This is a genomic window from Microbacterium sp. NPDC079176 (assembly GCF_040686675.1).
Lineage (GTDB): Bacteria > Actinomycetota > Actinomycetes > Actinomycetales > Microbacteriaceae > Microbacterium.
Genome location: NZ_JBFBLM010000001.1, coordinates 1 through 56,821, shown reverse-complemented (window position 1 = coordinate 56,821; position 56,821 = coordinate 1). Strand labels below are relative to the sequence as shown.

General features: G+C 66.4%; 53 protein-coding genes and 2 tRNA genes (1 of these 55 cut by a window edge). 31 read left to right on the top strand and 24 right to left on the bottom strand.

Features of this window, described 5'->3' with window-relative positions; all coding sequences use genetic code 11:
* The 7 genes in view from AB0P11_RS00275 to pknB are tightly spaced (at most 54 nt apart) and all read left to right on the top strand, a layout consistent with a single transcriptional unit that may run on beyond the window.
* On the top strand, positions 1 to 633 hold the 3' portion of the coding sequence (locus tag AB0P11_RS00275; RefSeq protein WP_363518666.1) for a DUF3662 and FHA domain-containing protein. The gene continues 96 nt to the left of window position 1, outside the view; 633 of the gene's 729 nt are visible here — the last part of the coding sequence; its start codon lies off the left edge, out of view; the stop codon is at positions 631 to 633.
* Positions 630 to 1,160, top strand: a complete 531-nt coding sequence (locus AB0P11_RS00270; protein WP_053098272.1) for an FHA domain-containing protein — start codon at positions 630 to 632, stop codon at positions 1,158 to 1,160. The genes AB0P11_RS00275 and AB0P11_RS00270 overlap by 4 nt, the downstream gene beginning before the upstream one ends.
* A 7-nt stretch (positions 1,161 to 1,167) precedes the next feature.
* Positions 1,168 to 2,463 carry a PP2C family serine/threonine-protein phosphatase gene (locus AB0P11_RS00265; RefSeq protein WP_053098271.1) on the top strand — a complete coding sequence of 432 codons (1,296 nt, stop codon included), beginning with the start codon at positions 1,168 to 1,170 and terminating at the stop codon, positions 2,461 to 2,463.
* Positions 2,460 to 3,845 carry an FtsW/RodA/SpoVE family cell cycle protein gene (locus tag AB0P11_RS00260; RefSeq protein WP_072590403.1) on the top strand — a complete coding sequence of 462 codons (1,386 nt, stop codon included), beginning with the start codon at positions 2,460 to 2,462 and terminating at the stop codon, positions 3,843 to 3,845. The genes AB0P11_RS00265 and AB0P11_RS00260 overlap by 4 nt, the downstream gene beginning before the upstream one ends.
* Before the next feature lies 1 nt (position 3,846).
* Positions 3,847 to 5,301 carry a penicillin-binding transpeptidase domain-containing protein gene (locus AB0P11_RS00255; protein ID WP_363518661.1) on the top strand — a complete coding sequence of 485 codons (1,455 nt, stop codon included), beginning with the start codon at positions 3,847 to 3,849 and terminating at the stop codon, positions 5,299 to 5,301.
* Positions 5,298 to 7,049, top strand: coding sequence for a protein kinase (locus tag AB0P11_RS00250; RefSeq protein ID WP_083569241.1), 1,752 nt, complete (start codon positions 5,298 to 5,300; stop codon positions 7,047 to 7,049). Before AB0P11_RS00255 ends, AB0P11_RS00250 begins: the two co-directional genes overlap by 4 nt.
* A gap of 54 nt (positions 7,050 to 7,103) precedes the next feature.
* A complete protein-coding gene (pknB, locus tag AB0P11_RS00245; protein ID WP_363518658.1) occupies positions 7,104 to 8,798 on the top strand; it encodes a Stk1 family PASTA domain-containing Ser/Thr kinase in 1,695 nt (564 codons plus the stop codon).
* Here the strand turns inward: pknB and AB0P11_RS00240 are convergent.
* The 3 genes from AB0P11_RS00240 to AB0P11_RS00230 are packed head-to-tail and all read right to left on the bottom strand — an operon-like array spanning position 8,777 to position 10,413.
* On the bottom strand, positions 8,777 to 9,445 hold the full coding sequence (locus AB0P11_RS00240) for a gamma-glutamyl-gamma-aminobutyrate hydrolase family protein (RefSeq protein WP_363518655.1): 669 nt from the start codon (positions 9,443 to 9,445) through the stop codon (positions 8,777 to 8,779). The two genes, pknB and AB0P11_RS00240, sit on opposite strands and share 22 nt — an antisense overlap.
* Positions 9,442 to 9,597 carry a hypothetical protein gene (locus AB0P11_RS00235; RefSeq protein WP_167947501.1) on the bottom strand — a complete coding sequence of 52 codons (156 nt, stop codon included), beginning with the start codon at positions 9,595 to 9,597 and terminating at the stop codon, positions 9,442 to 9,444. The genes AB0P11_RS00240 and AB0P11_RS00235 overlap by 4 nt, the downstream gene beginning before the upstream one ends.
* 21 nt (positions 9,598 to 9,618) lie before the next feature.
* Positions 9,619 to 10,413, bottom strand: coding sequence for a class E sortase (locus AB0P11_RS00230; protein ID WP_072590401.1), 795 nt, complete (start codon positions 10,411 to 10,413; stop codon positions 9,619 to 9,621).
* 86 nt (positions 10,414 to 10,499) lie between these two features.
* Between AB0P11_RS00230 and AB0P11_RS00225 the strand changes: the two genes are divergently transcribed.
* A complete protein-coding gene (locus tag AB0P11_RS00225; protein WP_042541028.1) occupies positions 10,500 to 10,739 on the top strand; it encodes a cell division protein CrgA in 240 nt (79 codons plus the stop codon).
* A 145-nt stretch (positions 10,740 to 10,884) separates the two neighbouring features.
* On the opposite strand, the gene AB0P11_RS00220 is transcribed toward AB0P11_RS00225, so the two are convergent.
* Complete coding sequence (locus AB0P11_RS00220) at positions 10,885 to 11,787, bottom strand: rhomboid family intramembrane serine protease (RefSeq protein ID WP_053098263.1); 903 nt, start codon at positions 11,785 to 11,787, stop codon at positions 10,885 to 10,887.
* 21 nt (positions 11,788 to 11,808) lie between these two features.
* Positions 11,809 to 12,366, bottom strand: a complete 558-nt coding sequence (locus AB0P11_RS00215) for a peptidylprolyl isomerase (RefSeq protein ID WP_053098262.1) — start codon at positions 12,364 to 12,366, stop codon at positions 11,809 to 11,811.
* A gap of 145 nt (positions 12,367 to 12,511) precedes the next feature.
* Here AB0P11_RS00215 and AB0P11_RS00210 point away from each other — a divergent pair, with 145 nt between their 5' ends.
* Complete coding sequence (locus AB0P11_RS00210) at positions 12,512 to 13,012, top strand: hypothetical protein (RefSeq protein WP_053098260.1); 501 nt, start codon at positions 12,512 to 12,514, stop codon at positions 13,010 to 13,012.
* 50 nt (positions 13,013 to 13,062) lie between these two features.
* Entirely contained in the window at positions 13,063 to 13,524 is a 462-nt protein-coding gene (locus AB0P11_RS00205; protein WP_363518650.1) for a YbaK/EbsC family protein, read from the top strand.
* Position 13,525: 1 nt separating this feature from the next.
* Here AB0P11_RS00205 and AB0P11_RS00200 read toward each other — a convergent pair whose 3' ends face one another.
* Complete coding sequence (locus tag AB0P11_RS00200) at positions 13,526 to 13,948, bottom strand: NUDIX hydrolase (RefSeq protein ID WP_053098257.1); 423 nt, start codon at positions 13,946 to 13,948, stop codon at positions 13,526 to 13,528.
* Positions 13,949 to 14,137: 189 nt separating this feature from the next.
* Here AB0P11_RS00200 and AB0P11_RS00195 point away from each other — a divergent pair, with 189 nt between their 5' ends.
* From AB0P11_RS00195 to AB0P11_RS00185, 3 genes are all read left to right on the top strand, one after another.
* Positions 14,138 to 14,587: a DUF1801 domain-containing protein gene (locus AB0P11_RS00195; protein WP_056275709.1), complete on the top strand. Its 450-nt coding sequence runs from the start codon at positions 14,138 to 14,140 to the stop codon at positions 14,585 to 14,587.
* Between the two features lie 43 nt (positions 14,588 to 14,630).
* Positions 14,631 to 15,746 (top strand): Xaa-Pro peptidase family protein, encoded by a 1,116-nt coding sequence (locus AB0P11_RS00190; RefSeq protein ID WP_363518646.1) that lies wholly within the window; start codon positions 14,631 to 14,633, stop codon positions 15,744 to 15,746.
* Positions 15,747 to 15,900: 154 nt separating this feature from the next.
* Complete coding sequence (locus AB0P11_RS00185) at positions 15,901 to 16,416, top strand: DUF3253 domain-containing protein (RefSeq protein WP_363518643.1); 516 nt, start codon at positions 15,901 to 15,903, stop codon at positions 16,414 to 16,416.
* 22 nt (positions 16,417 to 16,438) lie between these two features.
* On the opposite strand, the gene AB0P11_RS00180 is transcribed toward AB0P11_RS00185, so the two are convergent.
* The 13 genes from AB0P11_RS00180 to dnaA form a co-directional block, all read right to left on the bottom strand.
* Positions 16,439 to 16,720: a hypothetical protein gene (locus AB0P11_RS00180; RefSeq protein WP_056275701.1), complete on the bottom strand. Its 282-nt coding sequence runs from the start codon at positions 16,718 to 16,720 to the stop codon at positions 16,439 to 16,441.
* Between the two features lie 232 nt (positions 16,721 to 16,952).
* A tRNA-Ala gene (locus tag AB0P11_RS00175) sits at positions 16,953 to 17,025 on the bottom strand.
* Between the two features lie 26 nt (positions 17,026 to 17,051).
* Positions 17,052 to 17,125: transfer RNA gene (locus AB0P11_RS00170), tRNA-Ile, on the bottom strand.
* 85 nt (positions 17,126 to 17,210) lie between these two features.
* Positions 17,211 to 18,146, bottom strand: a complete 936-nt coding sequence (locus tag AB0P11_RS00165; RefSeq protein WP_363518639.1) for a DUF4097 family beta strand repeat-containing protein — start codon at positions 18,144 to 18,146, stop codon at positions 17,211 to 17,213.
* On the bottom strand, positions 18,143 to 18,829 hold the full coding sequence (locus AB0P11_RS00160) for a response regulator transcription factor (RefSeq protein ID WP_363518636.1): 687 nt from the start codon (positions 18,827 to 18,829) through the stop codon (positions 18,143 to 18,145). Before AB0P11_RS00160 ends, AB0P11_RS00165 begins: the two co-directional genes overlap by 4 nt.
* Positions 18,817 to 20,085: a histidine kinase gene (locus tag AB0P11_RS00155; protein ID WP_053098246.1), complete on the bottom strand. Its 1,269-nt coding sequence runs from the start codon at positions 20,083 to 20,085 to the stop codon at positions 18,817 to 18,819. Before AB0P11_RS00155 ends, AB0P11_RS00160 begins: the two co-directional genes overlap by 13 nt.
* A 136-nt stretch (positions 20,086 to 20,221) precedes the next feature.
* Positions 20,222 to 20,626, bottom strand: a complete 405-nt coding sequence (locus AB0P11_RS00150) for a DUF3566 domain-containing protein (protein ID WP_053098244.1) — start codon at positions 20,624 to 20,626, stop codon at positions 20,222 to 20,224.
* Positions 20,623 to 23,184 (bottom strand): DNA gyrase subunit A, encoded by a 2,562-nt coding sequence (gene gyrA, locus AB0P11_RS00145; RefSeq protein ID WP_053098243.1) that lies wholly within the window; start codon positions 23,182 to 23,184, stop codon positions 20,623 to 20,625. Before gyrA ends, AB0P11_RS00150 begins: the two co-directional genes overlap by 4 nt.
* Before the next feature lie 51 nt (positions 23,185 to 23,235).
* A complete protein-coding gene (gene gyrB, locus AB0P11_RS00140) occupies positions 23,236 to 25,305 on the bottom strand; it encodes a DNA topoisomerase (ATP-hydrolyzing) subunit B (RefSeq protein ID WP_171821963.1) in 2,070 nt (689 codons plus the stop codon).
* A 118-nt stretch (positions 25,306 to 25,423) separates the two neighbouring features.
* The gene (locus tag AB0P11_RS00135) at positions 25,424 to 25,927 is read right to left on the bottom strand and encodes a DciA family protein (RefSeq protein ID WP_056275693.1); all 504 of its coding nucleotides are present in this window, start codon (positions 25,925 to 25,927) and stop codon (positions 25,424 to 25,426) included.
* Entirely contained in the window at positions 25,920 to 27,080 is a 1,161-nt protein-coding gene (gene recF, locus AB0P11_RS00130; protein WP_072590396.1) for a DNA replication/repair protein RecF, read from the bottom strand. The genes AB0P11_RS00135 and recF overlap by 8 nt, the downstream gene beginning before the upstream one ends.
* Positions 27,081 to 27,143: 63 nt before the next feature.
* Entirely contained in the window at positions 27,144 to 28,286 is a 1,143-nt protein-coding gene (dnaN, locus tag AB0P11_RS00125; RefSeq protein ID WP_053098240.1) for a DNA polymerase III subunit beta, read from the bottom strand.
* A 494-nt stretch (positions 28,287 to 28,780) separates the two neighbouring features.
* Positions 28,781 to 30,172 carry a chromosomal replication initiator protein DnaA gene (gene dnaA / locus AB0P11_RS00120; protein ID WP_053098239.1) on the bottom strand — a complete coding sequence of 464 codons (1,392 nt, stop codon included), beginning with the start codon at positions 30,170 to 30,172 and terminating at the stop codon, positions 28,781 to 28,783.
* A gap of 318 nt (positions 30,173 to 30,490) precedes the next feature.
* Here dnaA and rpmH point away from each other — a divergent pair, with 318 nt between their 5' ends.
* The 12 genes from rpmH (at position 30,491) to AB0P11_RS00060 (ending at position 41,576) form a co-directional block, all read left to right on the top strand.
* Entirely contained in the window at positions 30,491 to 30,628 is a 138-nt protein-coding gene (gene rpmH / locus AB0P11_RS00115; RefSeq protein WP_022889115.1) for a 50S ribosomal protein L34, read from the top strand.
* A 6-nt stretch (positions 30,629 to 30,634) separates the two neighbouring features.
* On the top strand, positions 30,635 to 30,976 hold the full coding sequence (gene rnpA, locus AB0P11_RS00110) for a ribonuclease P protein component (RefSeq protein ID WP_072592158.1): 342 nt from the start codon (positions 30,635 to 30,637) through the stop codon (positions 30,974 to 30,976).
* Positions 30,973 to 31,323, top strand: coding sequence for a membrane protein insertion efficiency factor YidD (yidD, locus tag AB0P11_RS00105; protein WP_053098237.1), 351 nt, complete (start codon positions 30,973 to 30,975; stop codon positions 31,321 to 31,323). The genes rnpA and yidD overlap by 4 nt, the downstream gene beginning before the upstream one ends.
* A gap of 3 nt (positions 31,324 to 31,326) precedes the next feature.
* Positions 31,327 to 32,397, top strand: a complete 1,071-nt coding sequence (yidC, locus tag AB0P11_RS00100; protein ID WP_056275685.1) for a membrane protein insertase YidC — start codon at positions 31,327 to 31,329, stop codon at positions 32,395 to 32,397.
* A complete protein-coding gene (locus AB0P11_RS00095) occupies positions 32,394 to 32,888 on the top strand; it encodes a R3H domain-containing nucleic acid-binding protein (RefSeq protein WP_056275682.1) in 495 nt (164 codons plus the stop codon). Before yidC ends, AB0P11_RS00095 begins: the two co-directional genes overlap by 4 nt.
* A 37-nt stretch (positions 32,889 to 32,925) precedes the next feature.
* The gene (rsmG, locus tag AB0P11_RS00090) at positions 32,926 to 33,546 is read left to right on the top strand and encodes a 16S rRNA (guanine(527)-N(7))-methyltransferase RsmG (protein WP_363518626.1); all 621 of its coding nucleotides are present in this window, start codon (positions 32,926 to 32,928) and stop codon (positions 33,544 to 33,546) included.
* Between the two features lie 2,763 nt (positions 33,547 to 36,309).
* Complete coding sequence (locus AB0P11_RS00085) at positions 36,310 to 36,753, top strand: AAA family ATPase (protein WP_056275676.1); 444 nt, start codon at positions 36,310 to 36,312, stop codon at positions 36,751 to 36,753.
* 587 nt (positions 36,754 to 37,340) lie between these two features.
* Complete coding sequence (locus AB0P11_RS00080; protein ID WP_269464941.1) at positions 37,341 to 38,216, top strand: ParA family protein; 876 nt, start codon at positions 37,341 to 37,343, stop codon at positions 38,214 to 38,216.
* Positions 38,216 to 39,184, top strand: coding sequence for a ParB/RepB/Spo0J family partition protein (locus tag AB0P11_RS00075; protein ID WP_082586457.1), 969 nt, complete (start codon positions 38,216 to 38,218; stop codon positions 39,182 to 39,184). Before AB0P11_RS00080 ends, AB0P11_RS00075 begins: the two co-directional genes overlap by 1 nt.
* 82 nt (positions 39,185 to 39,266) lie before the next feature.
* Entirely contained in the window at positions 39,267 to 40,694 is a 1,428-nt protein-coding gene (locus tag AB0P11_RS00070) for a sugar porter family MFS transporter (protein ID WP_230101143.1), read from the top strand.
* Positions 40,695 to 40,703: 9 nt separating this feature from the next.
* The gene (locus tag AB0P11_RS00065) at positions 40,704 to 41,039 is read left to right on the top strand and encodes a hypothetical protein (RefSeq protein ID WP_053098229.1); all 336 of its coding nucleotides are present in this window, start codon (positions 40,704 to 40,706) and stop codon (positions 41,037 to 41,039) included.
* Between the two features lie 18 nt (positions 41,040 to 41,057).
* Positions 41,058 to 41,576 carry a GrpB family protein gene (locus tag AB0P11_RS00060; RefSeq protein WP_230101144.1) on the top strand — a complete coding sequence of 173 codons (519 nt, stop codon included), beginning with the start codon at positions 41,058 to 41,060 and terminating at the stop codon, positions 41,574 to 41,576.
* A gap of 90 nt (positions 41,577 to 41,666) precedes the next feature.
* On the opposite strand, the gene trxA is transcribed toward AB0P11_RS00060, so the two are convergent.
* The 4 genes from trxA to AB0P11_RS00040 all read right to left on the bottom strand — a co-directional run bounded on the left by trxA (position 41,667) and on the right by AB0P11_RS00040 (position 46,916).
* Positions 41,667 to 41,990, bottom strand: coding sequence for a thioredoxin (trxA, locus tag AB0P11_RS00055; RefSeq protein ID WP_042541543.1), 324 nt, complete (start codon positions 41,988 to 41,990; stop codon positions 41,667 to 41,669).
* Between the two features lie 67 nt (positions 41,991 to 42,057).
* On the bottom strand, positions 42,058 to 43,032 hold the full coding sequence (trxB, locus tag AB0P11_RS00050) for a thioredoxin-disulfide reductase (RefSeq protein ID WP_056277582.1): 975 nt from the start codon (positions 43,030 to 43,032) through the stop codon (positions 42,058 to 42,060).
* 88 nt (positions 43,033 to 43,120) lie between these two features.
* Positions 43,121 to 44,740 (bottom strand): murein biosynthesis integral membrane protein MurJ, encoded by a 1,620-nt coding sequence (gene murJ / locus AB0P11_RS00045; protein WP_230101145.1) that lies wholly within the window; start codon positions 44,738 to 44,740, stop codon positions 43,121 to 43,123.
* Complete coding sequence (locus tag AB0P11_RS00040; protein ID WP_363518618.1) at positions 44,733 to 46,916, bottom strand: DUF6049 family protein; 2,184 nt, start codon at positions 46,914 to 46,916, stop codon at positions 44,733 to 44,735. Before AB0P11_RS00040 ends, murJ begins: the two co-directional genes overlap by 8 nt.
* Positions 46,917 to 47,014: 98 nt before the next feature.
* Between AB0P11_RS00040 and AB0P11_RS00035 the strand changes: the two genes are divergently transcribed.
* Together AB0P11_RS00035 and AB0P11_RS00030 are read left to right on the top strand one after the other, a co-directional pair.
* Positions 47,015 to 48,547: a methyltransferase gene (locus AB0P11_RS00035; RefSeq protein ID WP_285363554.1), complete on the top strand. Its 1,533-nt coding sequence runs from the start codon at positions 47,015 to 47,017 to the stop codon at positions 48,545 to 48,547.
* Between the two features lie 40 nt (positions 48,548 to 48,587).
* A complete protein-coding gene (locus tag AB0P11_RS00030) occupies positions 48,588 to 49,643 on the top strand; it encodes an LLM class flavin-dependent oxidoreductase (RefSeq protein ID WP_053098225.1) in 1,056 nt (351 codons plus the stop codon).
* A gap of 191 nt (positions 49,644 to 49,834) precedes the next feature.
* On the opposite strand, the gene AB0P11_RS00025 is transcribed toward AB0P11_RS00030, so the two are convergent.
* Entirely contained in the window at positions 49,835 to 51,595 is a 1,761-nt protein-coding gene (locus tag AB0P11_RS00025) for an alkaline phosphatase family protein (RefSeq protein WP_363518615.1), read from the bottom strand.
* Between the two features lie 80 nt (positions 51,596 to 51,675).
* On the opposite strand from AB0P11_RS00025, the gene AB0P11_RS00020 reads away from it, so the two are divergent.
* From AB0P11_RS00020 to AB0P11_RS00005, 4 genes are all read left to right on the top strand, one after another.
* Positions 51,676 to 51,969, top strand: a complete 294-nt coding sequence (locus AB0P11_RS00020) for a hypothetical protein (RefSeq protein WP_056275643.1) — start codon at positions 51,676 to 51,678, stop codon at positions 51,967 to 51,969.
* A gap of 61 nt (positions 51,970 to 52,030) precedes the next feature.
* On the top strand, positions 52,031 to 53,458 hold the full coding sequence (locus tag AB0P11_RS00015; protein WP_056275640.1) for a CCA tRNA nucleotidyltransferase: 1,428 nt from the start codon (positions 52,031 to 52,033) through the stop codon (positions 53,456 to 53,458).
* A 51-nt stretch (positions 53,459 to 53,509) separates the two neighbouring features.
* A complete protein-coding gene (locus tag AB0P11_RS00010) occupies positions 53,510 to 55,000 on the top strand; it encodes a transcriptional regulator (protein WP_363518611.1) in 1,491 nt (496 codons plus the stop codon).
* A gap of 137 nt (positions 55,001 to 55,137) precedes the next feature.
* A complete protein-coding gene (locus AB0P11_RS00005) occupies positions 55,138 to 56,688 on the top strand; it encodes an aldehyde dehydrogenase family protein (RefSeq protein WP_053098219.1) in 1,551 nt (516 codons plus the stop codon).
* Positions 56,689 to 56,821 lie beyond the last annotated feature (133 nt).

Below are 56,821 nucleotides of genomic sequence, written 5' to 3'. Positions count from 1 at the left end.
GCTTCCGCCCTTCGGCGCGAAGCGGACACCAAAGCGGCTGTGGTGAGCAGGGACCGCATCATCGCGCCCAATAACTTCGTCGTGCGCCTCAGCACCGACGACGCCGAGCGCATGCAGGGGCTCGGTGGAGCCCTCACCGACGAACTGCACGCGCTTCTCACCAAGCACGCGAAGTCGCAGGGTTACAGCTTCTCCGGCCCGCTCTCGATCTCGCTCGACGGTGACGACAAGATCGCGACCGGCACGGTCAACGTCAGCTCAGGAACCGTCGAGGGGCGCGTCGAGTGGCAGGCCGTGATCGACGTCGACGGCCGTCGCCACTCGCTCACCCGCGCACGCACCGTCATCGGCCGCGGAACGGATGCCGACATCACTATCGCCGACGCCGGATCCAGCCGTAAGCACGTCGAGGTCCTCTGGGACGGAGAGCGCGCCATGATGCGCGATCTCGGCTCGACGAACGGCACCAAGGTCGACGGCCAGAAGGTGCGCGAAGCCGCCCTTCCCTCCGACACCACCCTGACCATCGGACGCACCGACCTGGTGTTCCGCATCGTTCCCGTCGCCACCCCGTCGCGCCCGCCCCGGCCGCGCGACGACGACGCGACCCGCGCGTTCGGGGCCATCTCGTGAGCACACCCAGTGAACTCGTCCTGCTGCTGCTGCGCGTGGGCTTCCTGCTGCTGCTGTGGTTCTTCGTGTTCGGCGTCGTCTACTCGCTGCGCGCCGATCTGTTCGGCATGAAGGTCCGCAAGCTCCCGGCCGAGGTCGCCGCGGCGACTCCCGCTCCGACGCAGTCGCCCGCATCCGCCCCGGCCTCGCGCCCCGCGTCGTCGAAGCCCAGCACCGGTCCCGCCACGGTCGCGACGGCCAAGCGGCTCGTCATCACCTCCGGTCCGAAGGCGGGGCTCGAGCTCCCCCTCGGCAACGAGACGTTGACGATCGGACGCTCCAGCGAATCCGCCCTCGTGATCCGCGACGACTACACGTCCAGTCACCACGCACGTCTGATGCTCCGCGGCGACAGCTGGGCCATCCAGGACCTCGACTCGACCAACGGCACCTTCGTGGCCGGCCAGCGCGTGACCGGCGGTCCCGTCGCCCTCGCCCTCGGCACCCCCATCAAGGTGGGCGCCACGACCTTCGAGCTGCGAGCCTGACCCCGGCATGGTCTTCGAAGGCTCGAGCGCCGCGATCTCCCACACCGGGAAGGTCCGCTCCAACAACCAGGATTCCGGGTACTCCGGGGCGAATCTCTTCGTCGTCGCCGACGGCATGGGCGGTCACGCCGGCGGTGACGTCGCCTCGAGCATCGCGATCCACCGGATGGAGCCGCTCGACCAGCCGTACTCGTCTGTCGACGACGCACAGGCCTCACTGCAGGCCGCCGCGACCACCGCGGCCGGCGATCTGATCCGCGCCGCCAAGGACCGCCCCGAACTCGCCGGCCTCGGCACCACGCTCAGCGCCGTCATCATGGTCGACGACTACGCGGTCATCGGCCACATCGGCGACTCGCGCATCTACCTCTACCGCGACGACGCGGTGACGCAGATCACGGCTGACCATACCTTCGTGCAGCGACTCGTCGACTCTGGCCGCATCACGCCCGAAGAGGCGCGATACCACCCGCGTCGCTCGGTGCTCATGCGCGTGCTGAGCGACATGGACGCCGATCCCGAGCTCGACATGTTCGTGATGCACACCCAGCCGGGCGACCGCTGGCTGCTGTGCTCCGACGGCCTCTCGGGCGTCGTCGACGAGGCGCACATCCTCAAGGCGATGCGCATGGGCATGGCGCCTGGCCGCACGGCCGACAACCTGCTCAAGCAGGCGCTCGACGGCGGAGCCCCCGACAACGTGACGATCGTCCTCGTCGAGGTCGGCGGTCAGCACGCGATGCACTCCGGCACGGCGACGATCGTCGGCTCGGCATCGAACCCCGCCAACGTGACCGTTCCTCCGGTGCGCGCGCCCCGCGGCAACTGGCTGCACCCGGTACGCCAGGCCGCGAACGAGCCCAGCCACTTCGAGCCGGCCCCCGAATACCTCGAAGAGCTCATCGAAGAGGACCGTCGACGCGCCAAGCGCCGCCGTCTCGGATGGATCGCCGGGATGCTGGTGGTCGTCGCGATGCTCGTGTTCGCCGCCTTCGCCGCCTACAGCTGGACGCAGACGCGCTACTTCGTCGGCGCCGACGACGACAGTGTCGTGATCTACCAGGGCGTGCAGCAGAACATCGGCCCGATCACCCTGTCGACGCCGCTCCGCGACACCGACATCCTGCTCGCCAACCTCCCGCCGTACCAGCGTGACTCCGTGGAGCGCACGATCACGGCGCGGTCGTTCTCGGATGCCGAGGCCATCGTCGCGCGACTCCAGGCCGGCGCCGACCGCGTGATCGGCGAGACCCCGCTGCCCACTCCCCTGCCCACCGCGACGCCGACGGAGGACGCAGGATGACCACCGACGTCACGGCCGACACCAGCGTCATCAAGGCCCTCAAGAGAATGCGGATGCCGCAGACGCAGCGCAACCGCGAGTTCTGGCTGCTGCTCTTCGCCGTCGCTCTCAGTGGCGGCGCTCTCACGCTCGTGCAGCTCGGTGCTCTGGGTCTGATCGACCCCATGATCCTGGCGATCGGCGGGGGCCTCGCCGTGCTGGCCTTCGCCGTGCACTTCGTGCTGCGTGCCGTCGCGTCGGCCGCCGACCCGTTCCTGCTGCCGATCGCCACGCTGCTGACCGGCCTCGGCATCGCGATGATCTATCGCATCGACATCGCGAAGTCCCTCACGGGGTGGGACGCCTACTCGACGAAGCAGCTCGCGTGGACGGGCATCTCCCTCGCCGGGGCGATCGCGTGCGTGATCCTGCTGCGCAACTACCGGGTGCTGTTCCGCTACACCTACATCTTCGGCCTCTCCGGCATCCTGCTCCTGCTGCTCCCCTTCGTCCCGGGCCTGCGCATCCCCGATGCGAACGCCCAGGTCTGGGTGTCGCTCGGCGGCATGTTCGCCTTCCAGCCCGGCGAGCTCGCCAAGATCTGCCTCGCGATCTTCTTCGCGGGCTATCTCGTGCGCACGCGGGAGAGCCTGACGTCTGTCGGCACGAAGTTCCTCGGCATCATGTGGCCGCGCATGCGCGAACTCGGACCGGTTCTGGTGGTGTGGGCGATCTCGCTCGGCATCATCGTCATCCAGCGCGACCTCGGAACCGGAACCCTGATCTTCGGCATGTTCGTCGCGATGCTCTACGTCGCGACCGGCAAGACCAGCTGGGTGCTCATCGGCCTCGCCCTCGTGGCTGCGGGTGTCGCGGTGGCGACACAGATCCTCAGCTACGTGCAGGGCCGCTTCGTCAACTGGCTGTTCCTCTTCGACCCTGAGAAGGTCGACCCCGACGGCGCCGGCTTCCAGCCCATGCAGGGCCTGTTCGGGCTGGCGCACGGCGGCCTTCTCGGCACGGGCTGGGGTCAGGGACGCCCTGACGTCACGCCCCTCGCCCACAGCGACTACATCATCACGAGCCTCGGCGAAGAGATCGGCCTGATCGGACTGTTCGCGATCCTCTGCCTCTACATGGTCTTCGTGAGCCGTGGCGTGCGCATCGGACTGGCGGGTCAGGACGACTTCGGCAAGCTGCTCGCCATCGGCCTCTCGTTCACCATCGCGCTGCAGGTGTTCATCATGGTCGGCGGCGTGACGAGGGTCATCCCGCTGACCGGTCTGACCACGCCGTTCCTCGCCGCCGGTGGATCCTCGCTCATCGCCAACTGGCTGATCGTGGCCATCCTGCTGCGCATCTCCGACGGCGTCCGCAGCCAACCCCGGGCGGTGATCGGCTGACATGACCAAAGAACTCCGCCGTCTCAGCATCGTGATGCTGTTCATGTTCCTGTCGCTGTTCGCCGCGACCAGCTGGATCCAGGTCGTCGAGGCCGACGCCCTCGGGCAGAACCCGAACAACAGGCGCACGCTCCTCGACAGCTACGAGATCCAGCGCGGGTCGATCATCGTCGACGACGTCGCGATCGCCTCCTCGACCCCCTCGGACGACCGCTACCAGTTCCAGCGCGTCTACACGGATGCCGCGATGTGGGCCCCTGTCACCGGGTACTTCAACCCGGCGCTGCAGTCGGCGACCGGCATCGAGCGGGCGATGAACGCCGACCTGTCGGGAACGGGATCGAGCGCCTTCTTCGCCGAGATCGAGCGGATCCTCTCGGGTCAGCCCCAGAGCGGATTCAGCGTCGAGCTGACTCTCGACACGGCCGCGCAGCGCGCCGCATACGACGCTCTGCAGGGCCTCAACGGCGCGGTCGTCGCGATCGAGCCGAAGACCGGGCGCATCCTCGCACTGGTGTCGACCCCCGGGTTCGACACCAACCAGCTCGCGACGCACGACGCGGATGCCGCAAACGCGACCTACGACCAGCTCGACGAAGACCCCACGAAGCCCCTCTCGAACCGAGCGATCGCCGGCGACCTCAACCCTCCCGGCTCGACGTTCAAGCTCGTCGTGGCGGCCGCGGCCTACGAGTCGGGCAACTGGACGCCCGACTCGACGCTCCCGAACCCGGCCCGCTATCAGCTGCCCGGCTCGACGAACACGGTCGCGAATGCCTGGGGCGGCACGTGCGGCAGCGGAGACACCGTGTCGATCTCCGAAGCCATCCGCCTGAGCTGCAACATCCCGATGGCCGAGCTCGCCGTCGAGCTCGGCGATGACGCGATCCGCGAGATGGCGGAGAAGTTCGGCTTCAACCGGAGCTTCTCGACGCCGCTCGAATCGACTCCGTCGAGCTACCCGCGTGCCCTCGACGACGCGCAGACCGCCCTCACCGGATTCGGCCAGGGACAGGTCACCGCGACGCCGCTGCAGATCGCGATGGTGGCGGCCGGCATCGCGAACGACGGCGTCGTGATGAACCCCCGTCTGGTCGACACGGTGATCGGCAACGACCTCTCGGTCATCCGTTCGTACGACGACACCCAGTTCGGTCAGACGACCGATGCGACGATCGCCGATCAGATCACGGCGTCGATGGTCGCGAGCGTCTCAAACGGCGCTGCGCAGGGTGCAAGAATAGACGGGGTCGATGTGGCGGGGAAGACCGGCACGACCGAGAACGATAACAAGCCGTACACGTTGTGGTTCACCGGTTTCGCGCCGGCGGACGACCCCGAGGTGGCAGTAGCGGTCCTCGTCGAAGACGGCGGTGGACAAGGGCAGTCAGGATCCGGCGACACCATCGCCGCTCCGATTGCAAAGAAGGTCATAGAGGCGGTGCTGGGCAGATGAGACCGACGCAGGGTGTGTCGTTCGGTGGTCGCTACGAGCTGCAGTCGCGTATTGCGATCGGCGGCATGGGCGAGGTGTGGGAGGCGACGGATCACGTCATCGGTCGCACCGTGGCCATCAAGATCCTCAAGGACGAGTACATGGGGGACCCCGGGTTCCTCGAGCGGTTCCGCGCTGAGGCGCGCCATGCCGCACTCGTCAACCACGAGGGCATCGCGAGCGTCTTCGACTACGGCGAGGAGAACGGCAGCGCCTACCTCGTCATGGAGCTCGTTCCCGGCGAGGCCCTCTCGACCGTGCTCGAGCGCGACGGCGCCCTGAGCGCCGACAAGACCCTCGACATCGTCGCGCAGACGGCATCCGCTCTGCAGGCCGCGCATGCGGCAGGTCTCGTGCACCGTGACATCAAGCCGGGAAACCTGCTGATCACGCCGGACGGCCGCGTCAAGATCACGGACTTCGGCATCGCCCGCATCGCCGACCAGGTGCCGCTGACGGCCACCGGCCAGGTCATGGGCACCGTGCAGTACCTCTCGCCCGAGCAGGCGTCGGGGCACCCGGCGTCACCCGCGACCGACACGTACTCGCTCGGCATCGTCGCCTACGAGTGCCTCGCAGGCAAGCGGCCCTTCACGGGTGAGTCGCAGGTCGCGATCGCGATGGCGCAGATCAACGAGCAGCCTCCGCCGCTGCCGCCGACCGTGCCGATCCCGGTGCAGAACCTCGTCATGGCGATGATCGCCAAGAAGCCCGCCGACCGCCCGTCGTCGTCGGCGACCGTCGCACGCGCCGCCCAGGCTCTGCGCCGAGGCGATCTGAACTCCGCGGCCATCGCGGTGCCGGCCATCGCGACCGGCGGTGTCGCCTCCGACGACGCCACCCGGCTGCTCACCGCATCGGGCGACGACGGCACGACGCGCATCCTCCCCACGACGGCCCAGCTGCCCACCGGCGAGCAGGCCGAGGAGGAAGCCGAGAAGAAGAAGAAGCGCAGCCCCTGGACGTGGCCGCTGATCGCTCTCATCGCACTGCTCGTGATCGTGCTCGGTGGAACCGTGTTCGCCCTGATGAATCAGGGCGACCCCGATCCCGAGCCGACCCAGTCGGAGACCGTGTCGCAGACCCCGAAGCCGACACCGACCGAGACCGAGACGCCCGAGCCCGAGCTCGTGGACGTCGATGCTCTCGGTCTCGTGGGGATGCAGTGCGATGCCGCGCAGACCGCTGCCGTCAACGCCGGACTCCAGGCCGAGTGCGTGGTGGGCAACACCATCGCTCCCAACGCGAACCAGGTCGGCACGGTCGAGTCCGTGCAGCCCGGCGGCAACGTTCCCGAGGGTACGGCCATCACGCTGACGACCTTCAAGGAGCAGGTGAAGGTGGGCAAGCCCTCGGGCACCCCGACCATCGCCGGCACCGCCACCGAGGGCGAGCCCGTGACCCTCAACTGGCCGAGCTTCGAGTGCCCCTCGGGCACCCCGGCGCGATCGGCCTTCGAGGTGACGCTCACCAACGCGACGTTCTCCGGCGGCAACGCCGGCGAGTCCATCCGCAGCTTCGGACCCAGCGTGCTCTCGACGCAGATCGTGCCCGGCACGGCCGGACAGTCGATCACCGCCACGTTCCGCGTCTTCTGCGGCAGCGACATGCCGTCCGAGCAGTCGGATGCCATGCCGGGCGTCGTCATCCTGCCCGCCGCGCCGGGCGCCGATGAAGGCGACGCAGACGGCGGAGACTCAGGCGAATAACCCGCTCCCGCCGTAGGCTGGAGCATCCACAAGGTCGTATCAGGGGGTCACTACGTGTCGACAGAGCCACGCGTTCTCGCGGGTCGCTATCGCGTCGACGAGCTCATCGGGCACGGCGGCATGGCGAAGGTGTACCGCGGGTACGATCTGACGCTCGGTCGTGCGGTGGCGATCAAGATCCTCGACCCCGAGCTGGCACGCGACAACGCGTTCCGCACGCGATTCCGTCTCGAGGCCCAGTCCGCGTCGCGCATGTCGCACCCGTCGATCGTCCGCGTCTACGACGCCGGCGACCCCTCGACGACCGACAGCAGCACGGATGAGCCTCCGTACATCATCATGGAGCTGATCAGCGGCACGCTGCTGAAGGACATCATCGCCAAGGGCCCGGTGCCCGTCGACGACGCCGTGCGCTATGTCGACGGCATCCTCGAAGCGCTGGACTACTCGCATCGTGCGGGTGTCGTGCACCGCGACATCAAGCCGGGCAACGTGATGGTGACCGACAAGGGCCAGGTCAAGGTCATGGACTTCGGCATCGCCCGAGCCGTGTCCGACTCGTCATCGACGGTCGCCGAGACCACCCAGATCATCGGCACCGCGGCATACTTCTCACCCGAGCAGGCCAAGGGCGAACCGGTCGACGCACGCGCCGACCTCTACTCGACCGGCGTCGTGCTCTATGAACTGCTCACCGGCCGTCAGCCGTTCCGCGGCGAATCCCCCGTGGCCGTCGCCTACCAGCACGTGAGCGAGACTCCGGTCCCTCCGACCGAGGTGAACGAGGACTCCCCCGGCGCGCTCGACCCGATCGTCCTGCGCGCGCTGGCCAAGGATCCTTACCAGCGATACCCGGATGCCGCGCACTTCCGCGCTGCGCTCGACTCGGCGGTCTCCGGCCACGCGCCGAGCCGCAAGGAGCTCGGCGCGCTCACGAGCGAGCTGTACGGACCGAATCCGCGTGCCGCGCAGGAGACCGCCCGGTCGCTCCGCCAGCTGAGCACCGACACCACCATGGCTCGCACGCAGTCTGGTCCGCCCGTCGCGTGGATCTGGGCGGGTGTGGCACTGCTCGCCGTGCTTCTCGCCTCGGTGCTGTTCTGGGTCTGGACACTCAGCATGCGCCCGGACGACGTGCCGTCGAGCTCGCGCGTGGTGCCTGATCTCGTCAACGTCTCGTCCGAGCGCGCCCAGGATGATCTCGGCAAGCTCGATCTCACCTCGAAGCTGGTGCTCGAGTCCAGCAACGACGTCGTCGAGGGCAACGTGACCCGCACAGACCCTGCGTCCGGCACCGCCGTCAGCGAGGGCGATTCCGTGACGGTCTACGTGTCCTCCGGCAAGGAGACGGTCGTCGTCCCGATGCTCGAGGGCCTGTCTCTGACGGCCGCCAAAGACGCACTCGCGGCGGCAGGGCTCGAACTGGGCACGGTCATCCAGCGCAACGACAAGGGGCTGGCGGCCGAGACGGTGATGGAGGCCAGCGAGGCGGCCGACACCGAGGTCGCACCGCAGACCATCGTGAATCTCGTCGTCGCGAGCGGCCGGGTCACCCTCACCGACGTCACCGGGTGGACGATGGAAGCGGCTCAGGCTGAGCTCGAACGCATCGGCCTCACGCCCAGTCCGGTCGAGCTGATCGACTGCACGCCGACCGAACCGCCCACCGTGTCATCGATGTCGGCCGCGCCGGGAGACGTGGCGATCGGCTCGACGGTCGAACTGCGCTACTGCGTCGCCGCCGGCTGATCCCCACGAGCGTCGGGGCCCGACAGCGGGTGCAGTGCCGCTGAGCGTGCCACGGCATGTGCGTCGCCGCACAGTTCGAGCCAGTTGGCGAGCAGACGGTATCCGCCTTCGGTCAGCACGCTCTCGGGGTGGAACTGCACCCCGAGTATGGGCAGACGGATGTGCTCCAGTGCCATGACGGTGCCGCTCGCGGTGCGCGCTGTGACGGCCACGTCACCCGGAAGGTCGGTCTCCGCGAGAGCGAGGGAGTGATATCTGCCCGCGTCGAACGGCGACGGGATGCCGGCGAAGAGCGCTGATCCGTCGTGCGTGACCGGCGACACCATGCCGTGCATCAGCTCAGGCGCCTCTGAAACGGTGGTGCCGAACGCGGCGCCGATCACCTGATGCCCCAGGCAGACGCCGAGAAGTGGCATCCGGATCCTCGCGGCGAGCCGCACGGCGTCGACGGAGACGCCGGCATCGTCAGGGGTGCCCGGGCCGGGAGAGAGCAGCAGCGCGTCGAAGTCCGGCAGCATCACCGCGAGTTCAGCGGCATCGATGGTATCCGCCTCGATCAGCGCGACGTCGGCACCGAGCTCGCGCAGGTAACCCACGAGCGTGTGCACGAAGCTGTCGTGGTTGTCCACGACGAGCACGCGGGTCATTCGAGGTCGACCTCGCCCGGGGTGATCAGCGGGCTCACCCAGGGGAAGACGTACCAGAAGAGCCCGTAGAGCACCGCTGCGACGAGCACGAGGAGGATGAAGAGCTTCAGCCACCACGGGCCGGGGAGGATGCGCCAGAGTGCGGCGTACATGGGTCGTCTCTTTCCGTTCGGCTAGATCGACGGCGCGGCCGGCGGAGGCGGTGGATCGGTGAGCGCGGCGGGCGGACCCTCGGCGCGGGGCTGGAAGCTCTCGTACACGCCGTAGGCGACGATGCGCTCGGCGAGGGAGTACAGCGGCGAACAGGCGGTCAGCGTGATGTACTTCTCCCCCGTCGCGACGCCGGGCATCTGCGGCACATCGAGCAGCACGTCCGTCTGCGTGGGCTTGACGTACTCCAGCGTCCGGAAGCGGTACGTGAACCATCCGTCAGGCGTCTCGACGACGATCGCGTCGCCGACCTGGAGCTTGTCGAGCTGGTTGAAGGGCTTGCCCCAGGTGGTGCGGTGGCCGGCCATCGCGAAGTTGCCGACCTCACCGGGCATCTTCGAGTCGGTGTAGACGCCGATCCCGAGCTTGTCGAGCGTGCGCGCGCGCGTCGTACCGCCGTAGATGCCGACGTTGTACTCGGCACCGAAGCGCGGCACGTGCATCTGGCCGAGAAGCTCGGTGTCGGCCGGAGCGGCGGGGATCACGGGCTCGAAGACTGTCGCTCCGTCGTCGGTCTCGACGACCGGTGGGAGCTCGGGAGTGGGTGCGTTGGCCCATTCCTGCGAGACCGCCGCACCCTCTTCGTTCTTCTGGGCCGCGATGATGATGTCGCCGATCCACATCTGCCACGCGACGAAGAGAAGCACGATCACTCCGCCCGTGAGCAGCAGCTCGCCGAGCACGCTGGTGAAGGTCGCGCGCGACCGGGGGCGGCGGCGGTGTGCACGTCGCTCCCCCGAGACGACGGATGCAGTCATGGCGACATGCTATCCGCCAGACCTGTACTCCCGCCCTGCGGCCCTGGTTTTCCGCGCGATATGACACTCTTGGGTACACTGTGGGAATGGCACGCGACCGCAAGACCGAAGAACCCGAAGCTCCGCGCAGCGAAGGCGAAGCCGCACCCAACGCCGTGTGGTTCAAGCCGGTGATGGTCGGCTTCATGCTCCTCGGTCTCGTGTGGATCCTCGTGTTCTACATCTCGGGCATGCAGTTCCCGATCCCGGGGCTCGACAACTGGAACCTTGCGATCGGCCTGGGCATCGCCCTGATCGGCTTCCTGATGACCACACGCTGGCGCTGACGCCCGCCCCACCGATTTCGAAGAAGGCCCCTCTCGCGCTGGCGAGAGGGGCCTTCTTCTGAGTTATCCACAGGTTATCCCCAACATGGGGAGAATTACACAGATGTTATTCACATCGGTTAACAACCCTGTTAACAACTTCTGATCAGGAGTAAACCGTCGTGATCAGGAACGGTACCAACAGGGCGACGATCAGGACGAGCGCGACAACGACGGCAACAAGCAGCACGATCTGTAGCGTCCGCTGCTCACGCCGTCGGGTCCTCGTGAGGATGAACGCCACGAGCGCACCGACGATCGCCCCGCCGAGGTGCGCCTGCCAGGCGATGTTCTGAGAGAACACGAAGCCGACGACGAAGTTGATGCCGAGGATCACGAGGATGCCGGTCACGTTCGCGCCGATGTGCCGTCCGATGATCAGCAGGGCGGCCATCAGGCCGAAGATCGCACCGGAGGCGCCCACCGTCGCGGTTCCGGGCGCGAGCAGTGCGACGGCGACGGAACCGCCGAGTCCGCTGATCAGGTACAGCGACAGGAAGCGGATTCGGCCGAGCATCGGTTCGAGACTCTGACCCAGCATCCACAGCGCCAGCATGTTGAGCGCGAGATGCAGGAAACCGCCATGCACGAACACAGCCGTGAGAAGCCGCCACGGTTCGAACGGCATGAGCGACAGATCCGGATACAGATAGCCCGCCGCGAAGAGCAGCTGGCCCGTGATCGCCTGGCCCACTCCCGGGATGAGCTGAAGGAGCCCGATGAACGACGTGATCGCCAGCAGCGAGTACGTGACGACGGGCTTGCCGCTGCCACGCGAGGCGAGTGCGGCGCCGCGCCCGCCCCAGCGACGCTCGGCGCGCTTCTGGGCGGGACTGCGGTTCTTTCGCTCTGCGGCCATGCACTCGGGGCAGATGACCCCGACAGCCGCCTGCGTCTGGCATTCGGGGCAGATCGTGCGCAGGCACCGCTGACAGAGCACGAAGCTCTGCCGATCCGGATGCCGGTAGCAGAAGTTGTCGCGGTTGTCCGCGAACTCAGGCGTCGTCATCCGGATCGGCCAGCGTCGGCGTCAGGCCGCGACGATGTCGATCGACTGCAGCACGACCGGCTCGATGGGACGGTCGCCCGCAGCCGTCGGCACAGCGGCGATCGCGTCGACGACAGCCTTGGAGGCGTCATCGGCGACCTCGCCGAAGATCGTGTGCTTGCCCTGGAGCCAGGGGGTGGGGTCGGTCGTGATGAAGAACTGCGAGCCGTTGGTTCCCTCGGCCTTGCCCGTGATGGCGTTGCGACGCAGACCGGCGTTGGCCATGGCGAGGATGTAGGGCTCGTTGAAGTTGAGCTCCATGTTGATCTCGTCGTCGAAGTTGTATCCGGGGCCCCCGACGCCCTGTCCGAGCGGGTCGCCGCCCTGGATCATGAAGTTCGGGATGATGCGGTGGAAGATGACGTCCTTGTAGAGAGCACCCTCGCCCGGCTTGCCGGTGGCGGGGTGCGTCCACTCCTGGGTGCCGTCGGCGAGGCCGACGAAGTTCTTGACCGTCTTCGGAGCGTGGTCGCCGAAGAGGTTGATGACGATGTCACCGTGGTTGGTGTGCAGGGTTGCGACATGAGAAGCGTGAGCCATGGGTCCATTCTCGCAGAGCTTCCCATGAGTTGGCCCGCGTCTAGCGCTCATCGGCCTCCGACGCAAGGGTTCGGCGATTCCCTCGCCCCATACACGGTCGCGTGGCAAGATGGGGAATCCGTACTCCAATCGACAGGAGAGCATCGTGAGCATCAGCCGCAAGCGGAAGAAGGAGCTGCGTCGTCTTCAGAACGACGCCAACCAGCTCTGGGAGAACCAGCAGGTCCTCGTCGGCCACGCCGCCGACGTCGCGCGTGAAGCCGGACGTCAGCTCGGCCACTTCGGTCGCGAGCAGGTCGGTCCTGTCGTCCAGGACACCTACAACCGTCGCGTCGCACCGGTCGTCGACCGCGGCGTCCGCTTCGGTCACCACGTGGTGGACGACAAGGTCGTCCCCATCGTCGGCGGAGTCGTCGGCACCGCGCTCACCGCGTGGGATGTCGCGAACGCCAAGCGCGAAGGCGTCGTGAAGAAGGTCAGGAAGGCCACTCAGCCCGAGCCGAAGGGCCCGAGCGTCGGTTCGGTCATCGCCCTGATCCTCGGAGTCGCCGCAGCGGCCGGCGTTCTCTACGCCGCGTGGCAGGCACTGCGCGCAGACGACGAGCTCTGGGTCGCCGACGACCCGCTCTCCGCACCTGACGCGTGACCTCGACATCGGAGCCCCCGGCCACTGAGCCGGGGGATCTCCATGCCCGGGTGAGGGACGCCGCAGCGGCTCGCGGACTCGACATCGAGATCCGCGAGCGTCCTGCCGCCCGCAGTCTCTTCGAGGCGGCTGAGCTGCTCGGCATCCCTCCCTCCGGCATCGTCAAGACGCTCGTTGTCAAGCGTTCGGATGACACGTATCTCTTCGCGCTGGTTCCCGGCGGCAGATCGATCTCGTGGCCGAAGCTGCGTGCGGTCGTCGGAGTGAACAAGCTCCGCCTGCCCGAGCCGGATCTCGCCCTCGCGGCGACCGGCTACGAGCGCGGAACAATTGTGCCCATCGGCAGCACCACGGACTGGCCGGTCTTCGCCGACGAGTCGATCGTCGGGCAGCGGATCGCCATGGGTGCCGGCGCTCACGGCTACAGCCTCTTCGTCGATGCCGATGACCTCATCGCCGCGTACGGTGCCACAGTCGCCGACATCTCGGTGCCCGAAGAGACCCGCGACTGAGTCAGAGGATGCCGGCCATCCTCAGGGCGATGTCGACCAGCTTGACCCTCTGCAGTTCCTTCACGGCTTTCAGTGGGAACCACTCAGCCATGTCGGTCGAGCCATCGGCCTCGAACGTCAGCTTCCCGCCCGTCACCGACGCCCGGTAGACGATGCGCAGGGTATGCAGAGGCTGATCCGACTGGTTCACCCGCTGGCTCGCCGGGATCACCCTCGAATGGATGCCCAGCAGCTCGCCGACCTTGACCGTGTAGCCGGTCTCCTCGCGCAGCTCACGCCGCACGGCGTCCTCGGGAGCCTCACCCGGTTCCAGCCCTCCGCCGGGCATCGTCCATGCCACTCGACGACCCTCGGTCCAGCGCGCGAGAAGTATGCGACCGTCGTCATCGGTGACGACCGCGTATGCCGCGACCCGCATATCCATGCGTCCACCATAGTGGCCGGGGTTCAGCCAGGGTACGCGCGTGACGATCCTGGACGAAACCTCGCCTCGAGAGGCGTCCGGCTCGTCACGCTCGACCCCGAGACATCGATCACGAATCAAGAAGCACAGCAGTGCGCCGCATCCGTAGTGTGAGATTCATCGCAGATCACACAGTGAAAGGAGTCGGCCATGGCTGACAACGAGAAGAACTTCAGTGCCGAAGAGCGCGAGGCGATGAAGGAGGCCGCGGCCGACAAGCGCAAGTCTCGGTCGCGTGCCAAGAAGACCCCGGAAGAGGTGCGGGCCGAGGGTGTCGCAGACCTCGAGGCGGCGATCGCGAAGCTTCCCGATGACAACGATCGAGAGCTGTCGAAGGCGCTCCACGACCTCGTGACCGAGGTCGCTCCCGAGCTCATGCCGCGGACGTATTACGGCATGCCCGCTTGGGGCAAGGACGGCAAGGTGCTCTGCTTCTTCCAGCCGGCCAGCAAGTTCAAGGTCAGGTACGGCACGTTCGGTTTCGAGCCGATCTCGAACCTCGACGACGGCACGATGTGGCCGACCGCATACGCGCTGCTCGATCTCTCTGCCGCGAACCGCAAGGTTCTCACCGAGCGCATCCGCCTCGCCGTCAGCTGAGTCGCCGTTCCCGGGGAACGGCCGGCGCAGTAGCGTGGATGCCGTGAGCACACTGCCGTTCCCCGCCTCCGTGTACGCCGCTCGACTCGACCGCGCAGCAGCGCTTGCCGCTGACGCCGGTCTCGACGGGATAGTGGTGGGTCCTGGCCCTGATCTGGAGTATCTGGTCGGCGTCGAGGGAGACACGATCGAGCGCCTCACCGCACTCGTGCTCGGACCCGGCATCGCTCCCACCGTCATCGTGCCGCGCATGGAGTTGGCGAAGGTCAGGACCACGGCGGTGGGTGAGCTCGGCCTCGCCGTCTCCGACTGGGTCGACGGACAGAATCCCTACGACCTCGTGGCCGCCGCCCTGGGCGCAGTCACGCGAGTGGGAGTTTCAGACGCTCTGCCGGCGTTGCACGTGATCCCGCTCTCCGATCGGATCGACGTGCGCGTCGAGCTCGCCACCCCGGTGCTGCGTGAGGGCCGCATGATCAAGGATGCAGAAGAGGTCGCCGAGCTCCGGCGTGCCGGCTCCGCGATCGACGCCGTGCATCGTCGAGTGCCCGAGTGGCTGCGGGCGGGGCGCACCGAGCGAGAGGTGGCGGCCGACATCGCCGAGGCCATCGTGGCCGAGGGCCACCGCACCGTCGAGTTCGTCATCGTCGGCTCGGGACCCAACGGCGCGGATCCCCACCACGAGGTGTCCGACCGCGTGATCGAGGACGGAGACGTCGTCGTCGTCGACATCGGCGGCGCCGTGCCGAGCGGCTACAACTCCGACAGCACCCGCACCTACGTGGTCGGCACACCCGACAGTGAAGCCGCCGATCGCATCGCCGTGCTCGTCCGCGCTCAACAGGCCGCTGTCGACGCCGTGCGCCCCGGCGCGACGGCCGAGGCTGTCGATGCCGCGGCGCGGTCCGTACTCGCCGAGGCGGGGCTCGGCGAGGCCTTCCTGCACCGCACGGGTCACGGCATCGGCGTCTCGGTACACGAAGAGCCCTACATCGCGCCCGGCAACGATCTCGTGCTGCGTGAGGGCATGGCGTTCAGCATCGAGCCCGGGATCTACTTCGCCGGCCGATGGGGCGCACGCATCGAGGACATCGTCGTCGTGACCGCCGACGGGTGCGAGCGTCTCAACGTCGCCCCGCACGACCTGCGCGCCGTCTGACCTCCGAGCGAGAGCCGTTCGAAAGGAGATCCGCACACGGGAGGGCGCTTGCCCGTCGACTCGTCCTCCGCAGCGCAGATCTCCTCCCGATCGGGGGTACCCAGGTGCGGTCAAGCCCCTGGTCGACCTGATCATGGTCGGATTGACTGGCTGCATGACCTCGGACGACAGCGCGAACGGCGGCGGTGCGAGCGGTCCGGAGCGCACGCCCGACGGTCATCATGTCGTCATCGAGGGCCGGCGTTGGCGCGCGACCGACCCCTCGATCCCCGAGACGTTCCGCCAGGAGCTGGTCAACGAGCTGATGGCTGCGCGGCGCGCGGTGAAGGCGCAGGAGCCGGACGCACGACGTCGGGTGCAGGACGCGAAGACCGCGCTCGGGGAACGAGGGGCGCCCTGGTGGGAGGACCGCACCGGCGACGACTTCGACGAGAGGATCGCGGCCGCGATGCGCGCGCTCATCCGCAAGCGGGGCGAGTCTTCGATCTGTCCGAGTGACGTCGCCCGGACTGTGGGCGGGGACTCGTGGCGCTCGACCATGTCGGATGTCCGCCGAATCGCGGCTGCACTCGCCGAGCGCGATGAGATCGTCGTGACGCAGAAGGGCGAGAAGGTGTCCATCGACGACGCCAGAGGACCGGTGCGGATGATCCGCGGGCCGAACCTCTGATCACCCGCTCAGACGCGTGGAGTCAGAGCTCGTCGTAGAAACCGGTGTACGGGAAGTCGACGTCACCGGTATCGCGGGGGTCATATGCCACAGTCGCCACACTGATCGTCACTTGCGTCGTTGGGGTGATGAGCACGCTTACTGCCCGGTTGCCGACGACGACCATGTCGACGAAGGTGCCGGCGGTCTTCGTGGCTGACTCGATACGTTCTCGCAGATCATCGATGTTCTGATCCTGGGCGAGTAAGTAGCTCGATCCATCGAACACGATCTCGGTCTGGATCATCGTCTTCCCGTCGGTCATGCCAGCACGCTACGCCCTCGACCTGAGAATACGGAGGGGGGTTGATATCTAGGAGGTCTAGTGAGAGGCGGGCGCCTCATCGCCCTCGTTGTTAACAGGTCCATCCACAGCTGTGCACTCAGATGGCACCGCGCGAGCAGTTGTTAACAGGGTTGTTAACACCTGTGGAGACATGCGAAAACGAGAAGGCCCCGCACATGGCGGGGCCTTCTCGAACTGTCTCAACACAGTGTGGAGCCTAGGAGATTCGAACTCCTGACATCCTGCTTGCAAAGCAGGCGCTCTACCAACTGAGCTAAGGCCCCGTGAGGGTATTCATTTAGTTGAGGAGTGGGCCCACCAGGACTTGAACCTGGGACCTCTTCATTATCAGTGAAGCGCTCTAACCGCCTGAGCTATGGGCCCGTCAACCTCCGAAACTTTACCGGAGATTTCCCGAAATACCCAATCGAGGGCGAGGGCACCGGCGCGCCCTCGCCCTCGATCGGAATCAGCGGCCCGGACGGATCGTCACACTGCCTGCCGCAAGTGTGACGTCGATCGTGTTCCGGGTGCCGGATGACTGATCGACCTTCGCGTCGAGCGATCCGGCGCTGACGTCCTGGATGATCGAGTACGACTCATCCGGAACCGTGAGATCGACCGAGCCCGCGCTCACGTCGATCGTCGTCTCAGACGGTGCCCGGCCCGTCAGCTCGACGGTGAGGTCGCCCGCCGACACACTGAGATCGGCCGCGTCGACGCCGTCGAGCATCGCATCGGCACGACCCGCGCTCATGTCGATGCTGAGGCTGCTCGCCGCACCTTCGACATCGAGCGCACCGGCGTTGACCGTGACGTCGAGGGCACCGAAGTCTCCGACCACATCGAGACTGCCCGCATCGAGAGTGAGGTCGGCATCGAGCTGCGCGTCGCTCAGCTCTTCAGGCAGGGTCAGCACCGCCGACTGGTCGTCGCCGAACCACTCGCCGAACCACCATCCGAAGCGGAACTCCGGGCTGCGGACGATCAGCTCGTCGCCCTCGCGTTCGAGTCTCCAGGCAGGACCGCGAGCGTTCGTCACTGCCAGCTCGGCCCCATCGACGTCACCGAACTCGATGCGCATGTTGCCGGCATCCACGTCGAGGTCGAGCGTGTCGATGCCGGACGCATCCTCGGTCAGCACGGCGTCGCTGCCCTGAGTGGAGGCCATCATGCTGCCGGTGGCGGCGACAGCCGCCGACCCGCCCGCTCCGAGAAGCGCGATGCCTCCGACGATCGCCGTGACGATCATGATCGCCGTCGTCCCCGAAGAGCGGCCGGCATCGGCCGGTGCCGCCTGCGCCTGCGCGGGCGCCGGTGTGGGCTCCTGTCCCTGCGGCGCGGATGCCGGCGGGGGAGTAAGGGGCGTGTGCCCGCCCTGGTAGTCGTCGTTGTTCGTGGTCATCGTCCCAGTCCTGTCTGTCCGGTCGGCATCGAGCCGCCCGTGTTCTCGATGTGTGCCAGGGCCGCCAGCACGCGTCGGTTGCCCGACTCGCCCTGTTCGAAGCCCAGCTTCTGGAAGATCGCGGTGATGTGCTTCTCGACGCTCGCCTCCGAGAGAAAGAGCAGACCGGCGATGGCCTGGTTCGACTTGCCCTCGGCGATCAGTGCGAGCACGGTCCGTTCGCGCTCGGTGAGACGCTGCATCCGGTCGTCGCGGTTGCGGCGGGTGAGCAGCTGAGCCACGACCTCGGGGTCGAGCACGGTGGCACCCTCGGAGATCCGCTGCACGGAGGCGAGGAACTCAGAGACGTCGGCGACCCTGTCCTTGAGCAGATATCCCAGGGGCCCTCCCTGTGCGGCGATGAGGTCCGACGCATACCGCTCCTCGACGTACTGAGAGAGCACGAGCAGCGGAAGCGCGGGGTTGGTGTCCCGGAGTCCGAGCGCCGCGCGGATGCCCTCGTCGGTGAAGGTCGGGGGGAGCCGTACGTCGAGGATGCACAGCTCGGGATCCGTCTCGATGACGGCCTCGCTGAGACCGCTGGTGTCGGGAAGAGCCGCGACCACACTGTGCCCGGCGTCCTCGAGCAGTCGCACGAGTCCCTCGCGCAGCAGGACGGAGTCCTCGCAGATCAGGATGCGCATGGCACGTTCACCTCCAGGCTGGTCGGTCCGCCGACGGGGCTCTCGAGGCGGAAGGTTCCGCCCGCTGCGAGGATGCGATTCGCGATGCCGTCGAGGCCTCCGCCGGGCTGCACCTGGGCGCCGCCCATGCCGTTGTCCTCGACGCGAGCCCAGAGCACCCCTCCGTCGCGGAGGCGGACAGTGACACGCGCCTCGCTGGCCCGCGAATGCTTCGCGGCGTTGGTGAGCGACTCGGCGATCGAGAAGTAGACAGCGGCTTCGGCCTCGCGGCTGCAGCGGCCGTCCATGCGCACATCGAGATGGACGGGGATGTGCGAGCGGCCGGCGAGGGCGGACAGCGCCGCGTCCAGGCCCCGGTCGTCGAGGACCGATGCATGGATGCCACGGGCCAGCTGACGCAGCTCGGTGATCGCGGCCTTGGTCGAGGTGTGCGCCTCGGCGATCAGCTCCTTCGCGGCATCCGGGTCGTTGTCGATCTTCTGCTGGGCGAGCCCGAGGGTCATGCCCACCGATACGAGTCGCGGTTGGACGCCGTCGTGCAGGTCACGCTCGATACGTGTGCGTTCGACATCCGCGGCACGTACAGCGCCCTCACGCTGAGCAGTGCTGGTGCGCACTCGCTCGGTGAGCTCGGCCTCGCGGCTGCGAACGACGATGGCGAGTGAGAGCACGCGGTTGAGGAGCGCCAGTCCGATCATTCCGGCGAGGCACGCGGCGACTCCGAGGATCCCGATGAGCGGTGCCCACGCGGGGTCGATGCCGCCCCCGCCGAACGGACCCATCACGGCATCCGTTCCCGTGAGAGGAGCGAACGAGATGGCGATCGACCAGACGAGGCCGAAGGCGAGCCGCAGCACGATCCAGCCGAGAACGGCGGTGATCGCGAAGTTCGCGAGGGCCCTCCACATGCGGCCGTCGATGGCCTGGCGGCCGAGCGAGCGGAGCCAGCCCGCGAACCCGGGGCGATCCCGAGGGCGCCATCTGAGCGGCGTGATGGGCGACCTGTAGAGAGCGCTGACTCGCGCGACCTCGAACCAGCCGACGCCGAACAGGGCGTACACGAGCCCGACGAGCAGCACGATGCCGACGCCCGCCGCGAAGAGCAGGCCGAGGCCGGTGCCGAGGAGTCCGGAAAGAGTCGCGAAGATGAAGCCGCCGATGACTCCGATTCCCGCGAGATGCAGGATAGAGAGCACGATGCGCAACGGCGGCTTCGTGGCCGTCGCCGGTGGTGGCGTGGCAGTGTGTGTCGTCATGGTTCAAAGGTACGGCGGCCCCGATCCGGCCGACACCGAGGCAACCGGAGACCCGGGTTCGGGTTTTCCCTACTCCGTCGGAGAACAGAAGAGGGGCGGATGCTGTTCGCATCCGCCCCTCCTCGAATCCTGACGATCAGTTCGACATGAACCCGACCAGCAGTCCGCCGGTCACCTTCACGGCGACGTTGTAGATCCCGGCGATGACCGCACCCAGCACCGTGAACACGATGAGGTTGAGGATCGAGACCACCGCGGCGAATGCCATCACCTGCGGCAGGCCGGCGACCTCGGAGATCCGCACGGAGTTGTCGGTGATGGTTCCGATGAACTCATCCGCCTGCGTGAGGATGCCGGTCGCCTGCAGCACGAGGAAGATCAGGAAGAACGACACCATCGTCACGATCGCGAGCGCCACAGCGCCCAGGAACGACAGCTTCACGGCCGACCAGAAATCCACGTAGACGAGGCGCAGGCGCACCTGCTTGCCACCGGTCTTGCGCGTGGACTTCTTCGCCAGCTTGTCGGCTACTGTGCTCATGCGTCTGCTTCCTCAGGGTTCTCGTTCGTCTCGGGGGCCGTGGACTCGGAGTCCACCGCAGCCTCATCCGATTCGTCTTCTTCGGTGAGGCCCCGCTCACCGTTGCGGGCGATGGCGAGGATCCGGTCGGCTTCCGTCGTCCGTGCGAACACCACTCCCATGGTGTCTCGGCCCTTCGCGGGCACCTCGGCCACGGCAGAGCGTACCACCTTGCCGCTGGACAGAACCACAAGGACCTCATCGTCGGAGGAGACCATCAGACCACCCGCGAGAGTGCCCCGATCGTCGTTGAGCTTGGCGACCTTGATGCCGAATCCACCGCGTCCCTGGACGCGGTATTCCTCGATGGCGGTGCGCTTCGCATAGCCGCCGTCGGTCACCACGAACACGAACTGGCCGAGGGCGGCGACGGATGCCGACAGCAGGCTGTCGCCCTCACGGAACTTCATGCCCTTCACGCCGGCGGTCGCGCGTCCCATCGGTCGCAGCGCATCATCGGTCGCACTGAACCGGACGGACATGCCGCGGCGGCTGATGAGCAGGATGTCATCCTCAGCGTTCACCATGAGAGCCGAGACCAGCTCGTCCTCGTCGTTCAGGCGGATCGCGATGACGCCGCCCTGGCGGTTGGTGTCATACGCGTCGAGACGCGTCTTCTTGACCAGACCGTCGCGCGTCGCGAGAACGAGATAGTCGGCGACCCCGTAGTCGCGGATGTCGAGCACCTGCGCGATGTTCTCGTCGGGCTGCAGGGCGAGGAGGTTCGCGACGTGCGTTCCCTTCGCATCGCGGCCGGCCTCGGGAACCTCGTAGGTCTTCGAACGGTAGACGCGACCCTTGTCGGTGAAGAACAGCAGCCAGTGGTGCGTCGTCGTCACGAAGAAGTGCTCGACGATGTCATCGGCCCGCAGCTGGGCGCCCTTGATGCCCTTGCCGCCGCGGTGCTGCGACCGGTAGTTGTCGCTGCGCGTGCGCTTGATGTAGCCGGCGCGAGTGATGGTGACGACCATCTCCTCTTCGGCGATGAGGTCTTCCATCGAGACGTCGCCGTCGAAGCCGTGCAGGATGTGCGTGCGACGGTCGTCTCCGAAGCGCTCGACGATGCCGGTGAGCTCTTCGCGGATGATGTCGCGCTGCAGCGACTCGTCGACGAGGATCGCCTGGTACTCGCCGATCAGCCGCTCGAGCTCCGAGGCCTCGTCGAGGATCTTCTGACGCTCGAGGGCGGCCAGTCGGCGCAGCTGCATGTCGAGGATGGCCTGGGCCTGGATGTCGTCGATGTCGAGGAGCTTCTGCAGTCCCTCGTTCGCATCCTGCGTGGTCTGCGATCGACGGATGAGAGCGATGACCTCGTCGAGAGCGTCGAGCGCCTTGAGGTAGGCGCGCAGGATGTGCATGCGAGCCTCTGCCTTGGCGAGACGGAAGCGCGTGCGTCGGACGATCACTTCGAGCTGGTGCGTGATCCAGTGGGTCACGAACCCGTCGATCGCGAGCGTGCGCGGCACGCCGTCGACGATCGCGAGCATGTTCGCGCCGAAGTTCTCCTGCAGCTGCGTGTGCTTGTACAGGTTGTTGAGCACGACCTTCGCGACCGCATCGCGCTTGAGCACGACCACGAGACGCTGACCCGTGCGGTCGGACGACTCGTCGCGGATGTCGGCGATGCCGGTGATCTTGCCGTCACGGGCGAGGTCGCCGATCTTCACCGCGACGTTGTCGGGGTTCACCTGGTACGGCAGCTCGGTGATCACGAGGCACGTGCGGCCCTGGATCTCCTCGACGTTGACGACCGCGCGCATGGTGATCGAGCCGCGACCCGTGCGGTACGCCTCGTGCACGCCCTTGGTGCCGAGGATCTGCGCGCCGGTGGGGAAGTCGGGGCCGGGGATTCGCTGGATGAGACCCTCGAGCAGCTCTTCGCGGGGGAGGCCGGGGTTGTCGAGCGCCCAGAGGGCGGCAGACGACACCTCGCGCAGGTTGTGCGGAGGGATGTTGGTGGCCATGCCGACCGCGATACCCACCGACCCGTTGACGAGGAGGTTCGGGAAGCGGGCCGGAAGAACCGTCGGCTCCTGAGTCTGGCCGTCGTAGTTGTCGGTGAAGTCGACCGTGTCCTCTTCGATGTCCCGAACCATCTCGAGCGCGAGGGGGGCCATCTTGGTCTCGGTGTACCGGGGCGCCGCGGCACCCATGTTGCCGGGAGACCCGAAGTTGCCCTGGCCGAGGGCCAGCGGGTAGCGCAGCGACCAGGGCTGCACGAGACGCACGAGGGCGTCGTAGATCGCCGAGTCACCGTGCGGGTGGTACTGACCCATGACCTCGCCGACCACGCGAGCGCACTTCGAGAAGGACTTGTCGGGGCGGAATCCGCCGTCGTACATGCCGTAGATCACGCGTCGGTGGACGGGCTTGAGTCCATCGCGCACGTCGGGCAGCGCACGGCCGACGATCACGGCCATCGCGTAGTCGAGATAGCTGCGCTGCATCTCGGACTGCAGGTCGACCTGGTCGATCTTGCCGTGGTCGTGTGCCGGCTCGGGGCGTACTTCGTCAGTCATGTGTGTTGTCGATTCCGGTCGTTATGGGAACGAATGCAGGCGCGGGACGCGTCAGATGTCGAGGAAGCGGACATCCTTGGCGTTGCGCTGGATGAAACTGCGTCGCGATTCGACGTCCTCACCCATCAGCACGCTGAAGATCTCGTCGGCCGCTGCGGCATCCTCGATGGTCACCTGGCGGAGCGTCCGGGTGCTGTGGTCCATCGTGGTCTCCCACAGCTCCTTGGCGTTCATCTCGCCGAGACCCTTGTAGCGCTGGATGCCGGCATCCTTCGGGATCCTCTTGCCGTTGTCGAGTCCGAACTTGAGCAGCGCGTCGCGCTCGGCGTCGCTGAACACGTACTCGTGGGGCTGGTTCGTCCACTTGAGACGGTAGAGCGGCGGCATCGCGAGGTACACGAAGCCGGCCTCGATGAGTCCGCGCATGTAGCGGAACAGCAGCGTGAGCAGCAGCGTCGTGATGTGCTGGCCGTCGACGTCGGCATCCGCCATCAGCACGATCTTGTGATAGCGCGCCTTCTCGATGTCGAACTCTTCGCCGATTCCGGTGCCGAAGGCCTGGATCATCGCCTGGACCTCTTTGTTGCCCAGGGCCTTGTCGAGACGCGCGCGCTCGACGTTGAGGATCTTGCCTCGCAGAGCGAGGATCGCCTGCGTGTGCGGATCGCGACCCTGCACAGCGGAGCCACCTGCCGAGTCACCCTCGACGAGGAAGATCTCGCTGATCGAAGGATCCTTGCTCGTGCAGTCCTTGAGCTTGTCGGGCATCGCGGCGGACTCGAAGACGCTCTTTCGACGAGCGGTCTCGCGGGCCTTGCGCGCGGCGAGACGAGCGGTGGCCGCATCGATCGCCTTGCGGATGACGTTCTTCGCCTGGATCGGGTTGCGGTCGAACCAATCGCCGAGCTGGTCGCCGACGACCTTCTGCACGAACGCCTTGGCCTCGGTGTTGCCGAGCTTCGTCTTGGTCTGCCCTTCGAACTGCGGCTCGCCGAGCTTGATCGAGATGACCGCGGTCAGACCTTCACGCACGTCGTCGCCCGACAGGTTGTCGTCCTTCTCCTTGAGAAGGTTGTTCGCCCTGGCGTACTTGTTGACGAGCGTGGTGAGCGCTGCGCGGAAGCCCTCTTCGTGCGTGCCACCCTCGTGGGTGTTGATCGTGTTCGCGTAGGTGAAGACGTTCTCGGTGTACGAGGTGGTCCACTGCATCGCGACCTCGAGAGAGATCTTGCGCTCGGTGTCCTCGGACTCGAACGCGATGATCTCGTCGTTGACGACCTCGGCGTGACGCACCTTGTTGAGGTATTCGACGTAGTCGACGAGACCGCGCTCGTAGAAGAAGACGTCGTTCGGCTGAGTGAGGGTCGGCTGTCCGTCGACCTCGACCTGGTAAGCCGAATCGGGACGCTCGTCGGACAGCTCGATGCGGAGGCCCTTGTTGAGGAACGCCATCTGCTGGAAGCGCGTGCGCAGGGTGTCGTACTCGAAGTTCGTGGTCTCGGTGAAGATCTCGGCGTCCGGCCAGAACGTGATGCTGGTTCCGGTGTCGTCGGACGCCTCGCCCTTCTCGAGCTGCTGCTGCGGGACGCCGCCGTTCGCGAAGCTGTGCCGCCAGACGAAGCCCTTCTGCTTGACCTCGACGTCGAACCGCGTCGACAGGGCGTTGACCACCGACGAGCCGACGCCGTGGAGACCGCCGGAGACCGCATACGCGCCGCCGCCGAACTTTCCGCCGGCGTGCAGGATGGTCAGAACGACCTCGACCGTGGACTTCGTCGGGTCGGAGGAGTGGGGATCGACCGGGATGCCGCGGCCGTTGTCGACCACGCGGACGCCGCCGTCTTCGAGCAGCGTCACGAAGATGGTGTCGGCGTAGCCGGCGAGGGCCTCATCGACCGAGTTGTCGACGATCTCGTAGACGAGGTGGTGCAGACCACGCGGTCCCGTGGAACCGATGTACATACCGGGGCGCTTGCGGACGGCTTCGAGACCTTCGAGGATCTGGATCGAGTCGGCACCGTACTCACCGGGCTGCTTCACCTTGGGTGAGATCTTGCCCTCGGTCGCGGGGGTTCCCCCGTTGGTCGATTCCGTCTCGTCAGCGGGGGATTCAGGCGTCATCAGAGGGCATTCTCCACATCGATATCACGAATCCCCAGTCTAGCGGCTTTTCGTGGCGAGATGCGGCTCAGCGGCCGCGTGTGGCCCTCTGAGCGTTTCAGACCCCATCCGTGGTGTCCTACCCGTAGGTATCGCGCGGGCCCCGTCCTGGAACGACTCTGGGACCCCATTTCCAGGAGGGTACGTCCGGTCCGATGAAGCGGAGGTTCTCGACACCGGCGTCCGGATACCGTCGGCCGATCTCCGTCAGGATCGTTCCCCGCATGTACTGCAGGTTCTTCGCCCAGGCGGTCGAGTCGCACTTCACCGTGAGCACACCGCGCTCGAGGGAGACGGGTTCGGAGTGCTTGGCGGTGTCCGTGCCTGCGAGGTCGGACCACTGCCTGACCAGGTCCTCACGGGCGAGAGTCTTCTGCCAGCCGGAGTCCCGCGTCAGCTTGTCGAGCACGGCTCCGAGCGGTCCGGGGTCGCGGCCGGGCGTGAACGGCGCGTTGTCGTCATCGGTGACGATGCGTCGCTTGCGCTTCCACGTCTTCGAACTCGGCGCGAGTCCGCGCAGGCGCAGATAGGTCGCGACGGTCTCGGGAGTCTCGGATGCCGGATCGGGTGCGATCTCACTCATCTGCCACCTCCCTCTCATCACTGATCGTTCCCGCCGAGATCCGCACCACGTGGGCATGGAGCACTTCGGGGATATCCTCCTCCACGGCTGCCGTCACGACCACCTGCTCATAGCCCGCGGTGAGAGCGGCCAGCCGCTGACGGCGATCGGCGTCGAGTTCGGCGAACACATCGTCGAGAATGAGGACGGGATCGCCGGCAGGAGACTCGCTGCGCAGCAGCTCGGCGGAAGCGAGGCGCAGCGCGAGGGCCACCGACCAGGATTCCCCGTGGGACGCATACCCCTTCACCGGAAGGCCACGAACGCGCAGCACGAGGTCGTCGCGATGAGGGCCGGTGAGAGTGAGACCGCGGTCGAGCTCGTTCGACCGTTTCGCGAGAAGTGCGGCGTGGAACATCTCGGCGATGTCTCCGGAGGTCTCGGCCGGCGCGTCGACACCCTCTTCGGGATCCGCTCCGCGCACCGACAGAGCCCACTCGAGCTGCGGGCGATGATCCTCGCCCGCGATCGCCGCGTACGCCTCGGCCACCGGCTGCTGGAGATCTGCGGCGAGACGCTGTCGCGCGGTGATGATCTCGGCACCGAGGGAGACCAGCTTGTCGTCCCACACATCGAGGGTGCTCAGGGCCTCGCCCTTGATGCCGCGCGCCCTGGCCGACTTCAGAAGCGCATTGCGCTGCTTGAGCACCCGGTCGTAGTCGGCGAGGACAGAAGACATGCGGGGCGTGCGCTGGATCAGCAGCTGGTCGACGAAACGACGCCGAGACGAGGGGTCGCCGCGGACGATCTGCAGATCCTCGGGAGCGAAGAGCACCACATGGGCGTAGCGAGGCAGCTCATTGGTCTTCGAGGGGGAGCCGTTGATCCGCGCCTTGTTCGAACCCTGCTTGTTGAGCTGGACCTCGATGAGCACCTTGCGTTCGCCGTGAGAGAGGCGAGCGCGGATGATCGCGAAATCCTGACCCTCGCGCACCATCGGGGCATCCGACGAGACCCGGTGCGAACCGAGAGTGGCGAGGAAGACGACAGCCTCTGCAAGGTTGGTCTTGCCCTGGCCGTTGCGCCCGACGAGGACGTTGGGACCCTTGTGCAGAGCGAGATCCGCGGTCGCGTAATTGCGGAAGTCGACCAGGCTCAGGTGTTCCACAATCACGCTGTCAGCCTACCTTCGGGCTCTGACACTGCCGTCGCCGCGCGGAGCGCGCCCGTCGCAGGATCAGCGAAGCAGCAGGTTCGGCTGCAGCAGGTACTTGAAAGAATCCAGACCGGCCTGGTCGACCGAAGTCTGGCTCGTGATCAGCACGGGGCTGAGCTTGTTCGCGTTGTCGCTCGACGTGAAGGTGACGCGGACGAACTCGCTCTTGACCGCGCCGAGCGCCTCGATGAGGTACTGCGGGTTGAGGCCGAGCGTGACGTCGTCGCCACCCGAGAGGATCGCGTCGACGGACTCGGATGCACGCGCATGCTCACTGCCCGACGCATCCATCGTCACGCTGTCGGACGTGAACGTGAAGCGCAGCGGAGCTGCTCGGTCGAGCACGAGCGACACACGGCGCACGGCCTCGACGAGGTCTGCGGTGTTCACGACCGCATAGTGCTCGGTCTGCTCCGGGAAGAGACGGCGGACCGGAGGGAAGTTTCCCTTGATCAGCAGCGAAGTGACCGTCTTGTTGCCGGCCGTGAACGCGATGATCTCGCGGTCGCCCGCTCCCGAGAACGCGATCTGGATGGTGCCTGCATGACCGAAGGTCTTTCCGACCTCGAGAAGAGTGCGTGCGGGCACCAGTGCGCTGGCTTCGACCGCTTCACCGTCCCACGGCACGTCACGGAGGGAGACTCGGTAGCGGTCGGTGGCCACGAGGCTGAGCGTCTGGCCGGAGACCTCGAGCTGCACTCCGGTCAGGACCGGGGTGACGTCGTCGCGCGAGGCGGCGAAACCCACCTGGCTGATCGCGGTGCCGAAATCGTCGGCGGGCACGACGCCGGAGGAACCGGACACTTCGGGGATCGACGGATATTCCTCGACCGGCATGGCTGCGAGGGTGAACCGCGCCGAGCCGCAGGTGACCGTGATGCTGCCGTCGTCCTCGACGGCGATCTCGATCGGCGCGTTGGGAAGGCGGCTGGCGATGTCTGAGAGCAGTCGACCGTGCACCAGGATCGTGCCCGGTGTGTCGACGGTGGCTTCGATTGTCGTGCGCGCGGATGCCTCGTAGTCGAACGCCGAGAGGGTGAGACCGGAGCCGTCTGCCTCGATCAGGACGCCGGCGAGGATCGGCTGCGGGTTGCGCTGCGGAAGCAGCTTGACCACGAACGACACGGCCTCGCTGAAGACATCGCGGTTGACCTGAAACCTCACGGGTGCTCCCTTGTCGTCGTTCTGAGACGTGTCGTCATCGGTCCTGCCAGTGCAGGGCTTCCCATGCTAGCCCCCAACTCGGGAGTATCCCTACGACCGGATCAAAGCTCGGGCCTGTCGGACTTTCCCCACCCTCTGGTGATCGGATCGCCCCTGAATTGAATTAACTCCTTAACGGTGTTAACACCTGTGGATACTGTGGATAACTCGGTGGAAAGCAGACGCGAGTAGGGAACTACACGGTTGTCAGTTGTGGAATCCCTGAGGAATCCGCGGGTGGACGGCATCCGTCGGGTCGAACCGTCTCCCACAGTTATCCACAGGTTCGACGGTTTCACACACATTCGTCCCGACCTGCAGGCGAGTCATCCACAAGTTATCCACATGTGCAAACTGGCATCGATCTGCTCCGTCGTATGCCGCTCACACGCACGCAAAGGGGGTCGCAGCCTCCTATCGGAAGCTACGACCCCCTTTTTCGAGGCGGCGCGGACTCAGCGTCGACCGAGCTGCGTGGTGATCTCGGTCACCTGGTTGTAGATCGAACGGCGCTCCTTCATGAGCTCGCTGATCTTCTTGTAGGCGTACATGACGGTGGTGTGATCGCGGTTGCCGAACAGCTGGCCGATCTTCGGCAGGGACAGACTCGTCCGCTCGCGGCACAGGTACATCGCGATCTGGCGCGATGTGGCGATCTGCTGAGATCTGCTGGAGCCGTACAGGTCGTCGACCGTCAGCTTGAAGTACTGCGCGGTCGCAGTGATGATGTCGGTCGGCGAGATGATGTTGTCCTCTGCCGTGTCGATGATGTCGCGGAGCACCGTCTGGGCGAGCGAGATGTCGAGGGCCGAACGGTTCAGGCTGGCGAATGCGGAGACGCGGATCAGCGCACCCTCGAGTTCACGGATGTTCGACGACACCACGGTGGCGATGTACTCGAGTACCTCGTCGGGAATATGAAGCGCCTCGCTCTGCGCCTTCTTGCGGAGGATCGCGATGCGCGTCTCGAGGTCGGGCGCCTGCACGTCGGTGATCAGGCCCCATTCGAACCGACTGCGCATGCGATCCTCGAAGCCGGTGAGATGCTTCGGCGCGACGTCGCTCGTGATGACGACCTGTTTGTTGTGGTCGTGCAGCGTGTTGAAGGTGTGGAAGAACGCCTCCTGGGTCTCCGCGCGACCCTGTAGGAACTGGATGTCGTCGATCAGGAGGATGTCCACATCGCGGTAGCGGGCCTGGAAGGCTGCACCTCGGTTGTTCGCGATCGAGTTGATGAAGTCGTTCGTGAACTCCTCGCTGGAGACGTACCGGACCTTGACCCCTGCATAGAGGGATTGGGCGTAGTCGCCGATCGCGTGCAGCAGGTGCGTCTTGCCGAGGCCCGAGTCGCCGTAGATGAAGAGCGGGTTGTACGCCTTGGCCGGCGCTTCGGCGACGGCGACGGCAGCGGCATGGGCGAACCGGTTGGACTGCCCGATGACGAAGTTGTCGAAGGTGTACTTCGGGTTCAGGCGGGACTCGTGGCGCAGCTGCGTCGGCTGCTCCATCGGGGATTCGACGCGGATCTGCTCCTGGCGGCCGTAATCGGCGACCGCGATGGGCGCCGTCGGCTGCTCGGCGAGCTCATGATTCACGACCACGCGGTACGACGTCACCTCATCGCCGATGTGGGAGAGGGCCTCCATGATCGGAAGCCGCAGCCTCTTGTTGATCTGCGCGGCGGTGAGATCGTTCGGGACCTCGAGATAGAGGGTGGCCGCCATCACGCCGGCCGGAACCGCGAGGCTGAGGAATCCCTGGAGCTGAGGAGTGACTCGGTCGTCCGCCTCGAGGAGCTCCTGCACCGTGGTCCAGATCGGAACGTCGGGCTGGGCAGGTGATGACATGACGCTCCGTGCTGAGGGGACGACGGGCCGTCTGGATGACGCGGCCCGCCTGTGGATAACTTCGGATGCCACGGTAGTCACCACGGCTGGGAACGGCAACCTGCCTACGGGAATCCGCGCGCGTGTTGCTCATACGTGCACGCCGCAGGGTTGTGGATAATAGCTGTGCGGATCGTGCCTGAGCTGGCGGTCGAAGCGCGCAGATTTGCTCTGCGCGCCGTCAAGACGTACCCTTAATCGGTTGACTTATGCCTGAACGGCAGATCCCTATGTCTCCGGTCAAAATGATCCCGGTGGCAGCATTCCCGGAGTGATTCCATGAGCAAGCGCACCTTCCAGCCCAACAACCGTCGTCGCGCCAAGAAGCACGGCTTCCGTCTTCGTATGCGTACCCGCGCCGGCCGCGCGATCCTTTCGGCTCGTCGCGCGAAGGGCCGCACCGAGCTCTCCGCGTAGATCGCTGTGCTCGCCCGCCCGTATCGTGTGACCCGCGGGAGCGACTATCGACTGGTCGTTCGACGCGGATCCCGTTGTGGCGGAGCCAAGGTCGTCACCTCGATGCTGACGACGGGCGAGAGCAGAGCCGCGAGGTTCGGATTCATCATCAGCAAGCAGGTGGGCACCGCTGTGGTGCGCAACACCGTGCGCCGGCGACTCAAAGCCGTGTGTGCGGACGCGCTGACGCGGGTCCCCGAGGGCACGGATGTCGTCATCCGTGCCCTTCCTGCATCCGCGACCGCGACCTACGCCGAGCTGAGTGCGGACGTGAACCGGTGTCTGGATCGTCTCGGACAGCGGCCATGACCGCTCTTCCGGCATCCTCGATCGGCTCCGCTCAGCTTCATGCCGGTGACGCGATCCGCAGCATCCCGCTGATCCCCCGGAATCTCGTCCTGGGGTTCCTCGCCGGGTACCGCAAGGTGATCTCCCCGATGTATGGAGATGTCTGCGCCTATTACCCATCTTGTTCCGCTTACGCTGTAGGTGCGGTGCAACAGCACGGCGCAGTGCGGGGAGCGGCGCTCTCGGCGTGGCGCATCGTTCGTTGCAATCCCTGGAGCCACGGCGGCGTCGATGACGTCCGTCCGCACGAACACTTCCGTTATGACCTGACCGCTCACGGTTTCGTCGTCCCTGCCCGAAAGGATTGATCGGTGGGTCTTGACCTTCTGCTCGCCAGCGCAACACCCTCGCCGGAGCCTGCCTCCGGCGGCTTCGATCTGATCGGAACCATCCTCTGGCCCCTCAAGTGGGTCGTCGAGCTCGTGCTCGTCGCCTGGCACTGGCTGTTCACGGCCGTCGGTCTTCCTGCCGCATCCGGTCTGACCTGGGTGCTGTCGATCGTCGGTCTCGTGATCGTGGTCCGTGCTGCCCTGATCCCGCTCTTCGTGAAGCAGATCAAGAGCCAGCGAAAGATGATGGAAATTGCTCCTGAGCTGCGAAAAGTTCAGGAGAAGTACCGGGGTAAGAAGGATCAGCTCTCTCGCGAGGCCATGAGCCGCGAGACCATGGCGCTCTACAAGAAGCACGGAACGACGCCGATGTCGAGCTGTCTTCCGCTTCTTGTGCAGATGCCCATCTTCTTCTCGCTGTTCAGCGTTCTGAGCGACGTCTCGAAGCACCACAACCTGGGTGTCGGCGGCGTCGGTCTGCTGAACGCCGAGCTCACCGAGCAGTTCTACAACGCCGAGCTCTTCGGTGTCGCATCGCTGCACGAGACGCTGGGGAACGCGGTCGACGCGGGGAACACCACAGCGATCATCATCCTGGTCACGCTCGTCGTGCTCATGATCGCGTCGCAGTTCTTCACGCAGCTGCAGATCATTTCGAAGAACCTGTCGCCCGAAGCCAAGACCGGCCAGGCGTACCAGATGCAGAAGATCATGCTCTACGTGCTGCCTCTCGGCTTCATCTTCTCGGGCATCTTCTTCCCGCTCGGCGTGGTCGTCTACTGGTTCATCTCGAACCTCTGGACCATGGGACAGCAGTTCCTCGTCATCCGTGAGATGCCGACTCCCGGATCTGAGGCGGCGAAGGCTCGTGAAGAGCGTCTTGCTCGCAAGGGCAAGGCGATCGACGCCTCGGGCAAGGTCGTCCCGATGGCGGCATACGAAGCAGAGCAGCAGCGTCTGCTCGAAGAGGCGGAGCGCGCGAAGGCGCAGGCCCCCAAGCGTCAGCAGCCGGTGGGCAAGAAGCGTTCGAAGAAGAAGGGGAGCGGTTCGTGACGACCGACAACGTGACCGAGACCGTGGAGCCCACGGTCGCAGAGCTCGAGAACGAGGGCGACGTCGCCGCTGACTACCTCGAAGAGCTGCTCGACATCGCCGACATCGATGGGGACCTCAACCTCGACGTGCGGCAGGGCCGCGCATATGTCTCGGTCGAGGCTGAGGGAGACGGACTGGCGCTTCTGTCTGCACCCGACACGGTGCAGGCGCTTCAGGAGCTCACGCGTCTTGCGGTCCAGAGCAAGACGGGTTCGTTCTCGCGATTGATCCTCGATGTGGGCGGATCGCGCGATGCGCGCCGCCGTCAGCTTGAGACGCTCGTGAACGCCGCCGCAGCCAAGCTCGACGATGGAGCGACCCAGGCGTCGCTGCCCGCCATGTCCAGCTATGAGCGCAAGCTGGTGCACGACATCGCGGCTGATCAGGGTCTCGTGTCCGAGTCCTACGGCGAGGGTGCCGACCGCCACACTGTTCTGCGTCGTCGTTGACGTTTCACATGCGACGTCAGGCCAGCGGGATGCTGTCGTGAGTGACCTGGAGATCGAACCGTCGGTGGCGGTCCATCTTTTCGGCGATCGGATCGAGTTGGCCCGGCAGTTCACGGCGGCTCTCGCGCAGCATGGCGAGGAGCGAGGACTCATCGGTCCTCTCGAGCTCCCGCGTTTGTGGTCCCGGCACATCTTGAACAGTGTCATCGCCGCCCCGTTGTTCCACGGTTCGGTCGCGGACATCGGTTCGGGTGCGGGGCTGCCCGGTATCGTCCTCGCGATCGCGCGACCCGATGTGCACTGGACGCTCGTCGAGCCGATGGAGCGCCGGGTGATCTGGCTGAACGATCAGGTCGCCGAGCTGAAGCTCACGAATGTCGAAGTTCTGCGCGCGCGTGCCGAGGAGGTGACTCCTGCGAGCTTCGACGTCGTGACAGCTCGTGCGGTGAGTGCTCTGAAGACGCTGATCCCGCTCACCGCGCCGCTCGTGCGCGATGGAGGCGAACTCACCCTTCTCAAGGGAATGAATGCCGCCAACGAGATCGAAGCAGCGCAGAAGCAGATCAAGAAGTTCCGCCTGTCGGACGTCCGCGTCGAGACTCTCGGCGAGAACGTACTGCCCGAGACGACCCGCGTGGTGAGGGCAGTCGTCCGCTGACGGGTCGATGCCGCGGTTCAGGAACCTGAGCTTCGTCGAGGATGGGCGCACATTCCACGTTCGAGATGTGTACCCGCGTGCTAGGTCGCAGGTGGTGGGTGACTTTGCCACGCACGGTGGTCATGGGCCAGGCACTGTTGTGATCTGCCTCTGCAGCATATGAGATCTATTGTCGGGGCTCGTCCGGTTGAGCCAGACCTGGTCACCGCGCGAGGCCGATAGAGTCCCTCGACGATCGTGCCACGATTCGAGTTTATGGCTGATGAGAAGGGTTTTCTTCCGACCCTGGTCGTGCACCTGTGTGGGAGCTCCGTTGCGACGTGACGAGGCACTCAAGCGCTGCTGGATACGGTCAGCAGTGCCGGATAGCCGCCGGCACTCTGCCCTCGCCGTCAAAGACTGTCCCGGGATCACGGTCGGTGGTAACGGAACGTGGGCGTGTGGCACGACAGATCAGGCTTCACCGCAGACGTGTCCGGTGTCGGAATCCGGAATGGGTCTGTCCCCGTGTGCTCGTAAGCGAGAGTGTTCGCCCCTCGGGGAAGGAGCGGGGGTCCTAACCATGTTTCACGTGAAACATGGGTGGACGACTGCCATGCGGGGGCAAGCCGAGGCGGGCCGAGGTGGTGTGAAGGGATTCCGCCGACAACTTGCGGTGGTCCGGGTCACGAGGGCGTTGCGCTCGCTGGTCTGATCTGTGCCACTCAGCCGTACTTCGAGGCACTGCGGACGGATGGTGCGCGCTGCGATGCTCGTCGCCGTGCTGGTGAGCGGTGCTGCGAGCCACCCCTCTTCGTAGCGCCGTGGTCCGAATCTCTGCTTTTCAACCTACGTCACTTCACAGCAGCAGACTTCACCTCACTGAACTGCCCTGGACTGCACTACACCGTGCGGTCTGCAGTGATCTCTCCTGTTCTGATCTGCGCTCTCGTGATCTGGCCTGCGCTACTCCGCCGTGTGCCGTGTGCCGTGTGCCGTCTGTTGGGCGTTCTGACTACTGAGTGAGGTCCGCGCGTGGTGGAACCCACGTGCGGCACTCAGAGCTTGTGAACAGGGGAGCCGGTCCACCCGGGAGTCGTATGTTTCACGTGAAACAATCGTTGTGTCGCTGCCACGGAACGGATCGCGGTGCCCTTGGCGTGGCTACGGGTGTCATCCCGGTCCACACCATCCGCCGGGGGAGCGTTGCGAGCTGACAACCAGATCATGGCGCCGAGGAGCGGGACCGTCTGCTCCAGGCGTGGTGGGGCGCCGAACATAACTGGAACTTTCACTCGGGGGCATCGCGGCGGAACCTGTCAGGCAGCAGCTATGACCCGCTGCCGCTGACAACATTCGGGCGACAGGGTGACCTGGCAACACCCTGCTCAGTCTCACCGGGGTTCTTCGCAGCATGTCTTGAGTGAGCGAGAAGCCTTCCTGGCACGAATGGACATCTCTCCTCGGACCGACCGCGTCGCGCTATGCGGCAGGCACAAGTGTTTCACGTGAAACATCGAGCGGCGGGTCGTGATGGCTTCGGATGATCGCGACCGCGCGATAGCAGGAACAGGGGGAGGGTCTCGGGGCCGGCCGCGACGTGGGCGATTGAGGGCGCGCTAGTGGCGCGTCGTTGCTGGGTGCCCGTACACGGTCGGGTGGACGGTTTCAAAGACTAGTGATCGCGTCACGATCCCAGTGAGTAGTTTGCGAAGCCCCGCTCGCGAGACAGTCGCTAGCTCATTGATGTGACGAGTCATCGGGCGTCTCGAAGGTGCGGGGATTCTTGGCCCGAGAAGCGGCGGTCCCCGGTTTGCACGACAGAACTCGTGAGCTGGCGCGAGGCTCGGTATCGCACCGAGAGCCCGAGCAGCAGCGCTCTGGAGGGCTACCCGCAATGGGACGCACGCGGTCGCTGCTGATGCCCCTGCTGCGGATGCCAGCGAGGTGCACCCCGAGGTCTGTTGCGGCGGTCGCGGGCGGGTTTCTCGGATAAATCCCAGTTCAGGGGCGGATCCGTGCACCACCCGAGCTCGGCAAATGTGGCCAGCCGGTGGGCCTGGCTCGTGCTGACTTGCCGTCAGTATGACGCAAGGGAAGAGCAGACGGGACTCTGTGGACGAACGTTTCACGTGAAACACCGCGAGTGTTGTTTCGCGCCTGCGGTTCCTTTGCGGATCGACGCCACGCACTAGATCCTCACTGGACCCAAGGTGGGCGAGCTGACTCTAGAGCGATGCTTGCAGCGAAGAGCCGAGGCCGTCGACGCGCCTTGGCCCAATCCTTGATAGCTGTGCAGCATGCGAACGACGTACTTCGTTAGTGCCCGTCTGAGGAGATGTTTCACATGAAACGCCGCTGAGGTCGCGATGAGATGGGTGGGGCTCCGCCCCGAATGGTCGGTCTCACGCGATCACGGCGCTACCCTTTGTCAATCGACTTGGCTGGGCTGTCTGAAGCCGTGCGTGGCGTGCGCGATGCGTCTGTGACGACTAGGTGATTCACGCGTGGGTGACCTCGGGGGTGAGGTTCACTGGTGAGACGACCCTGAGGCAATGAGCGCAGGCGATTACGCAGCGGAGTGAAGCCCCTCGCCGCTCACGGTGATGCACCGGCTGGAGCCAGCGTAGAACCCGAAGCAAGAGTGGGGGCCTGCTACCGCTCGGCTAGCCGGAGCAGCTCTGGACGCGGAGGCACTTTAGTCCGCCTGCACGCGGTCCGGGTAGAACGCTCCTGTCACTCACGTCGGCGATGTTCCACGTGAAACATCGATATGGTGAATGCATGGTGCGCATGCTCATCACTGGGATGTCTGGCGTCGGCAAGTCCAGCGCGCTGCAGGTACTGGGGGAGCGGGGATACTCCGTCGTCGACACCGATTATGGACCATGGACAACCGAGTCGGGACTGTGGGACGAGGTCTTGATGGGTGCGCTACTCGGGGAGAGCACCGAAGTCATCGTGTCTGGCACGGTGTCGAATCAGGGTGCCTTCTACGACCGCTTCGACCACGTGGTCCTCCTGTCAGCGCCGATTTCGGTGATGCTCGATCGTGTTCGTCGGCGATCTTCGAATCCCTACGGCTCGACGACGGTGCAGCAAGACGAGATTCGCACGAACCTCGAAACCGTGGAGCCGCTACTGCGGGCGACATCCACCTGCGAGATCGACGCAACTCAACCGCTGACCGCCGTTGTCGACCGGATCGAGCAGCTTCTACGATCTTGACCGAGGCCGAGGTGCGTCAGATGTTTCACGTGAAACCATGCGGCTGTCGACCGTCACCACGGACCTCGGCGCACCGGGGGAGGATCCGGTTCCACGCGATAGTGGTGTGAAGGACGCTGACGAGTTCTGTGCGACCGGTCGGTCTCCCCGAAACGAGGGGCCTCAGCGACGGAGACTCGTCGAGTCCCGTAAGCCGCTCTTGGACAGCCTCTTTCACAGAGGGCAGGACATCCGTGTGGGCCGAGCACAGAGACCTCCCCTCTCCTCACGCCCACGAAATGACCGACACGAACTTGTCGCCGGCGCGACAGATGGTGCAGTGCGTGGACGTCGTCCCTCCATGCGTGTACCCCTATCTCCGGTGCGTCAGAACGTCCAACGGCACAATGAACACCCAGGCCAGAAGGCGAAAGTGCCACTCTCTCCGCAACGGCACGTCCGGACGAGTTATCACCGGCCTGCACGACTCAGTAAGGATTCGAGAAGGCAACGTCTGCCGCAGCGATTAGAGTGGAACACGGCCCCGAAAGGAGTGGATGTTTCACGTGAAACAGCCCGAAAAGGCATCACCGAAGGACTCTTTCGGGATGGATACGCCCCTCGCGCGGGAACTCGCCGACCTCTCCGCACGACGCAGAGCACTCGAGACCGTGTCCATCGACTTCGCCGGAGACACCCGCATCCTGACGGTCTCCAACCAGAAGGGCGGCGTAGGTAAGACCACGAGCGCCGTCAATGTCGCCTCTGCACTCGCGGGTCTCGGAGCACGGGTCCTTGTGATCGATCTCGACCCCCAGGGCAACGCCTCGACCGCGCTCGGAGTGCCGCACAACGCCGAGACTCCGAGCGTCTATGACGTCCTGATCGAAGACACCCCGCTCGCTGACATCGTGCAGCAGAGTCCCGAGGACGAGAACCTCTTCTGCGCACCGAGCACCATCCATCTCGCCGGCGCAGAGATCGAACTCGTCGCGCAGGTCGCACGGGAGCATCGACTGCGACGGGCGCTCGAGGAGTATCTCGTCGACAACCGTATGGACTTCGTCATCATCGACTGCCCTCCGTCGCTCGGGCTGCTCACGATCAACGCCTTCACCGCGGCGAACGAGGTCTTCATCCCCATCCAGTGCGAGTACTACGCGCTCGAGGGTCTGAGTCAACTGCTCGGCAGCATCCAGATGATCCAGAAGCACCTGAATCCCGGACTGCACCTCTCCACGATCCTGCTGACGATGTTCGACGGACGCACGCGACTCGCGCAGCAGGTGGCGGACGAGGTCCGCACACACTTCCCCGAACAGGTGCTCGACACCGTCATCCCGCGTTCCGTGCGGGTGTCGGAGGCACCGAGTTTCGGTCAGACCGTGATCGCCTACGATGGGCAATCCGCCGGCGCCGTCGCGTATCGCGAGGCCGCTGTCGAGATCGCGTCGCGGACGGCGACGCAGAGCAAGGAGAAATGATGGCGAAGCGCACTGGACTGGGTCGGGGAATCGGAGCCCTCATCCCGACGGCTGATCAGTCCGAGCGTCCCGTGGATGTGTTCTTCCCCGGAGCCAACCTGCGTCCGGCGACGGAGCAGACCAGTGACCAGCCCGCAGCAGAAGGCGACCTCGAGGTCGTTCCCGGCATCCACCTCGTCGAGGTCGATCCGCAGAAGATCGTGCCGAACCCGCGTCAGCCGCGCACGCACTTCAATCCCGAGGACCTCGCAGAGCTCGTGCACAGCGTGCGTGAGTTCGGCGTTCTGCAGCCGGTGGTCGTTCGCAAGAACAGCGACGGCGAGTATGAGCTGATCATGGGGGAGCGGCGCACCCGCGCCGCGCGGGAGGCGGGCCTCGAGAAGATCCCGGCGATCGTCCGCGAGACTGCCGACGAAGATCTCCTGCGCGATGCTCTGCTCGAGAACCTGCACCGCTCCGAGCTGAATCCGCTCGAAGAGGCCTCGGCATACCAGCAGCTGCTCGAGGACTTCGGGATCACCCAGGAAGAGCTCGCCACGCGGATCGGTCGGTCGCGCCCTCAGATCAGCAATACGATCCGTCTGCTCAAGCTCCCCGTTCCCGTGCAGCAGCGTGTGGCGGCGGGGGTGCTGACGGCTGGACACGCTCGCGCGATCCTCAGCCTGGACTCACCCGAGGCCATGCAGCGTCTCGCCGACAAGGTCGTGAACGAGGACCTGTCGGTGCGCGCGACCGAGGTCGCTGCGAAGACGGAGCCGGCAGCACCCGGCCGGACGGCGAAGCCGACTCCGGGCGCTCGACGGGCATACCTCGACGAGGTGGCCGGCAACCTCGGCGATCGGCTCAACACTCGCGTCAAGGTGTCGCTGGGCGCTCGAAAAGGCCAGGTCATCATTGATTTCGCATCGATTCAGGATCTGAACCGCATCCTCGGTGAATTGGGCGAATCGGGGTACGGTCCGGCGTGATACCGCCGCTCGACCCCTGAGCGGTCGTAGACTCTCGACATCTCGTCGATGAGGGGGAGTCATGTCCGGAGCAGCGAGTCCAGTGAAGTTCCAACGCCGCGTCATCGCGGTGAGTATCGCCGCAGCACTCGGTGGCTTCCTCTTCGGATTCGATACCGCCGTGATCAACGGCGCCGTCGATGCTCTCGCGGGGAACGTCTCGGGGTTCGACCTCGGGGTCGGGCTCAAGGGCTTCGCGGTGTCGTCGGCCCTGATCGGGTGCGCCGTCGGTGCGTGGTTCGCAGGACCGATTGCGAACAAACGCGGGCGAATCCCCGTGATGGTCTTCGCGGCGGCGATGTTCTTCGTCTCCGCCATCGGCTCGGGACTCGCGTTCAGTGTCGTCGACCTCATCATCTGGCGAGTGGTGGGTGGTCTCGGTGTCGGTGCGGCATCCGTCATCGCTCCCGCATACATCGCCGAGGTCTCGCCTGCCCGGGTGCGAGGTCGACTGGGCTCTCTGCAGCAGCTCGCCATCGTCACCGGAATCTTCGCCGCTCTGCTCTCCGACGCGTGGCTGGCGGGCCTCGCGGGTGCCGCAGACCAGCCTCTGTGGGGACTCACCGCCTGGAGATGGATGTTCATCATCGAGGCGGTGCCCGCACTCGTCTACGGGATCATGTCGTTCCGTCTGCCCGAATCGCCGCGATATCTCGTGCGCAAGGGCGATCTGAAAGGCGCGTCCCAGGTGCTCGAGACGGTCACTGGGGCCGTTGACGTCGACGCGAAGATCCAGGAGATCACCAGCACCATCGACACCGAGCGCAAGGAGTCGCTGAGCGACCTGCGGGGCAGTCGTCTGGGGCTCAAGCCGATCGTGTGGGTCGGCATCCTGCTCTCCGTGTTCCAGCAGTTCGTCGGCATCAACGTCATCTTCTACTACTCGACGACACTGTGGCAGTCCGTCGGCTTCGATGAGTCGAGTGCCCTGCTGACTTCCGTCATCACGTCGGTGACGAACATCGTGGTGACCATCATCGCGATCCTGCTGGTCGACAAGGTCGGCCGACGCATCATGCTTCTCGTCGGCTCTGTGGGTATGACGGTGACGCTGGGCCTCATGGCGCTCGCTTTCTCGTTCGGTGAGCTGAACGCCGAGGGCACAGCGACCCTGCCTGACCCCTGGGCGACCGTCGCCCTCATCTGCGCGAACGGCTTCGTGGTCTTCTTCGGTGCCACCTGGGGTCCGCTCGTCTGGGTCCTTCTGGGAGAGATCTTCCCGAACTCGATCCGCGCCGGCGCACTCGCGGTCGCGGCAGCAGCCCAGTGGGCAGCGAACTTCTTCATCTCGACCACCTTCCCTGTGTTCGCCGAGATCGGCCTCACATTCGCCTACGGCTTCTACGCGTTCTTCGCGCTGCTGTCGTTCTTCTTCGTGTACTTCAAGGTGCCCGAGACCAAGGGTCGCGAGCTCGAGGAGATGACGGACGAGCTGAAGGTGGAGCGCCGGGGCACCCGCAGGGCGACGTAGGCTGGAAGCATGACCGAGTCAGTTCCGCGCCGCGCCAGCCTCGAAGTGCTGAGAGCAGAAGCGTCGGACGAACTCGCCGTGCTGATCCAGGAGAGGCTCCTCGGCGGGGAAGATCCGTGGGAGTTCATGGAGGAGCTGCCGAGCGTCGATGAGCTCGTCGTCTACCTGCTGCGAGCCGACAACATCACCGCGAACGACGGTGTGCGACCGAACGCGGCTCGGCACTACCGGGTGCTGCGTCAGATCGCGCTGGAGTACCCCGAGCTCACGCCGGCGGTCTGGGGCCTTCTCGACGAGAAGCAGCGGCACCGACGCTGGGACCCGTCCGTCGCCGACGCCTCCTAGGCACCTATCGTGCCGCGAATGCTCGTCTCCTACGACCCGGAGTGGCCGAACCAGTTCGAGGCGTTCGCCGCTGAGATTCACGCGGTCGCGGACGCGGATTGGCTGATCGAACACATCGGATCGACGGCGATCCCCGGCATGCGCGCGAAGCCGATCATCGACCTGGCCATCCGCATCGTCGATCGCAGCGACTTCGACGCGCGCAGGGCCGCTCTGGAAGCCGCAGGCTGGCGCCTGGGCAGCGCTGTGCGCACGCACCCGGTCATGATCCGTGAATCTGACGGCGTGCGGATCGCGATCGCGCACTTCTTCGTCGAGGAGGAGTGGGATGCGGTGCACCAGCGCATCCTGCGGGACTGGCTTCTGGAGCATCCGGAGGATGCCGATCGCTACTCGCATGCGAAGTGCGACGCCGTCGCCGCCCAGGCGAGGGGGAGGACGACCTACAACGCCGCGAAGTCCCCCATCATCCAGGAGCTCGTCGACCGCGCTCGAGCGTCTCGAGGACTTCCTCCGGTGCGGATCTCCGACAAGTAGTCGGCTCTCGTCTCAGGAATGGGGACGGAAGCGGCCGGGTACGAGAAAGGGCCGCCACCCGGAGGGGTGACGGCCCTGAAGACTGCAGGATCAGCCGATGAAAGCCGCGAGGTCCTGCTCGAGGGCCGGCTTCGGCTTGGCGCCGATGATGGTCGTCTTGACCTCACCGCCCTGGAACACCTTCATCGCGGGGATCGAGGTGATCTGGTACTTCATCGCCAGCTGCGGGTTCTCGTCCACGTTCAGCTTGAGGATGGTGATCTTGTCGGGGTTGTCCGCCTGGATCTGGTCCAGAACGGGGGCGACCATACGACACGGTCCGCACCACTCGGCCCAGAAGTCCACGAGGACGGGACCTTCGGCCTGCAGAACGTCCTGCTCCCAGGTCGCCTGGCTCGTAGCCTTTGCACTCATCAGAGTTCTCCTTGATTCGAGGTTCGCCTGCTACAACAGCGGGCGAGGTGAAAGTGTTCCCGTCCGCTCAGGCGGTGATGATTTCAGCGGCTTCGGCGGCCGGGAACTCGACCGATGCGTCTTCGAGGTCCGCCAGGAAGTGCTCGGCGTCGAGAGCGGCGACCGTGCCCGAGCCAGCGGCCGTGATGGCCTGACGGTAGGTGGGGTCGATCACGTCGCCGGCGGCGAACACACCGGGGACCGAGGTGACGGACGAACGGCCGTCGACCCAGATGGTGCCCTCGGCGGTCAGCTCGAGCTTGTCGTGCACGAGGTGCGTGCGCGGGTCGTTGCCGATCGCGATGAACAGGCCGTCGAGCGCGAGGTCGCTCAGCGTGCCGTCGACCGTGTTGCGCAGCTGCACGCCCGTGACGGAGTCGCCACCGAGGATCTCGGCGACCTCGCTGTTCCACACGAACTCGATCTTCTCGTTCGCGAAGGCCCGCTCCTGCATGATCTTCGAGGCGCGCAGGGTGTCCTTGCGGTGGATGACGTAGACCTTCTCGGCGAAGCGGGTGAGGAACGTGGCCTCTTCCATCGCCGAGTCGCCGCCGCCGACGACGGCGATCGTCTTCTCGCGGAAGAAGAAGCCGTCGCAGGTGGCGCACCACGAGACGCCGTAGCCCGACAGGCGCTCTTCGCCCTCGATGCCGAGCTTGCGATAGGCGGAGCCGGTCGCGTAGATCAGCGACTGGGCCTCGTGCACCGTCCCGCTGCCGAGGGTGACCTTCTTGACGGGGCCGGCGAGGTCGAGCTCGGTGACGTCGTCGTAGACGACCTCGGTGCCGAACTTCTCAGCCTGCTCCTGGAACTTCGCCATGAGCTCGGGGCCCTGGATCCCCTCGGGGAAGCCGGGGTAGTTCTCGACCTCGGTGGTGTTCATCAGCTCTCCGCCGACCTCGACCGTGCTCGCGATGAGCAGCGGCTTGAGGTTCGCGCGCGCCGCGTAGATGGCGGCGGTGAATCCGGCGGGACCGGAACCGATGATGATGACCTGACGCATGTGCTCTCCGTCGTAGATGCTGAGACGCCGAAAGACGTTCGACTGCTTCAACCAATGGTAACCGCGCGACATTCCCGCGCGAGGGGGCTCAGCGGCCCGGCAGGAAACGCCGCAGCATGCCGCTCGCGACCTTGAGCTCCGGAGCGCGCAGGACAGCCAGGATGCCGATGTAGACGACCACGACGGCGAGGCCGATGATGCAGGTGCCGATGGCTCCCTGGATCTTGTCGGACGTGGTCCACCCGGTCGGACCGCCGAGCAGGAGGAAGACGCCCCACCCGGCGAACCCGGCAGGAACGGCAGCGACGGCGTAGCGGACGACAGCGGTCATCCAGGTGCGGATCTGGAGTCCGCCGATCTTGCGGTGCAGCAGCCAGCTGGCCACGATCATCTGCAGGGTGCTCGCGATCGACTGGCCCAGCGCGATGGCTGCGGCCAGCATGGTCACCTCGATGATCTCGGCGGTGAGCAGCCACTGCGCGACCAGAGCGGTGACGACCACGAGACCGCACTGGAACAGCGTGAACCAGAAGGGCGTGCGGGTGTCGCCGTAGGCGTAGAAGGTGCGTTGCACGATGAAGAGGATCGTCAGCGGAACCAGGCATACGAGGAAGGCGAGCAGCACCAGCGCCGCTTCTTCGGCGTGCGACGCCTGATTGGTGAAGACTCGCGACGCCGGAATCGCTGCCGCGGCGACCGCGGCGACGGCGACGGCGATGAAGAAGAGCAGGGTGCGGATGCTCTGGGCGATGTCTGCGCGGACCTCGGCATGTCTGCCGGCCGCCGCGTGCTCGCTGATCTGCGTGAAGTAGGGCGTGCCGATCGACAGCACGATGATCGAGTACGGGAGCATGAAGATCAGCCAGGCGTACTGGAAGGTGGCGACGGACGCGCCTCGTCCGGAGGCTTCGGTGAGGATCTGGGTCTGCACGAGTCCGGCGCCGAGGCTCGTCAGCGCCATGAGGAACGTCCATCCGGCGAGCCGTCCGACGTTGCCGAGTCCGACGCCGCGCCAACGGAAGTCGGGGCGGAGCGCGAGACCCGTGCGGCGCCAGAAGATCAGCAGGATCGCGGCCTGGATCACGATGCCGAGCGTGGCCGTTCCACCGAGGGCGGCGATCATCTCGGGAGTCCAGTCGGAGACGCGGGTGAGCGGGCCGCCGAACAGCGCGCCCACGACGAGGAAGCCTGCGATCGACACGATGTTGTTGACGACCGGCGCCCAGGTGAAGGGCCCGAAGATCCGCCGTGCGTTGAGCGCCTCGCCCAGCAGCGCGTAGAGCCCGTAGAAGAGGATCTGCGGCATGCACCAGTACGCGAACGCCGTCGCGAGCGCGAGGAACTCCGCGGAACCCTCCTTGCCGGCGTAGAGCCACACGAGCCAGGGCGCGGCGATCGTGGCGATACCCGTGATGACGACCAGCACGACGGTGCCGAGCGTGAAGAGCTTCGAGATGAAGGCGTTGCCACCGTCGGCGTCCGCTGTCGCCTTGACGATCTGCGGGATGATCACCGCGGTCAGCACGCCCACCGAGATGAGAGAGAAGACGTTGTTCGGCAGCTGATTCGCGATCGCGAAGGCGTCTGCGGCGCCCGCACCGACCGAGCCGATCACGCCGACGAGGACGATGGTTCGCAGGAGCCCGGTGACGCGCGAGATGAGCGTTCCGGCCCCGATCAGTGCGCTGGCGCGGCCGAGACTACTCATTCAGCTCCTCGACGGCATCCGGTGAGGAGGTCGCCTGTTCTTCGTCGCCGGCGAGGGCTTCACGCCGCCGGCGTCGGACGGTGCGGATGATGCCGAGACCGAGCAGCAGCACGATCAGACCGCCGAATGCGGCGAGCCCGATGGTCTCCCATTCGGCCCGCACCGAGACGCGCACGCGCTCGGGCTGACTGATCGGCACACCGGTGGGGCTCGAGAGCGACAGCGTCAGGGTGACCTCGCCACTGCCCACTCGGGCCGACACGGGGACCTTCACCCTCGTCGTCGTGCCGGGCTGGATCGTCCACGGCGTGACGGACTGCACCTCGAGGCGCGGGTCGCTCGGCTTCACCGTGAGCTCGATGTTCACCGGCCATGGCAGGTCGTTGCGCACCGAGAACGGGAGGTCGGCGTTGGCGGAGAGCAGCTGGATGGTGCTCGCCGGAGGGATGTCGACCGCGTTCAGCGTCTCGGTCGTCTGCTCGTTCACGTCGGCGACGGCCTCTGAGAAGCCCTTTTCCGTCAGGCCGACCGCGGTCGCCCGCATGATCTGGATGCGCTTGGGGCTCAGCAGAAGCTGGCTGTCGTCGAGGATCGTGGAGAACTCGCCGAGCACGACCTCGCTGTCGAGCATCCCCTGCAGGGCCGTGGCTCGTGCCGGGTCGGGCTCGGTCGAAAGGGTCGAGGGTGTCGCCGGGATCGCGAGGACCTCGGAGAGACCGAACGCGAGGGAGTCGACCGATGAGACGGCCTCTCTGAGCGCATCAGCGGTGCGGGTCTCGTCGCGGTCGAGTCCGATCAGAAGCGGCGTCGTCGGACTCGCCTGAGCTGACAGGGCGAGATAAGCGCTCGCCTCGGCCAGCGACTGCTGACGGGCGGCGTCGTCGTCTTCGCTCGCCGCCTGCGACAGAGCATCCGATGCGGCATCCACGGCGACCAGCACGCTGTGCGAATCGATCGCGGCGTGCGCGCCGACCGCACCGCCGACCGCTGCAGAGGAGAGGACAGTGACCGCGCCGCCGCTCAGGTACGTCGAGAACGTGTCGAGATCGGCGGCGGAGACATCGCTGCGGGGCCACAGAATGCCGGGGGTCGACCCCTCGACGGCCATGAGCTGTGCGTCGTCGGGCAGCACCGGACCGTCGGTGGGCTGAGGGCTCGGCTCATCACTCGGTGTCGGCACGGGAGTCGGTGCGCTGCCATCCGTCGGCAGCGAGGCGGGAGTCGGCGCGGGAGTCGCGGTGGGGGTCTCGTCCGGAGGCTCGGTGAAGCTGCTGAGGGTGAGGAACGGCGCGAGCGTCGTGGGCTGCAGCAGTCCCGGAAGACCCGCCTGTGCCTGTGTGGTGGCGTCGGCATCGCCGAACTGCAGAGAGAACCGCTCGTTGGGCAGAGCGTCGAGAAGTCGCAGCCACTCGCGCGCGCTCTGCGGCGCCGAAGAGCCGAGCACGCGGATGGCGGCGGGGATCGCCGGGTCGATCGCCAGGGTCGCGGACGTCCCTCGGACACCCTCGATCGTCGCGGTGAGTGCGCCGTCGGGCGCGGTGAGAGCGCTGAGCTCGTCCGCGGTGAGAAGGGCGCCGTCGGAGGGCGTCGCCGTGATCGGCACCATCACGGCGACGGGCGGATTCGCAGCAGCGGTCACCACGAGCACGGATGTCGACGTCACCGTTCGCGCGGCATCCTGACCCTCGTTCTGCGCCCCGCTGAGCGTCGCGCGCAGCGGGTACACACCCGGTGCGAGGTCGCCGAGAACTTCGGGAGGCAGGAAGAGGCTCGTGGTCGCGGAGGTCTCGGCGTCGACCGGTGCGACGGTGTCGGTTCCGAGCTGGTCGAAACCCCCTGTGGCGTCGGAGTCATTCAGCCACGTCGTGACCGAGGCTTCGTCCGCGAGCGGAGTGCGGTTGATCTCCAGAGTGACTCGTCCGGCGGAGAGTTCGGACTTCGCGTCGTTCTGCACGGTGATCGAGGCCGTCGTCGCTGTGCCAGGGGCGACCGTTCCGCGCACCCCCGCCGACAACAGGAGCTCGACGGAGGACGCCTCTGACTCGTCGTCGGCGGCTGCGACCGCGCTGCCTGCGCCCGTGCTGAGCAGGCCGAGTACGATCGCCGAGATGACGGACCCGCGTGCCAGGCGCTGCAGGCGCGTGCGGAGGCCGTTCTCGAAGATGGTCGCGGTCATGAAGGTCTTCCTCGAACGCCGGGATCCCAGGCTGCTCGTGAGTGGTGACCTTGTGATTCTAGGCCGCTGGCTGAATGAGAACCCTGAAGACGCGTAGAGTGACGGCCGTGTCCGACACCCTCGCCCCCACGCCCGATCCGCTCCGCAGCACCGCGCTCGCCGCAGATCTCGACGCCGCGGATCTCCGCTCGGAGCCGCTGCGTCGCCTGTGGGGCGAGGAGGAGGACGACGCGCTGGCCAGAGGCATGCGCGAGCCGATCCTGCGCGCGATCGCCGGTGACGACGGTGTGCTCGCGACTCTCGGCAGGCTGCTGGTGCTCGGGATGCCGCAGCCGATCGCCGCGGTGACGACGGCTCTCCCGAGACTCGGAGCGGACGGCCTCGTGGCCCTCGGCCTCGCGAGGATCGAGGGCGACGAGGTGATCCCCACTGCGCTGCTGCGTCCCCAGTCGTTCGTCGACGCCGACGGGATCGGCGAATGGTGGATCGCCAGCGATCTCGACGAGGTGGCGCTCGACGGCGCGCTGCCCGCGGATCACGTGCTCGGAGTCGGCGGCGCCTCCCGCACGCTCGCCGAGGTCATCATGCCGATCGAGGTCGACCGTGCCCTCGATCTCGGCACCGGATGCGGCATCCAGGCACTGCTCGTCGCTCGTCACGCAGGATCCGTCGTCGCCACCGACATCTCGGCGCGAGCGCTCGCCTATGCCGAGTTGAACGCCCAGCTGAACGGCGTCTCGAACATCGAGTTCCGATTGGGCAGCATGTTCGAGCCGGTCGGGGGAGAGGCGTTCGACCTGATCGTGTCGAACCCGCCTTTCGTGATCACCCCGCGCGCGGAAGGGGTCCCCGAGTACGAGTATCGCGACGGGGGACTCGTCGGTGACGCGCTCGTCGAGCAGTTCCTCCGTGCGGTTCCGTCTTTCCTGACCCCGGGAGGCGTGGCACAGCTGCTCGGCAACTGGGAGTCGCGCGGTGGCCAGGCATCGCTGAGTGGACGCGCGGGTCTCGATCGCCTCTCGTCGTGGGTTCCTGGCGACCTCGATCTGTGGGTCATCCAGCGCGAAGAGCTGTCGCCGCTGGGCTACGCAGAGCTGTGGATCCGCGACGGAGGCACGACGCCCCGCGATGCCGCGTTCACCCCGCTGCTCACCGCATGGCTCGATGACTTCGCCGCGCGTGGCGTCACCGCCGTCGGATTCGGCTACATCCTGGTGCGGCGGCCGGCAGGCGGCGGAGCGCCCCTGCGTCGTCTCGAGCGCGTCGCCCAGCCCGTCTCGAACGTGGGCGGGGCGCTGCGTTCGGGTCTCGCGGCGCACGACGTGCTCGCAGAAGGACTGCCTACGACGCTGATCGTCGCTCCGGATGTCACCGAGGCACGACATCTGCTTCCGGGCAACGACGATCCGAGCATCATCGAACTGCGTCAGGGCGGTGGCTTCGCACGGACCATCGCGGTCGACCCGGCGCTCGCCGCTCTCGTCGGGGCCTGCGACGGCGAGCTCACGGTGATGCAGATCGTCGCAGCTCTGGCCGACCTGTTCGAGGTGCCGCTCGTCGACCTGTGGGCCGACCTCGAGCCCCGCATCCGCCAGCTCGTGCTCGACGGTCTGCTGATCCCGGGGGAGTGATGCAGGAATACCCGCTCGCATATATGCGTTCGAATACACCATGAAGGCTTTCGGATTCCTCTCCTTCGGGCACTATGCAGACGTGCCCGGTTCGGCGACCCGCACCGCGGGGGACATGCTGAAGCAGACCATCGAGATCGCGGAGGGTGCCGACGAGATCGGCGTGAACGGCGCCTCTGTGCGCGTGCATCACTGGGCGCGCCAGGCCGCGTCGCCCATGCCGCTGCTGTCAGCCATGGCTGCGCGTACGAAGCGCATCGAGGTCGGCACCGGCGTGATCGACATGAGGTACGAGAACCCGTTCCAGTTCGCTGAGGAGGCGGCGGCACTCGACCTGATCGCCGACGGTCGCATCGCGCTCGGCGTGAGCCGCGGGTCACCCGAGACGGCTCTGCGCGGATACGAGACCTTCGGCTTCCACGACGAGGAGGACCCCGAGCGCGGCAGTGTCATCGCTCGCGAGAAGTTCGACCTCTTCCTCCGTGCGATCGACGGCGAGGGTCTCGCCCCCGGCGACCCCCGCATGGTGGGAGCCGGCCGATACCTCGCGATCGAGCCCCAGTCGCCCACCCTGCGCGACCACATCTGGTGGGGCTCGGGTTCCCGCGCCACCGCGGAGGAGACCGGCCGCAAGGGTCTCAACATGATGAGTTCGACCCTGCTCACCGAGGCGACCGGTGTGCCGTTCCATCAGCTGCAGCGCGAGCAGATCGACCTGTTCCGTTCCGCCTACAAGGAGGCAGGACACACCGGAGCACCTCGCGTCTCGGTGAGCCGCAGCGTGTTCCCGCTCGTCTCGGACATGGACAGGGCGTACTTCGGTCTGCGCAGCGAGGAGAACGCCGACCAGATCGGCATCATCGACGGCTTCCGCTCGACGTTCGGCAAGACGTATGCGGCCGAGCCCGACGTGCTGATCCAGCAGCTCTTGGCTGACGAGGCCGTCATGTCGGCAGACACTCTGTTGCTGACGATCCCTAACCAGCTGGGCCCGGCATACAACCTCCACGTGCTCGAGGCGTTCGCGACCCATGTCGCCCCGGCGCTCGGCTGGAAGCCGAACACCGAGGGTCCCGTGCAGGGAGATCCGGTCTGACGATCGACCGCAACGGCGGATGAAGGGGCGGATGCGAACTGCATCCGCCCTTCTTTTTCCTCGACCGGCGAGCCGATATATCGATAGCCTGGCCGCATGCGAGCGCCCAAGAGCGGATTCCTGGCCGGAGCCATCGTCCTCGTCGCAGTGCTTGTCGGCGCGATGCCGACGGCCGCAGCCACCCCCCGAGATCAGGAACCCTTCGCGGGCCCGAACAGCTCGTCGCCGTGCTCGTGCAGCAGGCGATAGGCGTCGGCGAACGTCTCGGGCTCCGGCTCACCCGGCTTGCCGTACTTGGCGAGGAGCAGCCCGAGCAGCCCGCGGGCGGGTGGGGTGAGCGGCTTCATCTGGTCGGCCTCACCGGGCTTCGGCTCGCGCTGCTCGGGATTCGGCGGCGTGTAGGCGGGCGTGGTCACGGGCCAGTCGGCCGGATGCCGGGGTGCGTCGAGGTTCACAGCGGTGAACAGTGTGTTCGCCGATTGGTCGCGGTCGTTGAGCGGCTTCAATCCGTGCAGCCGCGAGAGGGTGGCCGTGACGGATCCGTGGTGCATCTCGTCGTGGACGATCGTGCCGCGCTTCGTATAGGCCGACACGGCGATCGCGGGCACTCGGCATCCGAGTCGATCGAACGTGAAGCCCATCTCACCCGCCCCGGTGTCTTTCGTGGGCTTCGTCGCCGCGGGCGGAGGCACGTGGTCGTAGCATCCGCCGTGCTCGTCGAACGTGATGAGCAGCAGGGTGTTGACGGCGTTCGACCCCTGCGGCGACGCACTCGTGCGCACCGCCTCGTAGATGTCGTGGATCAGCCGATCGCCGGCCCGGACGTCCGAGATGGCGCTGTCGTAGACCGCTTCGCCGTCGACCTCGCTCTCACGGGGCGACCCGAACGGCGGGTGGAAGTCGTTGTGGTCGTAGACCATTCGCGGCTCGATGAACGCATACGCCGGAAGGGTGCCGTTCTTCGCGTCGGCGTAGAAGTCCTCCATCGTGCCGAAGTGCTCGGTGCGCCAGTACTTCTCCAGCACGGCAGCGTGCAGCATCCCGGTGAACGACACCAGCTGGAGCTTGTCGATGTAGATCTTCCAGCTGACCTTCTCGTCTTCCAGACGGTTGAACACCGTCGGGGCCGCGGGCGCATCGAGCCACTTGCGGTACCCGCCGCCGGCCTGGTTCGTGACGAAGCCGTGCGACGTCGACGCGTGGAAGAACGACCGGTTGCAGAACGTCTGCGACGGCACCCCGGCGTACCAGTGGTCGAACACCGCGAACTCCGCTGCGAGGGTCGAGAGCACGGGGAGCATCTCGGGCGAGAAGGAGCCCATGATGTGCGCGGCCTCGTCGGGGGCCGGCTCGACGCCCTTGCGCAGACGGCGGAAGTTGATGATGTAGTCCTCGAGGAACCCCGACATCGTCGCCTTCTCGCCGTGGGTGGGTGCGTTGAAGGGGGTCGTCATCTGGTCGACGAACAGGTCGGCGTTGTCCTTCGGGTCGACGGTGCCGAAGATCTGCGTGTTGACGTGGGGGTATTCCTCGCCCGGATCGGGATCGGGCAGGCTCATGATCCGGTCGGTGTCGCCGGTGTAGATGTGCGCGTCGACGACCGTGCCGTCGGATGCCGTGTTGCTGTGCGTCCCGAACGCGAGACCCTCGAACTTCTCGCCCGTCGGAAGCGACTCCTTCGAGTAGAGGTACCCGAGCAGGTTGTCGAACGAGCGGTTCTCACCCATCACCACGACCAGATGATCGAATCCGGGTTCGCTGCGGGGAGTCAGTGCGGCGAACGGATCAGGTTCAGTGGCGAAACCCTTGCGCTGGTTCGCGACGTTCGCGCCGATCGCAGCGCCAGCCGCGCCGCCGACCACGACGCCGGCCAGTGCGGCGCCGCCCATCTTGAGGAACCCGCGCCGGGACGTGTCAGGCGCTGAGGGGGACTCGTTCGCTTCTGCGGCCACGTGCCGATCCTAGGACTCGGGCGATGCCGAGCACGAGAGCGGGACTGTGAGGCGAAATGCGACGCCGGTAGCGTGGGGGCATGAGCTACGCAGGTGAGTCGTCGATCGAGTCGCGCGTCCGTGCCGTGAACGCCGATTTCGGCCGTCGTCAGACGCGGCTGTTCGTGACATTCGCGCTGATCGAGGGGCCGGTGCTGCTTCTGCTCGTTGTCGCGATCTACGGCTTCGAGCTGATCGATCCCGAGATCGGGATCTGGTTCATCGTCGCTGTCGCCGTCGTCGGCGGGTTCCTGTTGAGCACGCTCCTCGTGCGGCTCGTCCAGGCGCGAGTTCGCGCGGTCGCGCAGGCCAAGGGTGAGAACCCGCTGTTCTGACGTCCGCTCGACGGGGACTGCGACCCGCGGGTGACACCCGTACCCCGGTACGCTGGAACCCATGCTCAACATGGCTGACGGCCTCGCCCGTCTCGGCGCGCTCGCCGAGAATCCGGTCGTCCGCACCCTCGCGGAGGCTTTCGAGAAGGCGGGCTTCGACCTCGCCGTCGTCGGGGGGCCCGTGCGCGATGCGCTGCTCGGCAGGCCGACCCACGACCTCGACTTCACGACGAATGCGATGCCGGACGACATCCTGCGCATCGTGAAGCCGATCTCGACGGCCCAGTGGGACATCGGACGGGCGTTCGGCACGATCGGCGCGCGTGTGCAGGGTGAGCAGGTCGAGGTCACGACCTATCGCGCAGACAGCTACGACGGTGTGACCCGCAAGCCCACCGTCGAGTTCGGCGACACGATCGACGCGGATCTGCACCGACGCGACTTCACCGTCAACGCCATGGCTCTGCTGGTGCCGGCCATCACGCTCGTCGACCCCACCGGGGGAGTCGAAGACCTCGTCGCCGGGGTACTGCGCACCCCGGCCGACCCTCAGGTCTCGTTCGGCGATGACCCGCTGCGCATGCTCCGCGCCGCGCGCTTCAGCGCCCAGCTCGGCTTCCGGATCGACGATGACACCGCCGACGCGATCACGCAGCTGCGCGCCACCCTCGAGATCGTGAGTCCCGAGCGCATCCAATCGGAGCTCGTGCGGCTGATGCAGACGGATGACCCGGTGCGCGGCATCCGCGTGCTGGTCGACACCGGTCTGATGGAGGAGTTCCTGCCAGAGGTGAGTGCGCTGCGACTAGAGGTCGACGAGCATCATCATCACAAGGACGTCTACGAGCACTCCCTCACGGTCCTCCGCCAGGCGATCTCGCTCGAGCATTCGCGTCACCCCGGTGCCGAGCCCGATGTGGCCCTGCGGATCGCGGCGCTGCTGCACGACATCGGCAAGCCCCGCACCCGCAAGCTGGAGGACGGCGGAGTCGTCACCTTCCACCATCACGACGTCGTCGGGGCGCGCATGGCACGCAAGCGCCTGCAGTCGTTGCGCTTCGACACCGACACGACCGAGTCGGTATCGACGCTGATCGAGCTGCATCTGCGGTTCTTCGGATACGCCGAGGGCGCGTGGACGGATGCCGCGGTGCGGCGCTACGTGCGCGACGCCGGCGACCTGCTCGAGCGGCTGCACATCCTCACCCGCGCCGACGTCACGACGCGCAACAAGCGCAAGGCCGGACGACTGGCGTCTGCCTACGACGACATCGAATCGCGCATCGCGGCGTTGCGCGAGCAGGAGGAGCTCGACTCCATCCGGCCCGAGCTCGACGGCAACCAGATCCAGAAGATCCTCGGCATCTCGCCCGGTCGTGAGGTCGGCGAGGCCTACAAGTTCCTGCTCGAGCTGCGCCTCGACGAAGGCGTCATCGGAGCGGATGCCGCCGAGCAGCGGCTCCGTGAATGGTGGGCAGCCCGGGTCTGAGCCGATCGAGCCGCATCGACAGCGATGCGGCGGTCGGGCGCGGGCATCCCCATGGGGATCCCCCAGGACGACTCGTCACTCTTCCGGTTCGGCGACCTCGGCGGCCTGTGCGAGCGCCTGCACCCGGAACGCGTGACCGGAATATCGCGGGTACCGCCGACGGCATCCGGCTCCTACACTGAGGTAACGCTCCACCATCGACGATCGGAGACGCCCGTGGTCGCGTCGTGGCAGGTGTCACGTGAAGGGCCGCCTGAGGCCTCTCGTCTTCTGATCGAGCGTGCACACGAAGAGCTCATCGCCGGCAATCTCGATGACAAGCGCCTGCAGGAGGTGCGACCTCTCGTCCGCGAATCGTGGGTGCGATCCTGGCGAGGGCGCGTCGGCCCCGAAGGGGCCCCGCAGATCGAACTCGTGAGCGAAGAGCTCGAGGCCTATCGACTCGCGCATCCGCTCGCGTCCGCGATGGACATGATCCGAGCCCTGCTGCTGCCGGGAACCGAGGGGGACTCCGGTGTCGTCGTCGCCGTCGGAGATCAGGCCGGACGGCTGCTGTGGATCGAAGGCGATCGCAAGCTGCAATCGCTCACGGAGGGCATGGGCTTCGTGGCCGGCGCGAACTGGGCCGAGGACGCCGTCGGCACGACAGCTCCCGGCACAGCGCTGGCGCTCGGACAGTCGGTGCAGATCCGCGGTGCTGAGCACTACAACAGGCTGGTGCATCCGTGGTCGTGCACGGCGGCTCCGGTGCGAGACCCCGAGACGCGGCGTGTCCTCGGGGTCATCGACATCACCGGAGGAGACGAGGTCGTCTCGATGCAGGCCAGGCTGCTGGTCGATGCGACAGCGCGCGCGGTCGAGTCGGAGTTGCTCGTGTCGAGACTGCGGGCCCGCAGCGAGTCGCAGCGTCCGATCACCATCTCCTCGCGAGCCAAGCCCACGACCCGGGCGACGCTGCACGTCCTGGGGCGCGATCGCGCGCGCCTCGAGACCGAGACAGAACTCGAGGAATCCGTGATCGAGCTCAGCGCTCGTCATGCCGCGATCCTCCTGATGCTCGCCGTGCATCGCCAGGGGCTGTCGGCCGAGAGACTCAGCGAACTCGTCTACGGACCGGACGCGTCGGCCGACACGCTGCGGCCGGAGATGGTGCGTCTGCGCAAGGTGCTCGAGAAGCACGCCCCCAGCCTCGTCCCCGAGTCGCGGCCGTATCGGCTGCCGGTGGTGCTCGAGACGGACGCGCACGACGTCCTCTCACTGCTCGACCGAGGTGCCCATCGGGTCGCCCTCACCGCATACCGAGGTCCGGTCCTTCCCGAATCCACATCGCCGGGAGTCGAGGAGTTCCGCGAGTCCGTCAGAGCGGCGCTGCGCGAGACGATGCTGTCGGAGGCAAGCCTCGACGTCCTCCTGGAGTACGCCGAGATCCCGGAGGGACAGAGCGATGCCGCGGCCCTGCGCCTCGCACTGGAGATGCTTCCGGCGCGCTCGCCGAAGCGCGCCGGGCTCGTCGCCCGCATCGAACGCATCGAGGAGAGCTGAACCGTCCGGTCTGTCTCGGACATCTCGCGACGGCGTGCAACCATCCGCAACGTTGCGCATCGGGGCGCAACCTCTGCCGACCTACCTTCGAGACACAGCCCGCAGCACCGACGCCGCGGCCCGTCGAAGGAGTCCCGATGACCATCGTCGAAGAAGACGTGTCCACCGCCTACGCCGCTCCCGGTCAGCCGGGCGCCCTCGCTACCTACCGTCCGCGGTACGGCCATTACATCGGCGGAGAGTTCGTGGATCCCGTCAAGGGCCAGTTCTTCGACAACGTGAGCCCCGTCAACGGCAAGCCCTTCACCGAGGTGGGCCGCGGCACCGTCGAGGACATCGACCGCGCGGTCGACGTCGCCTGGAAGGCCTTTGCCAGCTGGGGCAAGACCAGCCCCGCGGAGCGCTCCGTGATCCTCAACAGGATCGCCGACCGCATCGAACAGCATCTCGAGGAGATCGCCGTCGCCGAGACCTGGGAGAACGGGAAGCCCGTGCGCGAGACGCTCGCCGCCGACATCCCACTCGCTGTCGATCACTTCCGTTATTTCGCCGGAGTGCTCCGGGCGCAGGAGGGCGGCATCAGCCAGCTCGACGAGAACACCGTCGCGTATCACTTCCACGAGCCGCTCGGCGTGGTCGGACAGATCATCCCGTGGAACTTCCCGATCCTCATGGCCGTGTGGAAACTCGCGCCGGCGCTCGCCGCAGGCAACTGCGTCGTCATCAAGCCGGCCGAGCAGACGCCGGCATCCCTGCTGTTCCTCTTCGACATCATCGGCGATCTGCTGCCCGCCGGCGTCGTGAACATCGTGAACGGCTTCGGCATCGAGGCGGGTGCACCGCTCGCGCAGCACAAGCGCATCCGCAAGGTCGCGTTCACGGGTGAGACCACGACGGGGCGTCTGATCATGCAGTACGCGTCGCAGAACCTCATTCCGGTCACCCTGGAGCTGGGAGGCAAGAGCCCGAACGTGTTCTTCGAGGACGTCGCACGCGACACCGCCGACCCGTTCTACGACAAGGCGCTCGAGGGCTTCACGATGTTCGCTCTCAACCAGGGAGAGGTCTGCACCTGCCCGTCGCGGGCGCTCATCCAGCGCTCGATCTACGACGGCTTCCTCGCCGACGGCCTCGAACGCGTCGGCAGGGTCGTGCAGGGAAACCCGCTGGATCCGGCCACGATGATCGGCGCGCAGGCATCGAACGATCAGCTGGAGAAGATCCTCAGCTACATCGACATCGGCAAGCAGGGAGGCGCGCGACTGCTCACGGGTGGCGACCGCGTCGATCTCGGCGGCGACCTCAGCGAAGGCTTCTACGTTGCGCCGACCGTGTTCGAGGGCACGAACGACATGCGCATCTTCCAGGAGGAGATCTTCGGCCCGGTGCTCTCGGTCACCTCGTTCGATGACTTCGACGATGCGATCTCGATCGCGAACGACACCCTCTACGGACTGGGTGCGGGAGTGTGGAGCCGCAGCGGCGACACGGCCTATCGCGCGGGACGGGCGATCGAGGCCGGTCGTGTCTGGACGAACACCTACCACCAGTACCCGGCGCATGCGGCGTTCGGCGGGTACAAGCAGTCGGGCGTCGGTCGCGAGAACCACAAGATGATGCTCGACCACTACCAGCAGACCAAGAACCTCCTGGTCTCGTACGCAGAAGGCCCGATGGGCTTCTTCTGAGCTCGACCTCCGGGCGGGCGCTGCACCGGCCGCGCCCGCCCGGAACCACCTGCAGGAAGGCTCGGACCATGGTCAGCATCGGCACCTATCAGCGGGTCGACGTGACGGATGCCGCGGCATCCCTCATCCGCGA

Excerpts from the sequence above, each read along its gene's own strand:
- AB0P11_RS00015 (WP_056275640.1), top strand. The coding sequence starts at position 52,031 with ATGCTCAACATGGCTGACGGCCTCGCCCGTCTCGGCGCGCTCGCCGAG.
- dnaA (WP_053098239.1), bottom strand. The coding sequence starts at position 30,172 with ATGTCATCACCTGCCCAGCCCGACGTTCCGATCTGGACCACGGTGCAG.
- AB0P11_RS00215 (WP_053098262.1), bottom strand. The coding sequence starts at position 12,366 with ATGGCTCACGCTTCTCATGTCGCAACCCTGCACACCAACCACGGTGAC.
- murJ (WP_230101145.1), bottom strand. The coding sequence starts at position 44,740 with ATGAGTAGTCTCGGCCGCGCCAGCGCACTGATCGGGGCCGGAACGCTC.
- AB0P11_RS00040 (WP_363518618.1), bottom strand. The coding sequence starts at position 46,916 with ATGACCGCGACCATCTTCGAGAACGGCCTCCGCACGCGCCTGCAGCGC.
- AB0P11_RS00065 (WP_053098229.1), top strand. The coding sequence starts at position 40,704 with ATGACCGAGTCAGTTCCGCGCCGCGCCAGCCTCGAAGTGCTGAGAGCA.
- AB0P11_RS00200 (WP_053098257.1), bottom strand. The coding sequence starts at position 13,948 with ATGGATATGCGGGTCGCGGCATACGCGGTCGTCACCGATGACGACGGT.
- AB0P11_RS00235 (WP_167947501.1), bottom strand. The coding sequence starts at position 9,597 with ATGTACGCCGCACTCTGGCGCATCCTCCCCGGCCCGTGGTGGCTGAAG.
- rpmH (WP_022889115.1), top strand. The coding sequence starts at position 30,491 with ATGAGCAAGCGCACCTTCCAGCCCAACAACCGTCGTCGCGCCAAGAAG.
- AB0P11_RS00255 (WP_363518661.1), top strand. The coding sequence starts at position 3,847 with ATGACCAAAGAACTCCGCCGTCTCAGCATCGTGATGCTGTTCATGTTC.
- AB0P11_RS00185 (WP_363518643.1), top strand. The coding sequence starts at position 15,901 with ATGACCTCGGACGACAGCGCGAACGGCGGCGGTGCGAGCGGTCCGGAG.
- AB0P11_RS00135 (WP_056275693.1), bottom strand. The coding sequence starts at position 25,927 with ATGAGTGAGATCGCACCCGATCCGGCATCCGAGACTCCCGAGACCGTC.
- yidD (WP_053098237.1), top strand. The coding sequence starts at position 30,973 with ATGACCGCTCTTCCGGCATCCTCGATCGGCTCCGCTCAGCTTCATGCC.
- AB0P11_RS00030 (WP_053098225.1), top strand. The coding sequence starts at position 48,588 with ATGAAGGCTTTCGGATTCCTCTCCTTCGGGCACTATGCAGACGTGCCC.
- gyrA (WP_053098243.1), bottom strand. The coding sequence starts at position 23,184 with ATGACTGACGAAGTACGCCCCGAGCCGGCACACGACCACGGCAAGATC.
- trxB (WP_056277582.1), bottom strand. The coding sequence starts at position 43,032 with ATGCGTCAGGTCATCATCATCGGTTCCGGTCCCGCCGGATTCACCGCC.
- AB0P11_RS00230 (WP_072590401.1), bottom strand. The coding sequence starts at position 10,413 with ATGACTGCATCCGTCGTCTCGGGGGAGCGACGTGCACACCGCCGCCGC.
- AB0P11_RS00265 (WP_053098271.1), top strand. The coding sequence starts at position 1,168 with ATGGTCTTCGAAGGCTCGAGCGCCGCGATCTCCCACACCGGGAAGGTC.
- AB0P11_RS00195 (WP_056275709.1), top strand. The coding sequence starts at position 14,138 with ATGGCTGACAACGAGAAGAACTTCAGTGCCGAAGAGCGCGAGGCGATG.
- AB0P11_RS00075 (WP_082586457.1), top strand. The coding sequence starts at position 38,216 with ATGGCGAAGCGCACTGGACTGGGTCGGGGAATCGGAGCCCTCATCCCG.
- AB0P11_RS00010 (WP_363518611.1), top strand. The coding sequence starts at position 53,510 with ATGGGGATCCCCCAGGACGACTCGTCACTCTTCCGGTTCGGCGACCTC.
- trxA (WP_042541543.1), bottom strand. The coding sequence starts at position 41,990 with ATGAGTGCAAAGGCTACGAGCCAGGCGACCTGGGAGCAGGACGTTCTG.
- AB0P11_RS00165 (WP_363518639.1), bottom strand. The coding sequence starts at position 18,146 with ATGACCACGAACAACGACGACTACCAGGGCGGGCACACGCCCCTTACT.
- AB0P11_RS00020 (WP_056275643.1), top strand. The coding sequence starts at position 51,676 with ATGAGCTACGCAGGTGAGTCGTCGATCGAGTCGCGCGTCCGTGCCGTG.
- AB0P11_RS00220 (WP_053098263.1), bottom strand. The coding sequence starts at position 11,787 with ATGACGACGCCTGAGTTCGCGGACAACCGCGACAACTTCTGCTACCGG.
- AB0P11_RS00060 (WP_230101144.1), top strand. The coding sequence starts at position 41,058 with ATGCTCGTCTCCTACGACCCGGAGTGGCCGAACCAGTTCGAGGCGTTC.
- AB0P11_RS00160 (WP_363518636.1), bottom strand. The coding sequence starts at position 18,829 with ATGCGCATCCTGATCTGCGAGGACTCCGTCCTGCTGCGCGAGGGACTC.
- AB0P11_RS00240 (WP_363518655.1), bottom strand. The coding sequence starts at position 9,445 with ATGACCCGCGTGCTCGTCGTGGACAACCACGACAGCTTCGTGCACACG.
- AB0P11_RS00080 (WP_269464941.1), top strand. The coding sequence starts at position 37,341 with ATGGATACGCCCCTCGCGCGGGAACTCGCCGACCTCTCCGCACGACGC.
- AB0P11_RS00260 (WP_072590403.1), top strand. The coding sequence starts at position 2,460 with ATGACCACCGACGTCACGGCCGACACCAGCGTCATCAAGGCCCTCAAG.
- AB0P11_RS00180 (WP_056275701.1), bottom strand. The coding sequence starts at position 16,720 with ATGACCGACGGGAAGACGATGATCCAGACCGAGATCGTGTTCGATGGA.
- AB0P11_RS00250 (WP_083569241.1), top strand. The coding sequence starts at position 5,298 with ATGAGACCGACGCAGGGTGTGTCGTTCGGTGGTCGCTACGAGCTGCAG.
- AB0P11_RS00150 (WP_053098244.1), bottom strand. The coding sequence starts at position 20,626 with ATGAGCACAGTAGCCGACAAGCTGGCGAAGAAGTCCACGCGCAAGACC.
- AB0P11_RS00155 (WP_053098246.1), bottom strand. The coding sequence starts at position 20,085 with ATGACGACACACACTGCCACGCCACCACCGGCGACGGCCACGAAGCCG.
- gyrB (WP_171821963.1), bottom strand. The coding sequence starts at position 25,305 with ATGACGCCTGAATCCCCCGCTGACGAGACGGAATCGACCAACGGGGGA.
- AB0P11_RS00085 (WP_056275676.1), top strand. The coding sequence starts at position 36,310 with ATGGTGCGCATGCTCATCACTGGGATGTCTGGCGTCGGCAAGTCCAGC.
- AB0P11_RS00225 (WP_042541028.1), top strand. The coding sequence starts at position 10,500 with ATGGCACGCGACCGCAAGACCGAAGAACCCGAAGCTCCGCGCAGCGAA.
- AB0P11_RS00005 (WP_053098219.1), top strand. The coding sequence starts at position 55,138 with ATGACCATCGTCGAAGAAGACGTGTCCACCGCCTACGCCGCTCCCGGT.